Raw genomic sequence first — 57,671 nt, 5'->3', positions numbered from 1 at the left:
ATTAATTGAAGAATATCAAGTGAATATCTGGGAGAAATCATGTAATGCTGAGCTCCATGCAAGCAAATCATGTAAAAAACGTCTTCCGGCGACAGCTGCCTCACATATGAAAAATCAGATAATGGCGAGCTCCTCAGCCAAAAGGATTGATGATCGATTTTGTAGAGTTCATTTCTTGCCAAAGCCCAGTGGACTTCGACATCTATCTGGATACGTTGAGCATTTGTTTTTTGTAAGACGATATGATGATCCGATCCATATGTTTCCTGGATGCTATACCCTGCACTTTCTACAAGTTCGATCGCTTTGTTTAAATGATCCGGTTCTACCAAAAGATCAATATCGGTGGTTCCCCGGGCACCTGTATGCCCAAAATAGGTTTCCGCAAAATGAACTCCTTTCAAGAGCATCACAGAAAGCCCCGTTTCTTCAAACAACCGGAGCAGCCGGTCTGTTTCTGTCTTGACCAGCAAGTTCTGGAACAGGGTCGCTTCCGCCTTGCGCTTCAGATGTTCCTGGAGAAAGAGGGGGAGCTCACCGAGTCTCCCTTTCTCTTTCAGCATGTGGTACACCTGAGCCGAGATGGAAAATAAGTCCAAGTCTTCCGCGATCTGCCCGTATTCTTCCTCAGTGAAGAAGAATGCACCGTGAACCACATACAGGTCGTTCATAAATCGGATGAGAGGCTGTGTCATTTACATGTCGGACTGCCTGTGTGACCGCCGTTATCGCATGGATGCGGCTTGGACGGCTTGGTCTCGAAAACGATCTGCTGATGTTTTAAAACAGTCGGTGCGATATACGCCTTCTTCACTAGCTTCACTCCTTGCGGATAATTATTTATGAAAGGGACTCTGCTACAGCGAGTATCCGTTTCACACCAAACAGATACAATTCGTATCTACAACATTAACTTTATGATACGATATGTATCTTGTCAAGCGAAAAATGACCCATTCCTACCCTTTAACTCGAATATTGAAAGGCCAGGGCCACAGGGCCCGCGATAGCGACACGTTACGAGCCGGAGCAGCCGGCACAATGACTTCGTCGCGTACGACGTACTCCGCGTTAGCCCGGTAGGCCGCGACCTGTTCCGGCCCCACCTTCCGGGCTGCGAGCGCGTACGCGTCCGCGAGGTGCCATTTCCTGACGACGACGTCATGGGCGTCGGAGGCCAGGAAATGGACCGCATTAGCGCGGCAGAGGCTCAGCGCGAATGCCTGCATCCGGCGGCCGTACTCCCCGGTGAGGGCTCCCGCCGTCACCTGGAGCAGCAGGCCGCCGTCCATCCACTCGCGCAGCAGCTCCGGCCGGCGCTGGATCTCGCTGCTTCGCTCGGGGTGCGCGAGGATCGGGACGATCCCGCGCACCCCGAGCTCGTGGAGCAGCTCGGCGAAGCCGCCCGGCACGCGGCCGCTCGGGAGCTCCAGCAGCAGATAGCGGGAGCCGCCGAGGGTGCAGAGCCGACCGTCCAGCAGGTCATCGAGAAGCCGGTCGTAGACGCGGATCTCGTGTCCGGGCAGGACGGTCAGGGCGATGCTCCGGCGGTCCAGCGCCTGCTGCAGGAGCTCTACGGCCTCCCGCACGGCCGGGGCTTCGTTGTCGTAGGCGCCGCCGTGATGAGGCGTCGCCACGACGCGGCTGATGCCCGCCGCCGCGGCGTGCTCCGCCATCGTCAGCGCGGCCTCCAGATCCGGGGCGCCGTCATCCAGCCCCGGAAGGATGTGGCAGTGCAGATCCGTATACATAGGGCCGCCTCCTTCATCCGGATTCCGGTCTGGACCGGGACAAGTTTTGCTTGCTTTTCATGAAATTTTCATGAAACTCCGCCTTCATTTTTTCATGAGTGGGCAGAAGTAACCCGGGCTTGGGACGATCGGATGATAGTTAGCGTATGCTTTCCATCTCAAATTATGATACAATCCCAAACATTACATAAGTGGTTAAACACCGAATATAATGTAAAAAGTTCTTTAAATTAAGGTAAAAACGGGATAAAAAAAGGGTTTATTAGGTGCTGCGGAGAAACATTTTATCGACAAATAGTTGCATTTTGTATCAAAAAATTTATAATTTCAGTATATCGACCTTTCAATGTAATCTCTGACGGGTAACCGTTGAGCCCTATTCAAGCGAGCGGTTGTTAGGTGATACCGGTTTAAACGATTGGCCGACGTGGTTATACTGGTTATTACTTTCTAGTGGAATGAGAGGAATTCTAAGATGAATAAACATGGGGATCGCATTGCTCAACTACGAGAAAAGCATGCTTTGACTCAGGAAGAGCTGGCCAACAAACTCGGCATATCACGCGCAGCATTATCGCATTACGAGACGAGCCGGCGCGAGCCGGATTTCGAAACGATGAACAAAATCGCGAACTTCTTCAAAGTGTCCGCCGACTTTCTGCTCGGAAGAACGACGAATCCGCATACCGTGCTCGACGAGGATGTAAGAGACTTCGTGAGCAGTCTGGAGCTTTCCGACGATAAGATCCTGGAGAAATTCGCATTATCCATTGACGGCCGTAAGCTGACTGCCGAAGAAGCCAAGCGTTTTATCGCTTTCGTGAGGGCGGAACGTTCGATGTCTGAGTAGGCGGCTCCGTTCCGTCTGCCGGACCTTTAGTCGGAAACGAGCTTAGAATAGCTGGATTCAAGTTCAGCTGGTCCACTAGTTTATGCAGATCAATAACAATTTCATCCGTCATTTTTATGGCACCCTCACCGATTTAGAGATGATATCATACCCAAACGTTTTGCTCATGAACTTAATTTATGATACAACTTGTATCTATGTCAAGCACATTTTGTATCCTTCACAAACCTTTCGACTCCTCCATCCCGGGTGTCGATTCTTTCTTTATCCGGGACCTTTTATGCAACCGCATACATTGCTGATTTATCTGCTTTCTAAGCCATTTCTGGCCCTTTTCGGAGTCTCCTTGAGTAATAAAAAGTAAACTCTCAGCCGCTGTTTCTTTTATCGATGCCGATGTATTTGAAGGTTACGGAAGGAGCCGAATGGTTAAACAAGTCGCGAAGGACGGAAATATTCTTCGTACGCTGATAATAATGGTAACCGAATGTCTTTCGCAGCGTATGAGTGCCGATGTCCTGCAATCCCACACGCTTGGCCGCTTCGTTTAAAATCCGGTAGACGCGGATGCGCTTGATCGGTTTGCCCGTTTTTTGCGAAGGAAACATATAGTCCTCGTCGTCCATATACTGGACATACTCACCGATGTACGCCTTCAGAGCGTCATCGATCCGGAACGATTTGCTCTTGCCGGTTTTTTCCTCCGTGATGCTGATTTCATTGCGGTCTTTCACATCTTTTACGCGGAGTCTCAAGATATCGTTGAGATGCAGTCCCGAATTAATGCCGATTGTAAAAAGAAGCCAGTCCCTCATGGAATGATTCTTCAGGACGTCCTGAAGCTCTGTAATCTTTTCGGGGTCACGAATAGGTTGGGCCACTTGCATGTAAGAAATCCCTCCATTAAATTAGTTAACCCATGGTATGATACATTTTGTATCAAGGGCATTATAGCATACCACATTTTGTATGCCTAGTCCTTTTGACGATCTTTTATCATTACTTAATCCTCATGTCCGCCTATGGGAATGAATCTTTATATCTAGGTCTAAAGGCTTCCTTTTGGTACGAATTGTATCATAATATCTAAAATAAATCTTCTTTTATTTTTTTGACGGCCTCGGAGTCGGGAATCCAGTAGTACAAGTTGGAGCCGACAAGCGGGTCTTCTTCGCGTCCGCTGCGCCCCGGAAGCTGGGTGTAACGGAAGTTGTCATGGCCGACCCCTTTGAAAAGCCAGGCCAGGCTGATCAGATCGGAATCCGAGAAATTCGTATCGAGAATATCCTTGCGCAAGGAAGGCAGAAGCGTCGCCAGCTGCGGGATTTTATCCGGCTTTAACAGTTCGATGGCAATGGAGCGAAGTACTTTGGACTGCTCTTCCTGCCGGCCGAATTCCCCCCCTTCCGCTCCGTAGCGTTCCCGTACGACTTTTAAGGCCGTGTCTCCGTCAATATGCTGCTGTCCCTGGGGAATCGTCGTTTTCTGCCATTTCAGATGCAGATCCTTCTCCAGCGTGAGATCCACGCCTCCGACTTTGTCGACAATCCGCTTGAACCCTTCGAAATTCGTTTTGGCATAATAGTTGATCGGCACGCCCAGGAAATCGCTTACCGTCTGCGTGGCCGTAAGCGTTCCCTGCTGATTGCCTCCCTTCGATTCCCCCACGATGTGCGCATGATTCAGCTTCGTCATGCCGACTCCCTTAACGGGCACACGCGTATCCCGAGGCAGGGACAGGATATTGACTTTGCGTTCGGTCGGTACGACATGAACCGCCATCATGACATCGCTGCGGGAAGGCTCTCCGCTGCGTGAATCGACACCGAGAATCAGGATGTTAAACGACTTCATGTCCGGTTTGGGCGGTTCCTGAACCGGTTCGGGTGCTGCCGCCTCGGCAGTTTGCGGCTGTGCCAGCACGGGGATATCCTGATTCTCGAAATGCCTGGACGGGTCCAGGCTCCAGTAAGCCCAGCCGCCGGCCGAAACCCCGATTACGAGAACACTGAGCGCAGCGATTTTCCATTTGGTTTTTTTCTTCAAGAAAGGACCTCCCTCACTCTCGTCATACGATACAAATTGTATCATCAAATGTTTTGGAAAACAACTGCCTGAAGTTCCGTTATTTGCTATAATATGGGACTTGCGATTCACGTCTTTTTCAGCCGCCTTTCTCTCTTTCCTCCCGTCTTCCGCCCTTGCTATCTTCTCCTCTCCGCCTAAACCGGCGTCCGGCCTCTTCCACCTTCCCCCCGGATACAAAAAAAGCCTGTATCCTCCTTCCGGAGAACACAGGCTTTTAGCTGCCGCCAAGCGGTTCGCGTTCAGCCTTTAATGGAGCCGGCAAGCAGGCCGCGGACAAAATATTTGCCGAGCAAAATGTAGACGAGCAAAGTCGGAAGGGCCGCCAGAATGGCTCCGGCCATTTGCACGTTCCACTGCACGATCTGGCTTCCCGACAAATTTTGCAAAGCGACCATGACGGGCTGCTGCTTCTGGGAGGTCAGTGTCACCGCGAACAGGAACTCATTCCAGATATTCGTGAACTGCCAGATACCGACAACCACGAAGCCGGTAATGGACAGCGGCATAATGATGTGGCGGTAAGCCCCGAAGAAGCCGGTGCCGTCGATCTTCGCCGCTTCCATGATTTCACCCGGCACGCCCGCGTAGAAATTGCGGAAGATCAGGGTGCAGATGGGCAAACCGTACACAACATGGACAAGAATAAGGCCGGGAATCGAATTATACAGGTGAATCGTCTGTAAAAACTGGATGAGCGGAATGAGAATGCTCTGATACGGGATAAACATGCCGAACAGCATCAGAGCAAACAGAGTGTCCGATCCGCGGAACTGCCATTTGGACAGCACATAGCCGTTAAGCGAACCGAACAGGGCGGACAGCAGCGTCGCCGGAACGGCGAGGTACAGACTGTTCAGGAAATTCGGCGCAAGCTTATCGAAGGCGGTCTTATAGCCCGAGAAGTCCAGTTGAGACGGCAGCTTCCACATCTGATCGAGTGTAATCTCGTTCAAGCCTTTGAAGCTGGTCACTCCGAGCACGTAGATCGGCACCAGATAAAGACAGGCCATGACGGCGAGCAGCACATAGAGCAGCGACCGGTTGATCTGCGCGAGACGCATCAGCCTTCCTCCTTTTTCAGACTCGAGAAGAGATACGGAACGATCAGCAGCGATACGAAAAGGAGCATGATGATAGCGATGGCAGCCCCCTGCGCGTAATGATTGCCCCGGAAGGTCGTCTCAAACATGTAGACACCCGGCACGTCAGTCAGGAACATCGCTCCCGGTCCGGTCATCGCGAAGATGAGGTCGAAGATTTTGAGCGAAATGTGCCCGAGAATGATCACGACGCTCACCGTAACGGGCCGAAGCTGCGGCAAAATAATTTGGGTGAACACCTGCCGCTCCGTCGCCCCGTCCATGCGCGCCGCTTCCCGCAGTTCGTCCGGAATCGCACGCAAACCGGCGAGGTACATCGCCATCGTAAAGCCGGACATCTGCCACACCGTGGCAATGACAACGGCAATGAGGGCGAGCGGAAGACCAAAGTCGATCAGCCCCCATGCGATGCTCGGAACGATTTCCGTGCTCGTGTACCACTTCGGCGGGTCCGTCACCCCGAAAGACTGCAGGATGAGGTTCACCCCCGTCGACGGATTGAGAATCCACTGCCAGACGACTCCGGTTACCACGAACGAGAGCGCCATCGGAAAAATAAAAATGTTGCGGAACAGCACTTCCGCTTTAATTTTCGCGTCTACCATCATCGCCAAGAAAATCCCGATCACCATCGTAGCCGCGATAAACAGGACGGTAAACATCAGCGTGTTACGGAGATCCGACTGAAAGCGGAAATCGCCGAACAGAAACTTGAAATTGCTCAAACCCGCGAAGGATAAATCCTTCACCAGCGTATTCCAATTGGACAACGATACGTATCCTGTCCAGGCGATAAAGCCGTATACGAACACCAGGATAGCGGCAAAAGACGGCAGCACCATAAGAAACGGCACCCACCTGCCGCCCTTCCGCTTGCGCCGGGGCTTCACACCCCGCTCTGTCTCTGCGGGCACATGCACCTCCGATTCCGTTTGCACAGCCACCAGCCTCCTTCCGGAAAAAGAAGGTCAGATGGTCGCCCACCTGACCACTTTCGTTATTTTTTCAAGCCGCTTGCGGCTGCCGCCTGCTGAAGCATCTTGGCGGTCTGCTCCACATCGCCTTTCGTCACGAAGATCGTCATCGCCTGGTTGGCCTGAGTCACGAATCCTTCCGGAGCCGCGGAACCGTGCGCCATGCTCGGCGTGAGCTTGCTCTTCTTGAACTCTTCGATCGTCTGCTTGCCGTAGGCGTCGTACTTGCCCGTATCGGCGTCGGTACGCGCCGGGATCGAGCCTTTCAGCGGGTTGAAGACGTCCTGTCCTTCGACGGAGCCCAGCACTTTCAGGAATTCCTTCACCGCTTCCGGGTCTTTTACGCCCTTCGGCAGACCGAAGGTGTCCGTAATGACCATGAAGCTGTTCTCGGTGTTCGGCGTCGCCGCCCAGCCGAAATCTTCATTGGCCTTCAGCTTCAGATCGGTGGTGAAGTAACCCTTCGCCCAGTCGCCCATGATATTCATGGCGGCTTCGCCTTTCGCCACGAGCTGTGCCGCATCCTGCCAGTTGCGGGCGGCATGGTCTTTGTTCGTGTAAGTAAGCATCTTCTTGAACGTTTCCAGCGACTGCTTCACTTTGGCGTCCTCGAAAGAAATCTCGCCCGTCCACAACTTCTTGTAGTCTTCCGGACCGAGCATGCCGAGCAGCACGTTTTCGAAAATCATCGTGGCTGTCCAAGGCTCTTTATCGCCCAGCGCCAGGGGGGTGATGCCTTTTGCTTTCAGCGCGTCGGCCGCCCGGATAAACTCGTCGAACGTCTTCGGCGCCTTCAGGCCGTTTTCGTCAAATACTTTTTTATTGTAAAAGAGAACGTTCCCGCGGTGGATATTCACCGGAACCGAATAAATGCTGCCGTCCTTGCTTACAAGGTCGATCAGGTCTTTCGGGAACTTATCCTTCCAGCCTTCCTTGTCGTACAGATCGTTCAGCGCCTCCATTTTACCGGCCGCCACCCAGCCCGTATTCAGCTCGGCGCCTCCGTGTACCTGGAACGTACCGGGAGGATCGCCACCCTGCATGCGGCTTGCAAGCACCGCTTTCGCATTCGTGCCCGCTCCGCCCGCCACGGCCGCGTTGACCAGCTCAATGTCCTTGTTCTTCGTTATAAAAAGATCAATGAGCCCTTTAAGGCCCGCTTCTTCGCCGGCACCTGTCCACCAGCTGAAAATCTCCACCTTTTTGGCACCGGCTGCCGCTGCCGACGGACCCGGCGAAGACGCCCCGGGTGTTGTCTGCGCTCCGTTTCCGCCGCTTTCTCCGGACCCGCAGCCTGCGAGCAGTGTCGTACCTATCGTCATGACGGAGAGTACCATGACCATCTTACGTTTCATGTGATCGATCCCCTTTTCCGTTATATTTATGGGTTGTATCGTCGATGTATCCGTTTACATAAATATCGTAGCACAGGCTGACGGCCACTGGCCGCGGAATCATCTGCACAAGTTTGTGCGGGTTCTGGAATGATTTGCGGTCCGTGAAAGCGCCCTCTGTTTATTTTCAAAAACCAGCATTATTTTACGCTGCCGGGTCTTCATCTCCACAAAAAAATCCATCCCGCTCTAATAACGGAATGGATTTCGCCGGGCGGTTTCCGCCTCCCCGGTCTGTACCTATAAGCGGGTATATTTGGCCATGCGTGACGTAGCGGGAATGATTCTTTCTCTCATCGAAGCATGCGTTCCGGGCAGCACGCGCCGCAGTGGCCGTTCTGCACAGCCTGATTTTCCGCCGCGTATCGAGGAAAGGAATCGAAGGGAAGCGATCGGATCGCTTACCTCATTCTTCCCGGTCTAATCCTCCACCTTAGCCCCATAAGCGCGCAGGAAAGCGGCTCCCTGATGAGCGTCCATGCGGGCCCCTTTTATATCGAGCGACATAAAATCGACCCCGTCCATGAGAGCTCCGCGCAGGTCTGTCCCCTGCATCCGGGATTTGCCCATTCTCGCCCGGGTCAGATCGGCGTCCCTCAGGTCGGCTTTTTCCAGGTTGCAGGAATATAAATCGGCCTCTACCAGCCGGATTCCCCTCATGGACTGCTTCGATAAATTCGCAAATCGCAAATTCGTATAAGACCAGTCTCCCCCGGTAATCGTAATTCCGTCCAGAGAAGCCTCGTTAAAATCCGAGCCGATCATCTTGCACTCCTCAAATTTGGCGACAAAAAAATTGGCTCCCCGGAACCTGCAGTTGGTAAAAGCGCTCCGCTTATGCGAAGAGGCGTTAAACTGCGCTCCCGAGAAGTCGCAGTCGATAAATTGGCAGCTCTCGGTCCAGGCTTCTTCCAGACGGGTCCCGATAAAGCGGCAGCGTTCGAACGTGCAGTTCCGCAGCTCTCCCTCTCCCAAATCGCGTCCGCTGAAATCCGTCCCGGTGTAAGTTTCTTCTATATAAGCATACATAAGTCCTCTTCCATTCCATAAGTGTGTATAGGTTCTAAAAAAACCCGCTTACCGCGCGGTTTCAAAGCTTGCACGGTTTGCCGCCCGGCGCCGCTGTACCGCTTGGCTCCAGGCGGGCTTCCGACGTGCGGCGCGGCGCCGCATGACGGGCCTCAATCACAGAAAACGCCGGAAGATTAACGCCCCCGGTATCCGGTCGGCGAAACCCCGGTTACTTTGCGGAATACCCGGCTGAAGTAGTTGGGGTCCTTGTAGCCGACCTCGAAGCAGACTTCCTTCAGGCTCAGCTCGTCGTTCTTCATGAGCTCTTTGGCCCTTTCGATGCGCAGGCGGGTGACATAGTCGATGAACGTTTCCCCCCTATGCCGCTTGAACATCTTGCTGAAATAATGAGGGCTCAGATGCACACGCTCCGCCGCCTGCTCCAGCGTAATCTCCTCGACGAAGTGTGCGTCGATCCAATCTTCCGCCTCCTTCAGCACGGAGGTCGTGCGCTCTTCGCGCTCGCTCAGCAGCCTCTGCGCGGCAAGCTCCAGCTCGCCGGGAACGCCGTGACCTGCCGCCGCGTTCCCGGCCGTGACGGGCGGGCCGCTCCCTGCGGACTCGCCGTCGTATACGCGGAAAAACGCGAACCCGTCCGCGCTTATAGCGGCGGCGCACGCTTCGGCGTAGGACCGGCGCAGCCCGGTCAGGCCGTGGTGCACTCTGCCCGCGCCGACGGTCACTTGCCGGCCAAGCTGGCCGTTCACGTAGCCGTACAGCTTGGCCGCGGCTCCTGCAGGCTGGGTGGCCTCGGTCGTCGCGGCAGGCGGGACGGACTGGCCGTGATGCGCCTTCACGGCATATTGACCGCTTTCCGCGACCACGGCATTTACCCCCGCTGCCTCTTGCCGGTCACAATCTGCCAATTCGGCATTGCCCGTATTCATGCCATGCTCTATGCTATCCGCCGACACGGCATTCGCCCCAGCCCCGCCGTCCAGGCCGCTGTCGGCCTTCCCCGCAGCCTCGGCAGCCCCGGCGGCCCCGGTTGCAGCTGCGGACGCGGTTTCACCGTAGGCCCACGCTCTTTCTTCCGCCAAAGCCTTCGGCACAGTATGCGAAGACCGGCCTGCGCCTCCGCTCTCTTCCGTCTCACCGGGCCGGATCACAAAAACGGCCAAGTGACGGCCCATAAGCGGACTGACGACGCATGTGTAGCGCGAGCGGCACCAGCTTTTGACCGCGTCGTACATATGCTTCCGGGAAGCCGTGTCCCCGTTTTTTTCAACGCTTCCCCAAAGCCCCTGACCGCCGCCGGAACGGTGCGGCTCCGCTTCTTCCAAAGCCAGCACCAGAGCGTAGCCTGAAGGGTCGGAGGGCAGAGCCAGCAGCTCCAGCAAATCCTCTTCGCCGGTTTCCGAAGTCCGCTCCCGCATCAGATGCATAGCCAGTTCGCTCTCCGCCAATGGCTCCAGACGGGCGAGTTTTTCCGTGATCTTCAGTTCCTCTTCCCGGCGGGCTTGCTCTTCATTCAATTCTTGCACAAGCGAGGTCAGGAGTCCAATCATCTGCTCCCGCTTCGCGGGTTTCAACATATAATCCCGGACTCCGATCTCCAGGGCTTGCTTCGCATACGAGAAATAATCATAAGCCGTGACGAGCACAAGCTTCATCCGGGGCTGGATCTCTTTGATGCGGCGCAGCGCTTCCAGCCCTTCGATTCCCGGCATTTTAATATCCATCAGCACGATATCCGGCCGGTTCTGCTCGGCGCGCTGAATGGCCGTCCGCCCGTTTTCGGCATGTATCACCTCGAATACGCCCGGCATGGAACGCGAGATCATCCATTCCAGCCCTTCCCTTTCCAGCGCTTCGTCATCCGCGATCAGCAAACGGTACATACGCATCCCCCCTTGTCCCGCCACATTTTCCGGTCATCTCCGGAAGTGTAAGCACCACGGTCGTGCCTTCTCCCGGAGCACTCTCGATTTCAATCAACCCGTCTGTTCCGTAAAAAAGCTGCAAGCGCCGGAATACATTTTGCGTCCCGAGGCCCGTGGACGGTTTCCTGCCCGCTCGGCTGCGTTCATACCCGGCGGCAGCCTCAGGCCGCTGCCCCCCTTCCTCTTCTCCGGCTGAGGAGATCCCTTCACTTGCAGCGAGCCCCGCACCGTCAACCGGCGCCGATCCGTAACGGAGCAGGTGAAGCCGGGTTTTCTCGTCCATCCCCGCTCCGTTGTCCGCCACGGTGACGCGGATATTCTCCCCGGCCTTCTCGATGCCGAGCCGGATGAAAGCTCCCTGCTCCATGCTTTCGATCCCGTGCATGAAGGCATTTTCCAGCAGCGGCTGAAGCGTCAGGCACGGAATCTGCTGTTCCAGCGCCCGCTCGTCGATGTCCGTCTCGAAAGAGATCCGGTCCCGGAAGCGGGACTGCTGGATCGCGAAATACTCCCGCGCGTGATCGACTTCCTCGCGAAGGCTGACCGGCCGATCCAGCTTGCGGAGATTATAGCGGAGCAGATTGGACACCGACACCGTCAGGTCGCTTGTTTTCTCGGCTCCTTCCAGGAGAGCAAGCTTGGATACCACGTTTAGCGTATTGAACAGGAAGTGGGGATTGATCTGGCTTTGCAGCGCTTTAATCTCCAGCTCTTTGACAAGTCTGTCCTTCTCCATATTGGCCCGGTTCTTAGCGATGAGTTCCTTCAAATTGACCTGCATATGCCCGAAAGCGAGCGTCAGTATGCCGATCTCGTCTTCATTCTGCACGGGCGGCGGGGCCGCGTCCAGATTGCCTTTGGACATCTGTCTGGCCGCGTGCACCAGACGCCCGATCGGCTTTGTAATGCTCTGGGACAGCCAGATGGCGAAAACCAGACTGAGCAGCATATTCACCGCGACGAGCGTCTGGCCGAGCCTGTTCATTTCGCCGGTTTTGAGCAGCATCTGCTTGTAAAGCGGCTGGTAGAAGCTCAGCTCCAAATCCACCAGGTTCTGGTGTTCCGCCTTGATATAGCCCGCGGTTTTGTCCGCTTCCTCGTACCTCTGGAGATACCGCTGCATGTCCTTGCTCTCGACCGCCGTTAGAACGGAATCCGCCGCCGTCAGATAAGTACCGAGCATATTCGCGTAATTTCTCCGAGCGAAGCTGTCCTCCTCGCTTCTGGCGTCCGCTTTCAGCTTGCCCTGGAGACTGCGCAGCTCGTCCTGGAGTGCGACGAAAGCCCCGCGCCCTTCCCCGTTCAGATCGATCAGGTAACTGCTGAGCGATCTCAAACTCTCTTCCGTTTTATGGGCAATTTCCTTGTACAGCAAAATACGGTCCATCGTCAAATGGTAACTCTCCTGGACTGTCCGTCCGCTCTGATAAATAAAAAACGTAACCGAATTCATCAAAATGACGAGAGCCGGGATAAACAGGAACAGCTTCATGCGGATACTCACGGCGCCACCGCCATTCCTACATTTTGCGGATTCAGGATATCAATCTTGGTAAAAGAAGTGTCAGGCAGCGTTTCTCCCTGAAAAAAGCGATTCAACATTTCGACCGAACGGAAGCCCATCGTATACGGCTTTTGGATCACCGTCGCTTCAATTTCCTTGCGGGCCAGCGCCTCGCGCGTCTCGGTCAGGTCATCGAATCCGAAGATGCGCACCTGCTCCTGTTTATTCAAGCTTTTGGACGCCTGCAAAATACCGAGCGCATCCAGCGCGCTCGTTCCGACCATCACATTAATGCCTTCCGTGCTGCGCAGCATGTGCTCGGCGGTTTGGGCCGCCTGGATGCGCGAAATGTTGGAGACGCCGACCTCCACGATTTTGAGATTCGGCTCGGCATCCACGACCGAACGGAAGCCTTCCAGCCGCTGCTGCTGGTTGCCGGCCTCATAGCTGCCGATTACCATGCCGATGGACGCGCTGCGGCCTTCGTAAGCTTTTGCCACAAGCTCGCCCAGCTGCCGTCCGGATTCCACATTGTCGGTACCGACATAGCTCAGCCTCCGGCTGTCCGGGCTGTCCGTATCGACAGTCAGAACGGCGATTCCCTGTTCGACGGCCTTGTCGATCAGCTTGTTGTAAGCTTCGCTGCTGATTCCCTGAATGAGAATCCCGTCCGGCTTACCCGCGATGGCCTTGCCGAAAAGCTCCGTCTGCTCTTCGATATCGTTGCGGTAAGGACCGCCGTACTCCAGCTTGATGTTATAACGCTCCGCGGCTTCCCTTGCGCCTTTTTCAATCGTCCGCCAGAAAGGGTTGTCCAGCTCCTGGGAGATCATGACCACATGCTTCGCCTTTCCGCTTGGAACCGGCGTACGGCTGCGGTCCTGTATGTCCCGGACAATTCCGTCGATCTGGGCGTTTGTATACGCAAACCTGCCGAGCAGCAGCACGAACAGCGCAAACAACAAGGCGAGGCCGACGGTCCATTTGGACGGGGCCCATTTCTTCACGTTGCTCCTCCTCCGACAGCTGGTTTTCTCGATACCCCGCTTCGTCTCAATTGGTTTGTATGCGGTTACAATTCGATGGGTACGCCTATTATAGCAAAAAATTCTTCATTCGGGCGGTCGGGGTCGGGGACCTGTTTGTACCAAGGTCGGGCAGCAAACCTAGACCTGAGTCGGTGTGATCGGACACGAACGGTCTATATAATGAGAAACCGAGAGCACTGCACGAGCGATAACGGATTACGGATTTTGTGGAGGTAGAGAAAAAAATGAACAATCAACCCGTATTGGAAATACGCGGCGTCAACAAGACGATACGCGGCAAAAAGATTATCCAGGACCTGTCTTTCGAGGTGTATCCCGGAGAAGTTTTCGGCTTTCTGGGACCGAACGGCGCCGGCAAAACGACCTTGATTCGGATGATCGTAGGTCTGATGAAAATGAACAAAGGCGACATCGTGATCCACGGACAGTCGATCCAGAACCGCTTCGAGGACGCCATCAAGCACGTGGGCGCCATAGTGGAGAATCCCGAGATGTACAAATTCCTCTCGGGGCAGAACAACCTTGTACATTACGCCCGCATGTTTCCGGGCGGTATCCCGCAGTCCAGAATCGACGAAGTCGTCGAGCTGGTCGGGCTGAAAAACCGCATCAAAGAGAAGGTCAAAACCTACTCGCTCGGCATGCGCCAGCGGCTGGGCGTCGCTCAGGCCCTGCTGCACCGGCCGTCCCTGCTCATTCTCGACGAGCCGACCAACGGCCTCGACCCCGCAGGCATCCGGGAGCTGCGCGACTACCTTCGCCGGCTGGCCCGCGAAGAAGGCATCGCCATCGTCGTCTCCAGTCACCTGCTGTCGGAGATGGAGCTGATGTGCGACCGCGTCGCCATCATCCAGCAGGGCAAGCTCGTCGACGTGCAGGATCTGCGCGGAGAAGGGGCTGCGCCGAAGGAGACGTCTTACTTCTTCGAAGTTAACGATCCGGCGACGGCACAGGCTGTGGTGCAGGAAATCGATCCGCACCTGCACGTGACTCCGCATCCGAACGGCATCGAGCTCACGATCGGACGCGAAAGAGCCGCCGATATCGGCGCTCTGCTCATTCAGGCGGGTCTTCGCCTGTACGCGATGAAGCCGCTCACGCAATCGCTCGAAGACAAATTCTTGCAGATAACGGGAAGTGATCAAATTGCTTAATCTCATTCGTAATGAAAACATGAAAATTTACCGCCGGCTGACAACTTGGATTATGGTCATTCTGCTTGTCGGACTGGTGGGACTGATTTCGTTCCTGATGCACTACGACTCCAGAGATATGAACAGTGCAGACTGGCGCCAGGCACAGACTCAGCGGATCGAGCAATTGGAGAAGACCAAAGCGGAGTTCCCTGACAACGCGGCCGATCTGGATCAGCAGATTAAGCTGGCCCAGGAATATCTGAACCGGGATGTGTCTCCGAATCAGGCTGCCGTATGGCAGGCCGTCGGCTCCATGTCCAGCCTGATCGCGGTCATTACCGTCTTCACCGTGGTCGTTGCCGCCGACGCCATGTCCGGCGAGTTCTCGAGCGGAACGATCAAGCTGCTGCTGATCCGCCCCGTTTCGAGATCGAAGATCGTGTTCGCCAAATACGCGGCAGGCTTCCAGTTCTCTATCTTTATGCTGCTCGTGTTATTCGCTTCGGCCCTGGCCATTAACCTGGTGCTTTACGGAGGCGCGGGAACAAGCCCGACCATTCTGGAGCTGAACAGCATGGGAGCCATCGTCGAGAAAAACATCATCACCGACATGTTGAGCACCTACGGGTTCAAATGCGTGGAGCTGATCATGATCGTCACGCTCGCCTTCATGATCTCCACCTTGTTCCGCAGCAACTCGCTTGCGATCGGGATCTCGCTCTGCATCATGTTCCTGGGCAACACGGTCAGCATGATTCTGAGTCGGTACGACTGGAGCAAATACCTGTTGTTCTCCAATATGGATTTGACCCGCTACCTGCACGGCCAGCCTCTGGTCCCAGGCATGACGATGACCTTCTCGATCCTCGTGCTGGCCGCTTACTTTATCGTCTTTAACGTACTGACTTGGACGGTGTTCCGCCGCCGCGACGTTATGTAAGCTCCTTTCTTCTATGGAAAAAGCCTGCCTGCAGCCTTCAACAGCCTTCGCTGCCGGCCGCTGGCGCGGAAAAACCGGTCCTCCGTCACGAAGCCAAAAAGCCGCACCCGTTTTGCAAACGGGTGCGGCTTTTTGCGTATGCCGGGCGTCAGGCTGTATGCCGCGCGGCGCAGGCGCGTCCCGCTTCCCCTAAGAGGAGTTGCGGCGGAGCCACCGGTAGCTCTTGCGTACGCCGTTCAGCAGCGTGTCCGGCATCGGGATAGGGTGCTTGGACAATAGCGGCAGATACAGACGGTAGTAGGCTTTTTTCATATCCTCCCACATCGTATCCGGCGTGTCATCCAGAAAATCGGAAACATCCAGCACTTTTCCCCGGCCGTCTTCCATCATGACATTCTTGGCATGCAGATCCTGAGGTACCAGACCCAGCTTGCGCGCATATTCACACGCTTCTTCAATATCGAGAATGACCCGCTCCGGAATCCGTATTCCCGAACGGATGCAATCGTACAACGTTTTCCCGTTCATCCGTTTCAGGATGAGATAGGGCTTTCTCGCATAGTGACAGCGGGAGTAGGCCGGGTGCTCGCCCAGCTTGCGGTAGACTTCGACCTCGTCTTCCCACCCGTCCCTTCCGGGGGCGTATACTTTAACGACCAGCCCGGGCATGTCCGGATGCGAGACGACGGCCGCGTAATTGCCCGCACCGACTAACTGCCAGGGGGCGGGAAGTTTATGTACCACGACGGGGTCGTGGGGCTTTTCGCTTTCAAAGTCGAGGCCGGGCAGAAGCTCCCGTTCGATCTTTTGTATCCATGCTTCCATTTTAGTCTCCCAACGAGTTCTTATGCTCTTATTGTAGAGGGTTCCGGGTGCCGACACAATGGACCTCCGCTTCCGCAAACAAAAAAAGAGCACGGCGCGCCGCACTCTTCCGGTCCAAGGCTGTATGCACGGAGCTAAACCGGCATGCTTTTATCCGGCGTCTCCGTCTTTGTCCTGCGGCTCTGCCGCTCCAGCAGTACTCTGCGTCCCAGGGTCAGAGCCAGGACGAGCATAACCGCTCCCGTTCCCGCGGCAATTCCGTACTGCTGAACCCAGATCGGCAGCCCCTCCGCCTTTTCATAGAGGACACCCCCGAGCAGAGGGCCCAGGAAAGCCGCCAGCCCCGTCAAAGTGTTGTACGTGGCGATAAACATCGGCCTCTCGCCCCTTGGCGTATCCCCGATAATGAAGTTGAAAGCCAGTTGGTTGAATCCCCCGGTTCCCGCTCCAAGCAGAATATGAACCCCAATCAGCACCGGCAGGACCGGGAGCCAGGCGAGCATCCCCCATAGCAGACACGACAACGACAGCAGCGGGAGCGTCCAGAACAGAAGCCGCCGGTTGCTCCATCGCGCATTAAGATTTCCCCAGACGTAGAAAGAAATCATCATCACGGCCGTTTGAAGCACCGTCAGCACGGAAATCGTCTCATAGCTTACCTGCAGCAGCTTCAGCATGACATACGAGAAGAGCGGCACCGCAATGCCCTGCAGAAAAAGCCAGAACGACAGAAAGGCCGTCGCCCTGATATACGAAGTATCTTTCATAGGGCGTGTCAGCATGGGCAGGAGCCCGCTTTCCGCGGAAGGCTCGAAGGGCGGATTCGGATAAAAAAGGTAAGCGATTACATTAAGCACCGCAGCCGTACCGATCACCAGATAAAGAACTTCAAAGCCCGCCTCGTTACCAAGGTTATCGAGTATTTGTCCCCCTACAAACAGGCACAGCGCTCCCAGAGCGTTCAGCATCATGTTCCGGATACCGAAATAACGGGCTCTCACCGACGACGGGACCATATCGGCCATGAGCGTCGACCAGACCACACCCCCGAAGGCGTTCGAGAGAAAAGCCGAGGTATACAAGGCGATGTAAGCCGGTATCCACAAGTCACGGTCCAGCACGAGCGGGATTAATCCCGTTGCCGCCCACAGGATCCGGTGAAGCCCTCCGAAGATGAGAATCTGCAGCTTCCGGTTTTTCCATCTCTGCATGAAAAAAGCCATCAGGATCTGCCCGGCGTTCACGATCGTCGTCATGGCAAGCACTAGACCGATCTGTGCGGACGTTGCGCCGAGATAGAGCAAATAACCCGTCAGGAAAGGACCGTTGAGAAGGGTTTGAACCACCGTGGCCGGAGCCCCTTCGAGAGTCGCGATCCAAAGATGTTTACGGGTCGGGGTAAAACGGTTCCAGGAGCGGGTCTTGGCCTGCACGTCGGTAGCTCTCCTTTGAGCCGGTGCTGTTTTCCGGCTTCGTCAGCAAAATGGTTGCGCTTACGCGATAGGTAAAGAAGACGGACAAAAGAAGACATCTTTTATCCGTTACAGAAGTTCAGGTACATTATACTGCAAAAATCCTCCGCCGTCTGTCTGAAATCCGGCGAATTTTATGTCCTTATTAAGGCTCCAATGATTCGCCTTCCTGGCGCTTTTCGCCCGGGGCGAAAACCCACCATTTGCTGGCCGCGTAATTCACCAGAAGGAGCAGCACCGTTACCGTCAGCTTGCTCAGCAGCATGTTCCAGCCCAGCACATCGCTGCATATATAGAGCAGCAGGTAGGACAGCCCCAGACACAGTCCGTTGACCAGCAGGAACTTCAATGCCTCCGATACCCGCACCGGCTCTTTGCTGGCAAACGTCCATTTCCGGTTCCAGAGGTAGCTGTTCAAGGTTCCGCACAAGTACGCGACCGTCTGAGCCGCACCGTAATGAAGCTGCAGTCCCGAGAACAGCAGCCAGAACACGGCCCAGTCCACCGCCGTATTGCCGACTCCCACTGCCCCGAAGCGGAGCAGACGGAGCATTTCCGGGTTAAGGCGCTTTTTTTGCCCGTTGTTGCCGTTGTTGCCGTTGTTGCCGTTGTAGTCGTTGTAGTCGTTGTAGTCGTTGTTCACGTGTCAGTTCTTCTCCTTCTCCCGGATTCCAGCCATCCAGTCTGTTATCGCTTCGGCCGTCCGCCGCGTCTGCTCCTCCGGAGAAATCGCGGCCGCATGATCGCCCTTCTGAGGGCCGTAGCTGCCGAACTGGCCGTGGTTGCCTCCCGGCAGGGTCACAAGCTTGGCGCTCTCCGGCAGGTTCTTCTTGTTCTTCTCGAAGCTGTCACGGTTCAGAACGCCGTCCTCCGAGCCGGTCACGGAGAGAACCGGAAGCCCTTTGTCCCGTAGGCTTCCTTTGTCATCGGCGTACGACGCCAGGAAAAACACCCCCCGCAGCCGGTCCGGATGCTCCGCCGCATAGCGGGCCGCCATCACGCCGCCGAGCGAGTGCCCCCCGATGACGAAGGTCTCCCCGGGACGGGCCGCCAGCACCTCCGAGGCACGGCCGCCTCCCAATACCGCCAAATTCAGCGGCATTTTGACGACGACCGTGCGATGCCCGCGCTGAGCCAGCTCCCGGGCCAGAGGCGCGTAGCTCTCCGGCTTCACAAGGCCGCCCGGGTAGAAGATCACGCCGGGCTCCCTCGGCTCCGCGCCTTCGTAGACCGTTACATCCTTGCTGTCTGTAACGGTCACACCTCCGCCGCTACGCATGGCTTCGACCGCCGCGCGGTCCGGGCCGTACGGCTTTAGATAGAATGCCGCCGCAATCCCCGCGGCAAGTATAAAGATCACCAGCGCCAGAAGCCACTTTCTGCCGCGCGATCGTCCTTTTCCAGCCATTCTCCGCCTCCTTGGATCTTCTCAGGAAATCCGTTTCGCCTCTGTTACGAGCTTGCGTTCTCAGCCGGCCGGAACCAAGGGAAGCACCTGTCCTTCTCCTGTCCTTCTCCTGTCCTTCTCCTGTCATTGATGTCTTCAACGCCTATCGTATCACAGCTCCGCTTTCCGGCCCACCTTATCCTCCCGGGCAGTTTCCCGCTGCCTCGGCAGCGGTCTTTTTGAGGGCGTCCAGGCTCTCTCCGCTCACTTCATACACCCCGCCGTCCAACTCCATCTGGTGCGAATCTCCGCCATCTTGAAACGGCACGTAAAGCCTGCGGACGTCATTGACCAGTGAGGCCACGGGAAACTCCTTCCGGATGCGGACCGACTGGCCGGGGGACAGCATAAGAAGCAGTCCGGGCTTGTCCGGCACATCCCCGGTCAGCTCGGCCGTACACTTGCAGGGCCCCTTCGCGGTAGATTCTATCACTTCCTCGGCATCGTCCACCAGACGCCGATACCGGGAATCCGCTTGCTGCACCTCTATGATGCGGCCATTCCAGTTGAGAACCACTTTCTCCGGGGTAAGCTCGGCTGAAGGCAGCCAAAGCGAAGCGGCCCCGGCCACAGCCATAGCTAATATAACGAGCCCGCAGGCCAGCCCTATCCATTTGTTCCGCCGCATAAGATCCCCCCCTGTAACGTACTTACCCAGTTAAACGGCGTAGGGCGGTAAATGTTGCGTGATCAGTAGAGGGATGGAAGGCAGTTAAAACACCCGCGTCTCGATTGTCGATTAAGGCGCGGTGAACGGTTTCTCAATCACGGCCAAGAAAAAAAGCAGCCTCCGTAAAGGAGACTGCTTTTTAATGAAGCTTGTAAGCGGGTGATGGGAATCGAACCCACGCTACCAGCTTGGAAGGCTGGAGTTCTACCATTGAACTACACCCGCAAAGGTGGTTGGAGCGGAAGACGGGAATCGAACCCGCGACCCTCGCCTTGGCAAGGCGATGCTCTACCGCTGAGCCACTTCCGCAAACTTTTCGTTCGATTCATTTCCGAATCGACAAGAGATATCATAACAAATAATTCATGAAAACTCAATCCTTTTTCCGTCGAAATTTCATTCCAATTTTTTACACCCCCTTCAAACAAGGAAAAGTCCTCATTTCCGCACCTAAAAATAAAGGACCGGAGCAGACTTCTCCGGTCCTTCCTCTTTACCTGAATGGTTCGCCTAAGCCTTCTCTTTTCACACCTGCGAAGCCCCTGCGCGATGTGACGTCGCATGAAACGCGGTGGTCAACCACACCGACGTCCAACGCGTCCGCTACTTTAAGAAAGAGCCGCTTTCGCTTCCTTGAAAGCCTGCGTGTACTGGGCCGCTTTCTTCGCGATCAGGCTGAAATCGCCGGTTTTGGACGCTTCTGTCGTCAGGTCCGAACCGATCCCCACGGCGACGGCGCCCGCTTTGATCCAATCCGCCAGATTGTCCAGGGATACGCCCCCGGTCGGCATGATGTTAGCCTGCGGCAGAGGCCCCTTGATGGCCTTGATCACGGAAGGCTCGTACAAGTTGCCCGGGAACAGCTTCACGATGTCCACGCCGAGCTCCAGCGCTTCCTGGATCTCTTTGACGGTCATCGTGCCCGGCATTACCGGCACGCGGTACCGGTTGCAGAGCGCCACGGTCGCAGGATTCAGGGAAGGCCCCACCACGAACTCCGAGCCGCTCAAAATGGCCGCTCTTGCCGTTTCCGGGTCCAGAACGGTACCTACGCCGATAATCGCGAATTTGGAGGCGTCCTGCGCCGTGCTGCTGTAGGTTTTGGCCAGCTTTTCAATGGCCTGGAGCGCAAACGGCACCGTCATCGTCACTTCGATGACTTTGATGCCGCCTTCGATGGCCTGCTCGGCGGCTTCGACGACTTCGTCGGGCGTCTTGCCTCTCAGAACGGCGACTACGCCCTGTTCCGTAATTTTTTGAATCACCTGTATTTTTTTCATCGGGTCAGTTCATCCTCTCTCGGTCTGTAAAATCAGTTTCCGCATGTTAGGCACAGCGGATTCGTTTTTTTATCTCAGCTTGGTGCAATCGCGTAAATAACGGCAGCGGTGCTGCCGTCTTCAGCGTTCGATATGACGGCTTCCCTGAAGCACGGCCTCGACTTCCTCAAGCGTCGGCAGGCCCTCCCAGTCTCCCGGAGCCTGAACGACCAGGGAACCGAGCAAACTGCCCAGTTCCACCGCCTCCAGGTGGCTTCTCCCCTGCAGAATGCCGGACAGGAAGCCTGCACAGAAGCCGTCTCCGGCCCCGATCGTATCGACGACCCGCTCCGCTTTGACAAAAGGAACGGAGGCCACTCGGCCGCCCTCGATCAGGAACGTTTCATTGTCGCCGCCTTTAAGCACCGTCACGGCACGAAGCTTGCTCAGCCTTCCGACAATTCCGTCGAAATCTTCCGTCTCGTAAAGGAGCTGAAGCTCATCCAGGCCGGGGAGAAAATAATCGGCCTCCTCCGCCAGGGCAAGCAAAGTCTCTCTGGCTTCTCCGATTCCCCACAGCTTAAGCCTCAGGTTCGGATCGAAGCAGACTTTCACCCCATGCCGTTTGGCCGTGCGGACAGCGGCGATGACCGCTTCTTTGCAGCTTTCGCTCAGCGCGGGCGTAATGCCGGTTACATGCAGAATCTTGGCACCGGCTATATAATCTTCATCCAGATCGCCCGGCTTCATAAGGCTCATGGCCGAATTTTTGCGGTAGTAGTAGACGGAGGCTTTGCCCGATACCTCTTCCCGCAACATCAAACCCGTCGGCGCCTCGGACGAAAGCACGGCCCTGGAGACGTCCACGCCTTCGCCGCGTATTTTTTTAAGCACCATCCGGCCGAAGGGGTCTTTCCCCAAGCGTCCGAACCATCCGACACGATGCCCGAGCCGTGCAAGACCGATCGCCACATTGCTTTCGGCCCCGCCGAATGAAGCGGTCAGCTGCGGTGAATATTCAATTCCTTTTCCCGAATCCGGAATCAGTAGAGCCATCGACTCCCCGAAAGTCACCACATCCGGATAAATAGGGGACTGCTCATTGCCTTGCTCCATCGTTTATCCACCTCGACCGTTAGATTCTCGCAGGCTCAGGCATCATCCACAGGCGGCACCCGGCCATGCTTGCTTTCTTTATTCCCTGTAAAAGCAATCCCTCGTCCGCACAATCATACGCAGAAAAAGCTTTTCCTATGGAATCACTCCGTACAGGTTTGTATCTCATCCTTGAATCCCTTATCGGAGAAAGCTCCGGTCCGGATTTGTTAATTTAGAAGAATTCGTCCTCTCTTCATTATAACAGAAAGCACTTCCTTTTAGGTATGAAAATGTTCATTCGAACGAAATCAAACAAAACGAACCTTTCTACTCCATTCCTGCCGTTTTTAAAAAAAACAAAAAAAGCCTTGATTGCTCAAGGCTTTCTTCGTTGTTGATCCGTGATGCGGACGAGAAGACTCGAACCTCCACGGCTGTTACACCACTAGAACCTGCTAGCCTCGAGCCAGCAGGCGCTGTTTTGGCGTATGGGAATGTTCATTGCCCCATTATTTCAAATACTTAATAAGCTTGGACCAAAAGGCCGAATAGTGCTCCCAGTTCATAAACTCCAATGATCCCCAGTGCGGCGAACAATCGCTTGCAAACGCCGCCGTCTTTCCTTCTCCGTAAGATCCAACCGTCAGAATCGCATCGCCTTTATGGCTTAGCAGTTCCTCTGCCCCCGGCTTGGCGGACAGCTTATTATAACCTAGCAGCCTAGGCCATTCTCCCAAATCATTGACCAGCGGATGCGGCTGCGATACGACTGGCGAGAAGCCGCTTGGCATCTCCACCCGATCATCCTTATCCATCATGACAACCGGCAGCACATCGGCCAATATCGTATTTCTATAATTGGCTTTTCCTTCGATTCCCATGAAGGTCAGGTAACCGCCAACCATCAGCAGGCCGCCTCCTTCGGCGACATATTGCTTGATTAGCTCAAGGGCGTCCGGAATGATTTGCATTTGATAGAAGGTTGGATTTTGGAGCAGGAATGTGTTGGCCCCTACGTCGCTAAGCACAATTGCATCATAGGCTTTGAGCTCTTCCAACGATTGAGGAAAGCGCACCTGTACTTCATGCGCAGGCATATAGGTAACGTCGATTCCCTCCTGACGCAGACAGGACAGCAAATAGGTTGCTCCCTCCTCGTACTTGGTCGAGGTAAAGCTGTCATAGCCTTTCGTATGAATCATATGCACTACCCAGGATTCGCCAACAAATAAGATTTTCATTAGTTCAAGCACCTCCGTATTTTTATATCACCAGGCCCTATACCTACGGGCTGTCTTGATTTCATTTTTACGATTCCTCGATTTCACACCAGTCCACAATCGTTTTGGCAATCATCTTGACCGCCTGAATCACTTCGGCGACGGGTGTAAATTCGTCGCTATGATGGGCAAGGCTTGGGTCGCCAGGTCCAAAGTTAACGGTCGGAATGCCGACATTCACCGGCCAGCCCATATCCGTATGGAAGCCCAGTCCTTCGATCTTCCCTTTCTCTCCAATGGCCTTCAAGGATTGGACACAGGTCTGTACAAAGGGGTGAGACACATCCGTTTCTGCACAATCGGCATCCACCAACCATTCGATTTCCGGCATATGCTCACGCAGCCAAGGATCTGATTCCGATACCTCGCGCAGAAAGTCAATCAATTCCTTCTTTACATGGCCGCCTACAAGCTTCTCGTCACGCTCCGAAGGCAAGTATTGCGCATTGAATACGATTTCCGCTTCATTCGCGAAGGAGGTCGGGTATTCCCCAGCGTTTAATTGCGCGACATGCACCTGACAAGGGATCGACAAGTAGGGATGGGTCTTGCTGGCAGCCCATTTCTCATTCAAGCGGTCCAGATGCTCCAGAATATATCTCGCTTTCTTAATCGCATCAACCGCGCCGCCGTCCTGCCAATCCGCCTGCGGCATCTCAATATGACCGCTGCGGCCTTGGATCTTGATTTTGCCCCATAAAATCCCTCGGCAAAGCGGGGCGATCGTTAGTGAGGTCGGTTCGGTCAAAATGCATGCATCCGCTCGATAGCCATGGTGGATGAAATCAAGCGCCCCCATGCCTCCCGCTTCCTCATCGACGACCGTGCCGACGACAACCGGCCCTTTTAGCTTAAACCCGCTGCGAAGAATCGCTTCGACGGCCATAATCATGGCTGCGACTCCGCCCTTCATATCAACAGTGCCGCGGCCGTACATCTTCCCGTCGATCACTTTGCCCTCGAAGGGATCGACCGTCCATTTTGAGCCTGCCATAACAACGTCGATATGACCAAACAAGAGCAGGGACTTGCCTTCCGTTCCTTTGCCGAACGTAGCCGCCAGATTAGGTCTGCCCGTAAAATCTCTTCCCGGATAATAACCCGCCATGCCTTCATATTGCTTCAGTTCATCGGCGACGGGCTCCCAGATCTCGATGTCCGCGCCCAGTTTCTCGAGCTTACCGGCAAGAAATTGTTGAAGATCCTTCTCTTTGGATGGCCCCGGCTCCTCAAAGAACCAGGGGTTGACGCTCGGAATTTGAATAAGCTGCTGTAAAAAATGAATGATTTCATCTTGATGATTCTCGATCCATTCCATCACTCTCTGTTCTTGGTTCATCTCTCTCTCTCCTTTTTGGCCGCACTCTCCTGATACAGCATGAATCCGATACTGCCGCAAGCAAGTGTATCGGGAGCGGTGCCTGCTCGCTTATTCGAATCGAACGGTAATCCCGTTAACAAAATCAACCCACGGATTGATCATTTCATCGCCGAATTTATCCTTTTTCTTCTCAATGCCAAACAAATAGCGAGCATCGTCCGAAGCCGGGTAGGCCGGGCTATGCCAGACCCCCCGGTTGATGACGATAGCTTGTCCGGGCTTAATTCGGAAGCATTTGACGGTGGATGGGTCAGGGTTTTCATCCGGATCGTCGATGTCGATGCATCTTGCTACAGGCTGCACAATCTCACGATCAAAGGTAAGCAGCAGCTCTTCACGACTGACATGTCTCTCCATTGCCGTTACGACAAATTCGCGTCGCTTGGTGATCACAAGGCCAAATCCGATCGGCTCCCACACGTCCAGCATTTGCACATAGCTCCAGCAATCCCACCCGTCACCGGATTTAGAAGGATCGATCGCGGGAAAATCCACTACTTTGCCATAGGGCGCAAAAGCCTCTTCCGTCAAATCTTCTATCTGCACCTTATACTCCATTAAGGCCGCCTCCTAACAGGGGTGTTATTAGAAATCAAAGCTGTCCACATTATCGTTGGTGACTTTAAGCGTGCCAATAAAAACACTTTGCCCGTCTACCTTCACAGTCCCTATCGTCGGAATCTCCATGCCGTCCTTGATCTCCTTGCCTTGGGCCAGTTGATCCAGGATATAGACGGTTACATAAGCCAGCTTGCCCGGATCCCAAATAGTATCTGTTTTGATCGTACCGTTCTTGATGTAATTTTTCACGAGGCTAGGCACCGCAATGCCTGTTATGGCCACTTGGTTTTTCTTCAAAGTGCCTGCCTTTACAGCTTGCTCTACTACTTCCGCGGCTGCGGGAGGTTCGCCACCGGCAAATCCGATAATGCCTTTCAGAGCAGGATAGGTTTGAAGCAGGTTTTGCGCATTGGCATACGCCTTCTGTTGATCGTCGTCGCTTGCAACGGTCGTTACGACCTCAATATCCGGATAGTTAGCCGCAAAATAGGATTTAGCCGCATTGGATTTCGCAATCTGGTTCTGTGAGCCAAGACCGGCTACCATGAACGCTACCTGTCCTTTACCGCCGATTTCCTCCCCGATCGTCTTGGCCAGAAGCTCCCCCACTTCTTGGTCTGTAGCCGGGGCTACATAATATTGGCGATCTGTGTCCGGCGCGTCACTGTCCCAGGTCACAATATTGACGCCTTGACCTGCCGCCTTTTTGAACACAGGGCCTACCGCTTTCGCATCATTGGGCGATATACCGATGCCGCTAACTTTGCGGGTCAGCATATCCTGAATCATATTAATTTGCTTGGAGGAATCCGCCTCTGTCGGCGCATTGAACAGAACTTTCACCTTCAAATCGGCTTCCGCCTTCTTGGCGCCCTTCTCTGCCGCCGCCCAATAAGCAGGGCCGATAGACTTTGGATTCATAAAGTAAGTTCTGGTTCCCGAAGCTCCCTGGTTCGTTTTGCCTCCGTTATCCGTTTGGTTCCCGCTTGTACTTCCGCATGCTGCCAAATTCAAAGCCAATACACCCGTCAGTAACGTCAATGCCAGCTTTTTCATAGGTTTCACTCTCCATTGAATTTTTTGTTTCCTACAGCAAGCAGAAGCAACGCCCCTAATATAACTGCCTGATAAAGCACGGATACACCTAATAGATTCAATCCATTACGCAAAAACACGATGATTAGCAGCCCGACAAATGTGCCTGAAAGACTCCCCCTCCCTCCAAAAATATGTGTGCCTCCTATCAGAGTCGCTGTAATAACATCCAGCTCTATATTGGTACCCGATGTCGCCTCTGCGCTTGCCAGACGCGAAACCAGAAATATACCCGCCAAGGCCGAAAACAATCCGCTAAGCATAAAGAGGATAAACCGGATGCGTACGACCGAGATGCCTGAGTAGCGGACAACCTCTTCATTGTTGCCAATGCCGTACACATAGGTGCTGAATCTTGTTTTCTTCATTACAAAGCTAGCCAAAAGGAACATCACCACAAGGAAAATCGCATTAACCGGAATGCCGCCAACATACTGCTGGCCCATAAAGTAGAATGCATCCGGAAAGCCGCTAATGGGTCTGCCCTGATTGATCACGTAGACCAGACCCCGCAGCATCACGAGCATGCCGATGGTGACGACAATAGCCTGCATGCGGTGCCTTGCGATCAGATAGCCATTAACCGCCCCGCACAGCAAGCCGGCCAGCAGCCCAATGATCACGCTGATCCGTATATCGAGGCCCCGCTCAAAGGCAACTCCCATACATACAGCGGAGAAAGCCAGAATAGAGCCAACCGATAAATCCATGGCACCGGATATGATGATCATGGTCATCGGTATGGCGATCAGCCCTACTTCAACCATCTGGTTCAGCACATTCATAAAGTTAGTGACGGTCAGGAAGTAGGGAGACAAGAAGCTGAACAGCACGATTATGACGAGCAGTAGCAGCATTTGAACGATCAGCTTATTTCCTCTAAACGGGAACCGGCTTGTCCATGCACTCATACCAAATCCCCCTCTTTACCTTTGTTTTGCCGTATGCGCTGCAGCGTATTAATAACAATTGCCAGAATAATCAGAAAACCGGTTGCGGCATCGACCCAGAACGGAGAAACCTTGGATATAATGAGTCCGTTTTTAACGATGCCCATAAAGAGCACCCCCAGCATCGTTCCGGCTACGGTACCGACTCCTCCAAATATGCTACCCCCGCCGATAAGAACGGCTGCCATGACTTCAAATGCTAAACCGCTGCCTGCTGTCGAGGCTTGTACACTGCCTACCTTGGCTGAGAAAATAACCGAGGCGATCCCGACCAGCAAGCCGGTTAATACATAAACCTTAAACTTGGTTCGGGCTACACTGATTCCCGCAAGCTTGGCTGCCGGACCATTCCCTCCAATAGAGTAGACTCTTCGGCCCACGCGTGTGAATTTCATTAAATAGATGAAGATTGCTATCAGAATGACGGCTATTAGCAGCGGAAAGGAAATGCCCAGCAAATACCCTTGTCCGAAGAATCGAAATCCTTCCGGAAAGTTCGTCATCCAGGTCCCTCCGCTAATTCCTACCGCAACGCCCCTGAAGATGTACATGGTGGCCAAGGTGACGATGATGTCCGGTATTTTCCTTACCGCGATGAAATAACCGTTGACCATACCGCATAGAACCCCGATGCATATCCCCATTGCGGCTGCAATCCATGGATGAATGCCATGGCTGAGAAACAACCCGACAGAAGTCGCTGTCACAGCCAGCACAGAGCCAACCGATAAATCCATGCCCCCCAGCAGAATGACCATCGTCATCCCGATTGCCACGATAAACATGGAGATGTTCTGATCCAGAATCAGCTTCATATTTTCGAATTGCAAGAAGTCGGGTGAAATGATGGAAAACAACAGTGTGACGAGAATGGTAAATAAGATAATAGGCGCTTCATGCACATTGAGCAGGCGTTTCATAAGAGGCCTCCTTCTGAGAGAGGGTGTGAAGCACGCTGCAGCAATTGTTCCTGGTCAGCCTCACCATGTGCAAATTCATGTACGATCATGCCTTTGTACAGCACCAGGATCCGATCACTGAGGCCAATTACCTCCGGCATTTCGGATGAAATCAGCAGGATGCTCAATCCTTCCTCGGCCAGTTGATGAATAATATTGTAGATCTCCGCCTTTGCTCCGACATCAACTCCCCGAGTCGGCTCTTCCAGAATAAGAATATCCGGATTCGTGGCAAGCCATTTGCCAATCACGACCTTTTGCTGATTGCCGCCACTCAGAAAGTCAACGCTTTGTCCGTCGCTGGGTGCTTTAATCCGCAGCTTCTCCATATATTCCCCGCTCATCCCTTTAATACGCGCCTCGTCCAACACCATGTACTTGGAGAGCTGGGGCAGCATCGGAATCGACAGATTTTGCCGGATTGACATCGGTTTAATGATGCCTTGTCGGTGACGATCCGGTGGAACATAGGCAATCTTCTTCGCTTTGGCCTGGCTCGGGCTATTGATTTTCACCGCTGCGCCATGAATGGCGATTTCACCCGTTCCCCGCTTTAGACCGAATAAACGCTCGGCAATCGTATGCGTGCCCGAACCCGGAACGCCGAACAGCCCTAATATCTCTCCCTTTCGCAGCTCAAAAGATACACTGTGTGCGGAATCGAGCGACAGCTGCTTGACCTGAAGCACAACCTCTTGACGCTGCTTTTGCTCCCTTACCGGATATAGCTGGCCGACTTCTTTGCCCACCATCATTTGAATCAAGCTCTGTTCGGTCACCTCTTCGATCCCTCGGGTATCAATCTTGGCTCCATCCCTCAGCACCGTTACCTTATCTGCGATTTCAAATATTTCCTTCATGCGGTGGGAAACATACACAATAGCTACGCCTTGCGCTCGAAGCCGGTTGACCACATCAAACATTTTTTTCACTTCGTTTTCCGGGAGTGCGGCCGACGGTTCATCCATAATGAGCACATCCGCCTTAAAAGATAGCGCTTTCGCAATTTCGATTACTTGCTGGCTGTGGACTCCAAGATGCCGGACCTCCTGGCGGACATCAATTTCGCCTCCCCCTATGGAATCAACCAAACGCTGTGCCTCGTCATACATTTTGGACCATTGTATCCGTCCGAATCTGCCCACCATTTCCGGACGGTCGATAAATATATTTTCCGCCGCTGTCAAATTAGAAAACAAATTGAATTCCTGATGGATAATGGACACTCCTTGCCGCTGGGCGTCAAGCGGGTTGCCGAATGTCACTTCTTTGCCCTTCAGTCTGATCGTTCCTTGCGTCGGTGAATATACGCCGGACAAAATTTTCATCAGCGTAGATTTTCCTGCTCCGTTCTCTCCCATAAGCGCATGAACCTCGCCCGGATACAATTCAAAGCTAACGTCGGATAACGCTTTGACTCCTGGAAATTCCTTGCTGATGCCTTCCATTTTCAAAACCGGATGCCTCATCGTTCGACCTCCTATTCACCTTGCCGGGTTGCTTTTTGGATAACTTTAACAAGACTAAGCGTTAAATCGTCAAAGTCATAGCATGCAGGTGTCCCTTTCCAGGAAAGAAACCCCGTATATGGCCTGTTATATAATGCCCTTATCGACCGGTTATTCTACTTTGCCAGAAACGCCTGTACCTGATCATCTGTCGGAATCGAGCTCTGGGCGCCTGGTTCAGATACGGCAAGCGCCGATGCTGCTGTCGCGTAACGCAGACAATCGCGCAGCTCTGCTCCCGTTACATATTTAGCTGCGAACGCTCCGATGAAAGTGTCTCCGGCCGCTGTCGTATCCACTGCATCAACCGAAAAGGCGGGAAATGTGATTAAACTTCCGGTTTGGTCCATATAGATCGAGCCTTTGCTTCCTAAAGTAATAATGAGTCGAGGAATGCCGTCTTTAAGCATTTTCTTCCCGGCCTCCAGTGCCTGGCTGCTTCCTTCAATACGGATGCCGCTTAGCGCCTCGGCCTCGACCTCATTCAGAATGAGGAAAGTGACCTTGCTCAGTTGGCTCTGGTCAAACCCAGCTATTGGAGCAGGATTCATAAATACCGGAATACGCTTCTCTGCCGCTTTATCCAGCACCCTTTGATTGGCTTCAGGCGATATTTCATTTTGCAGCAAAATGACGTCGAAACCTGAAAGGTCCAATTGATCTACCTCGTCCGCACCATACCTTCCATTAGCGCCTGAGGACAAAATAATGTTGTTCTCACCTGCTCCATCTACTGTAATCAAGGCAATTCCCGTCATACACGCCTTCTCGGCAACATAATCAAGATCAATCCTGTCCTCCGCCAATCCCCTGCGTATGTCGACGCCGAAGGAATCCGTGCCCAATCCCCCGGCCATAGCGACCGAAGCACCCGACCGAGAGGCGGCAACCGCCTGATTAGCCCCCTTGCCTCCAATAAAGAAACGGGTCTCGTTGCCCTGTATCGTTTCGCCTGGAACCGGGTGACGCTCAACTTTTGTGACAATATCCATATTCATGCTTCCCACTACCAAGATTTTCGCCATGGCTCTCCCCCCAGTATTACTCCTTCAGTCTTTTGACTGAGCCGAATTTCTTCAATTCCACATCCAATATCATTTTTTTCAGCTTCGTTCGTTCTTTAGGCTCTCCCTTGATTTTTTGAATGAGCATTTCCGCCGCTTGAATTCCCATATCTCTTGTCGGTCTGCTCACCACGGTCACTCTAGGCTGCACGAACTGAGCAAGCTCGTTATCATCAAAGCCAATTAAAGAAATATCCTCCCCGATTCGTAGATTCAAATCGCGTATCGCTTTAATCGCGCCTGTGCAGATGACGTTGTTAGCCGCAAATATGGCTGTCGGCGGCTGCCCGGATTGCATAAGCTCCGTCGTAAATCGGTAGCCGTCCTCTTCCAGCCAATTCCCCTGCTTGTGATAGGCAGGATCGGGTGTCAGACCGCTCTCATGCATAGCTTGACGATATCCCCAATAACGGTCCTTGCCGTCGTTAAAATCATGCGCCCCATCTATAATGGCAATACGTTCATGACCATAGTCCACGAAGTGCTTGGTCGCTTCGTAAGCGCCGCGGAAGTTATCGATTAAGACACCATCGTGTCCGCAATCGTTGATATAACGGTCGACAAGGATGGTAGGCTTGCGAATATTCCGGTAAAACTCTGCATTCTTATGCGTACCGATTAAGATGATCCCATCCACATTTTTCCCAAGGAAGCTTTCAAAAAATTCTTCCTCTTCCGCCTCATCGCTATTCGTGGCGACGACTAGCGTGAAGAAGCCTTCCTTCTTGGCTACCTCTACCATACCGCCAATGACTGCGGTGTAGAAGGGATTCTGAATCTCCGGCACCACGACGGAGAGCATGTTGGTTTTTTTATTGACCATCGATGCAGCCATCGTATTCGGCACAAAGTTCATCTCTTCGATTATTTTGAGTATTTTCTTGCGAGTGGCTTCGCTTACGCGATCCCGTCCATTCATCACTCGGGATACCGTAGCTACAGATACATTTGCTTGCTTGGCCACGTCCTTAATTGTAATTTCCTTGTTCGTCTTAGCCACCCCCCTTCCTTTAGTTTAATGTCATAACGTTTTCTCAATATTTCCCCTTTGACAATAAACGCTATGAATCTAATCCATCATTTATTTAATGAAAACGGTTACGCAATTTCTAGTTTCATTCTAGTACGTTCCCAATAAGATTACAATAGTTTTTTTATAAAAAACAAAAAAGAATAAAACGCTTACATCTTTTATACATAACCTTTTATATTAGGTATTTGTTCGGTATTTAACTAATTTATTATTAAATTTTTGTAAATATGTCATTTATTATTACATAAAATCAAGCTTTTCATTGATATCGAGTAGGCCTCAGGACAAACATAGGACTTTTGTTAGAATCCAACTGTCAGCCGCTCCTCAAAAAACTAGAAACGTTAACCCGTTGTTTCCCTCATTTAAAACTTCCTTTTTTAAACAATTGCTTGTCAAAACGTTTACGCAATTTGTTTGAAATTGCACATTGTTAATGTAAAACAAAAAGCCTGGAGAAATTAGGAATAAAACCCTTTAATACCACCCGGCTTGCTGACTCTTACTTTAAGGATGCATGATAATTCTCAGGAAGATTGCTGTTCCCAAGAGCCTTTGGCTAGATCTATTTTACAAGACCTTAGGACGGAAATTGTAGCATGTAATACAGTATCGAACATATTACCTAGCAGCTTACTCAAACGCTATAAAACGCCGAATTAGACACAGAATCTAATGAACCACTGATTAGTGTATGTGGTGCCGGTGAGAGGACTCGAGCCTCCACAGTTTCCCTCACGATTTTGAGTCGTACATGTTATTTGTCCAAGATGAGAAACATAAAACCCGCGAAAAGCCTTGTATAATCAAGGTTTCGCGGGTTTTTTAGATTTTCCCAGGCTGCGAGGAGATAAAACATGTCAGAAGCTGGTTCAGAACCGACTATCATTCCTGATCCTTTTACGAAACATTTTAAAGACGTTTAAGCTGTCAACAAGCACCGTTCGGCATTTCCATCCGACAAACTCTACATGGTCTAAGACGGGGAGAAATTGTGGGTCTTAAATGGCAGGCTATCAATTTTCAGAACCAAACGTCGACCATCCAGTACACTGTTATTCCGGTCTCTTATGGGGGTAAACAAATTACACTTGCAAAAGACAGAGCTAAGTCCAGCCATCGGACGTTGCACCTCGTTCCATGAAATGCGCCGAATTCGTTTTCACGATCTTCGGCACAGTTGCGCCAGCCTATTGCCGGCGAACGGTGTAAGCATGAAGGAGATTCAAGAATAGCTCGGTCATAGTCGCTTCTCCACTGCAGCTAATAGCTACGCTCATTTGGATTACAGGTTCAAGCTTTCTTCTGCCCAGGTAATGAGCACCAGCTTAAAGATAAGGTATAATAAAAAGGTTTCTGCCCTGCCAGAAAAAGCAGATCAGAAACCTTTCTATTGATGCGTGATGCGGACGAGAGGACTCGAACCTCCACGGCTGTTACACCACTAGAACCTGAATCTAGCGCGTCTGCCAATTCCGCCACGTCCGCATGAGGATTTGATGGTGCGGTCGGAGGGATTTGAACCCTCACGCCCATTGGGCACTACCCCCTCAAGATAGCGTGTCTGCCGTTCCACCACGACCGCATAAGACACTTGAAAAGTGAGCCATGAAGGACTCGAACCTTCGACACCCTGATTAAAAGTCAGGTGCTCTACCAACTGAGCTAATGGCTCTTAAAAAAACTGGTGGAGGCTGATGGATTCGAACCACCGAACTCGTCAGAGAACAGATTTACAGTCTGCTGCGTTTGGCCACTTCGCTAAGCCTCCATGAAACTGGTGCCGTCGAGAGGACTTGAACCCCCAACCTACTGATTACAAGTCAGTTGCTCTACCAATTGAGCTACAACGGCATATAAGGTTGTCTAAATGGTGGCTCGGGACGGAATCGAACCGCCGACACGAGGATTTTCAGTCCTCTGCTCTACCGACTGAGCTACCGAGCCTTGCATGGTTTGCACCAACCCAATCGGAATATGCGGGATCGATGAACGGTTGTGAAACTTAAATGGCGGAGCTGACGGGATTCGAACCCGCGGTCTCCTGCGTGACAGGCAGGCATGTTAGGCCTCTACACCACAGCTCCAAGTACTATTCCCTACTCCAGGAAAATTATGATTGTCGGACTCATAAACTCTGGATGGTGGACGCTGACGGGATCGAACCGCCGACCCTCTGCTTGTAAGGCAGATGCTCTCCCAGCTGAGCTAAGCGTCCATATATTATGGTAGGAATAGAATGACCCGTAGGGGATTCGAACCCCTGTTACCTCCGTGAAAGGGAGGTGTCTTAACCCCTTGACCAACGGGCCTTGATGTTTGTCTTTTTTGGCGACAAGGATTATTGTATCAGAAATTTAAAAGATTACAAGCTTTTTCTTCTATCCAAAATATCCTAGAAATTTCCGCTATATGGGCATGCTGTTTTGAACGGATAAAATTGCAGTTTTCCTAGTAAAATCAAGGATTTCGGAGATCACGCTTGAAAAGTGGCAGAACGTATCCGGATCACTGGGTGTACATTTTCGAGCATGATACAGGAACATAAATTCGCATGCAAAAGCAGGACTCTCATTGTGGTTGACCACCGTCATGTGACGCCAAACACTGCGCTGACATATATTCGTATACGCGGGCATGACTCTCCATTCTTCCAATGCGCGCGATTCACAGGCGGCGTTACGGAGCTGCGCGGCAGTCGGTCGCACCCCACTTATCCTGAAAGTGGCTAGCAAACGCAGGCCCATGAATGGTTAAAGCCACAAAAAACACGCCCTTGCTCACAAGAGCATCGGACGTGTTTGATTTGGAGGTGTTCTTGCTCAGCTTATGCCGCCCGAACGAAGTGCCGCCGCTGTTTGTGCAGGGTCAGCATCGCCGGATAAAGGCTTGAGCCTTACCGCAAACTGAAAAGCCTGCGGCTCCAGCACATGCGGCGGAAGCTGCTTCGGACCGCAGCTGTTGCTGCCCAGCCCGTTCTGCTTGTAATCCAGATGAAGCGTGACATAATCGCGCGGAATCAGATCGCACTCGTGGGAGGCCGCTTCCAGGTCCTCCGGCGTGTAGCGGCTGGCCCCGAAGTCAAAGACCGGCCGGCCGGACGCCATAAGCCCGGAGCCCTGCACGCCGCGCAGGAACGCCCAGCGCACGTCGGAACGGTTGCCGCTTTCCTGCGGCTTGACGTACGGGAAGCGCAGGTCGTCGACCGCGGCGTCGTACAAGCCCATCCGCGCGGCTTGTCTGCTGTCCGGGTAAGATTCCCCCGGGCCGAGCCCGTACCAGGTCACGCGGTCCGTGCTGCCGGGCAGCTCCATCCGGAGGCCGATGCGGGGCAGCATATCCGGCGGCGTGCCGTCCGGTTCGCCCTGCACGGACAAATCCACCGTCCCGTCGGGACGAACGGTGTAGGCCCACGTGCAGGAGAAGCCCCAGGCGTACACGGGCGGTGCTGTACGGATGGAGACGGTCACGCGGACGGAGCCGTCCGCAAGCCGCTCCCAGCCGCTGCCGCGCACATCGTCGGCCGCCATATGCACGCACGCCTTGCGCCAGTCGGCGACAACGTACATGTCGTTGTCGATCGGGGCGCGCCACAAGGCGAGCCGCGGTCCGCCGCCTTCGGCGATCACCGGGGTGCCCGCGTGCCGCCAGGAGGCGATGCGCCCCCGGCCCCGGTCGAAGACGAGCGTGAAGTCCGCTCCCGTCAAGGTGAGCTCGCGGTCCGCTTCTTCGACCCGGATGGCGTCAGCAGTGTTGGCTGCCTGAACGGCCTCATCGTGCGCAAGCGCTCCTGCGGAAGACACGACGGCGGACTTTATCACCGCCCCGGACAAGTCGCTCTCCGATTCTCCTGTCGCTTTTCCGCTGCGTGCCTTCTCCGTTGAGCAGGCATGAAGCGGAAACTGCGCCCACGCAATCTCGTGGCCTTCCTCCGCCCAAGCGGCCGGGGAAGCCAGCACGATGCGCACGGTCAGCCAGTATTCGGCCGAGCCACCTTCGTCTGCCGCCGGCACGGGAAGGGGAATACGTAGAGTGCCCTCTTCTCCGGCAGCCAGGTCCGGCAGTTCGGCCGGACCCCCGCCAACGAGGCGGCCGTCCGCCTCCAGCTTCCACGTGCAGCGGAAATTTTGAAGCGAAATAAAATCGTAATGGTTCCGGATAATCAGTTCGGCGGCCCCTTGGTTTTTGTCCGGCTCCCATCCTTTGATCTCTACCGATATCGGTTCAATCGTTTTCTTGTATTCCATCAGACCCGGAGACGGCGTGCGGTCCGGCGTGATAAGTCCGTCGATACAAAAGTTGCCGTTGTTCGGCTGATCGCCGTAATCCCCGCCGTAAGCGAAATATTCGCGGCCGTCCGCTTTTTTCCGCCGCAGTCCGTGATCGATCCATTCCCAGACGAATCCTCCCTGAAGCCTCGGATACGTTCTGAACAGCTCCTCATAGTGCTGGAGCCCGCCGGGGCCGTTCCCCATGGCATGGGCATATTCGCATAAGATATGCGGTTTGTCCAGTTCCTTCATTTCTCCGAACCCGCGCATTTTCTCGGGAGACGAGTACATGGTGCTGAACACATCGCAGGCTTTTCCTTCGCGGTCTCCTTCGTAATGAACGAGCCTGGAAGAGTCGTAGGAGCGGCACCACTTGTACATCGCCTCGTGATTGCAGCCGAAGCCCGATTCATTGCCGAGTGACCACATGATAATCGAAGGATGATTTTCATCCCGCATGACCATTCTCCGCATCCTGTCCACATAGGCATGCTCCCACGCCGGATCGGCACTGAGCCGGTTAGCGTCCCCGATCAGCTCGAAGCCGTGCGTTTCCAGATCGGTTTCGTCCATGACATACAGGCCGTACCGGTCGCACAGGTCGTAAAAGCGCGGGTCATTCGGGTAGTGAGCCGTCCGCACCGCATTGATGTTGTGCTGCTTCATCATGCGGATATCCTTCTCCATCGTTTCCGGTGTGACGGTTCTGCCTGTATCGGGGTGATGGTCGTGACGGTTCACTCCGCGTAGACGAATCGCTTTCCCGTTTACGAGCATGAGGCCGCCTTTGACCTCGATGCGGCGGAAACCGGTTTTCAGCGCTGTCGTTTCAAGCACTTCTCCCTCTTCGTCCAGCAGAGTGACGATCAAGTCATACAAATAAGGCGTTTCCGCGGACCATTTGCGGGGTTCCTTGATTTCCGCTTCAATCGCAAATGACCGCTCCTTCTCCGTACCCGCGATTCCGTCCGCTTCCGTTTCCCCTCCCCCGCTGCTTGTGATCCCGCTTTCTTCACCGGAGACGATAAGGTTCCCCTCCCGGTCCTGCAGCTTCCAGACCAGAGTGAACGGACGGGAAGCCGTATCGGCCGATGACCCAGCTCCGGTCTGAGAACTGCTTTGGCCCCCATGCTGCGTTCCGGTTAGCGTGGCTGTATGTTCTCCCGCATGTTCTGCTGCGTGCTCTCCTGTATGTTCTCCGGCCTGTACGCCGTTTAGATCGCCGATAAGAGCAGCGCGTCCGGCCGCCGCCTTCGCTACCGTCACCTTCACACGGAGAAGTCCGTGTCTGCATGCTTCATCCAGCCCGGCGTGTACCCGGACATTTTGCAGATGCAGCTTCGGCCGGGCTACAAGAACGACATCGCGGAATATGCCGCTAAGCCACCACATATCCTGGTCTTCCAGGTAGCTTCCGGCCGACCACTGATACACCTGCACGGCAAGAACATTCCGGCCGCTGCGGATAAAAGGCGACAAATCGAATTCCGCCGTCAGCCTGCTCCCTTCGCTATAGCCGACATACTCCCCGTTCAGCCAGACGTTGTAGGCGCTGTCTACTCCGTGAAACCGAATGACCACGTCCTTGTCCGTCCAATCGGCAGGCAGGGTAAACTCTCTCCGGTAGCTGCCCGTAGGATTGGCCGCGGGCACGCGCGGAGGGTCAACAGGGAACGGATAATACAAATCCGTATAATGGGGAGCGCCGTATCCGTGCAGCTGCCAGCAGCTCGGCACGGGCAGGCGATCCCAGGCGGCCGCGTCGAACTCCGGCTCATAAAAACCGGCCGGCGCTTCCTCGGGCGAATTCGTGTAACGGAAAGCCCATGTGCCGTTTAGAAGTAGCGTCCGGTCCGAACGATCTCCGGCGTAAGTCAGAGCTTCTTTTTCTTCTTCGTAGGGAATAAAACTGGCCCGGGCCGGCAGACGGTCCCGCTCGAGCACGTCGAGATTGTCCCAATCCCGGCGCTGCAAATGTAGTTCCTTCATGTCTATGCTCCTCCTGCTTGGGGCTTACCCCTTAGATTGTCGTCGCGTCTAATGATCAAAGGCAGCACACGGCTGCGGAAATAGGTATAATTCACGATCAGCAGCACGCCCGCAATGAGAAACGGAGTGTGGTAATCGCCTGCATTCATAAAAAAACCCGCCGTCATCGTCGACAGAGACGACCCGACACAGCGGAAAACGGCCCGCATTCCCGCGTACAAATTGCGGTCCTCTTCTCGCAGCGAAGACATGGTTTCGCTGTCGACCAGATTGCCGAGCAGCGAAAAGCTTCCGCTCCGGAGAACGAGCAAGGCCGCAAATACCGGCGCCGGCTGCGCGATCAGAAGCAGAAATGCTAGACCCGCGTTGCCGAGGAACGCGCCTGTAAAGGCGGCTTTGGCTCCCCAGCGCTCCATGATTTTGGGAGCGGCCAGCGAAGCGGCAAACAGGACAAGCCCGTTGACCGTGTACACGTAAGAAATCAGATCGTCCTCCCATGCCGCCCTGAACTTCAGGTACACGTTCATGAACGGGCCGATGAACGAGAAGACAAAACCGATCAGGCAGGCGTTGGCGGCGAGCAGCCAGAGCGAGCGATTGCGGAGCAGCCAGAGCGAGCGATTGCGGAGCAGCCAGAGCGAGCGATTGCGGAGCAGCCTGCGGATTCCCTGCGGCAAGCGCGGCAGGGAATCCGCCCTCGGCGTCACATGACGGTGGTCAACCACATGTGTTTGCCGCCCCCCGTGTGATGCGGACGGCTTCGCCGGGCCATCGCCCGGTGCGTGCTGCTCCTCGGCGCCACTCATTCCGGTTACGGCGTCTGGCAGGGGGGCGGCGGCTGCATCAGCGATGACACGGTTACGGTTGTCAGCCTTTGCTGCGAACGCGCTCCCGTTTGCGGTTTCCCTATCGGCCGGGGCATATAAGCCGCTGCCGGTTGCCTCCGCTGCTGATCCGCTCATAAGGTCACCGTTCCCGGTACCGTTATTCGTGATGTCGCGGCCCAGGCCGTCGGCTTCCGCTGCACCGCAGTCGCCGTTTGCGGCTCCCGCAGCGGCTTCGGCTCCGGGACGCAATCCGCTCCCGGCTGCCGCCGCTGCCGCCGGTCCCGGACGGTCACCGCCCCCGGAGCCGCCTATCTCCGGCAAAGCCTTCCCGCCGCTGCCTCCCGCCGCCCGTTCCGCCGGTAGCAGCTTCAGGCGGAGCAGAGACAGCACCGCGATGCATACGGCGGAAGCATAGAGCGACGGGGCGTGGCCTGCGGCGGAAGCGTCCGCCCGGGAGAGGATGCCCCCGAGCAGATTGCCGAGTCCGGTGAATGCGGTGAACACCGCGAACATCCCGTGAAAGGCCCGGCTCTCCTCACGGCGGGAGCGGCAATAGCGGAACAGCAGCTGGATTTCCGTCGTCTCGATACACATAAATCCGGCTGACGCAACCGCTTGGGCCGCATACCAGACCGGCAGACTGCGTCCGGTGGCGAATAGGGCCGCTCCTGCGGCAACGAGCATCGAACCCGTCAGCAGCATGGGCTTGCGGCCGATTTTTCCCGCAAGCATACCGGCGGGCAATGCACCGATCCCCATGATCAGAATGCCCACGGCGGATATGCTTGCAATCTGGCCCCCGCTTGCGCCAAGCGCCAGCAGGTGAAGATTCAGGGCCAGCGAATACAGCCCGATTCCGATCCCGTACAGCGCTTCCGTCGCCAGAAACCGCCGGACTCCGGTTGTCATGCTTGTATTGCTGCTGCGAAAATTAAACACATCTGTCCAATCTCCTTGCTGTCCGAAACTTGCGGTTAACTTCCTTGCTTGCAGGTTTACTTGGGATAGTTCAGCCCTTGTTCCCCTTCATTCCAGCCTTACAGGGACATCGGCCTTACTTGATGCCTGTCATCGAAATGCCTTCCACGATATACCGCTGGGCAAGGAAGAACACCGCAAGCGGAGGCAGACAGATGATCGTCGTTACGGCCATAACCGAAGTCATGTCGACACCGAACATCCCTTTAAACTGCGCCAGACCGAGCGTCAGCGTATACATGCTCGCATCGTTGAGGAAAATGAGCGGCCCGAGATAATCGTTCCACGTGTCCAGCATATTAAAGACGCTGACAAGCACGAGCGCCGGAAACATCAGGGGAATGATGATTTTCGTAAAAATTTTCAGATCCCCCGCACCGTCGATTTTCGCCGCCTCTTCAAGCTCCGTCGGAATGGTCATAATAAACTGCCTCAGCAGGAAAATGTAAAACGCCGAGCCGAACCAGGACGGGACGATCAAAGGCTTCAGCGTATTGATCCAGCCCAGGAAATTAAACTCCATGTAAAGCGGGATCATCGTCACGTCCCACGGAATCATCATCGTGGCGAGCACGACCATGAACAGGGCCTCCCGGCCCTTAAAGCGGAACCGCGCAAAGCCGTACGCAACCAGCGAGGATGAAATCAGTTGGCCGATGTTGCATAGCACGGTAACGGTCAGGGAATTTTTCAGAAACACATTAAAAGGTTGAATGGTCCACGCCTTCGCGAAGTTTTCCCAATGAAGCTCGGACGGGATCCATTTGGGCGGATACATGTAAACCTCTTCCGGGCTTTTCAGAGCCGTCGTAACGAGCCAGAAGAACGGCATCAGGAACAGCAGCGAGAAAAACAGCAGCAGGGCATATGTGAGTACTTTCTTCATGTCTTCACCTCGCAATCGTCTTTACAGCGCTTTGCGCTTCGTTTTCCGGGCTTTGTTCTTCTTCAGTTCACCCTCGTAATAGACGAACATGGAGGTGGAGCGGAAGACCATCATCGTCAGCGCCAGCACAATTACGAACATGACCCAGGCGTTGGCTGCGGAATAACCCATTTTGAAATATTTAAAAGCGTTCTCGTACACATACATGGCGTAAAAGTAAGTCGAATTCAGCGGCCCTCCGCCCGTAAGCGTCAACGCGAGCGTAAGCTGCTGGAAAGCGGCGATAATCGACGTAATCAGGTTGAAAAGCAGGGTCGGCCCCAGCATGGGAAACGTAATGCGGATAAACCGCTTGAACGCGCCCGCACCGTCCAGTTCGGCGGCTTCGTACAGATCACCGGGGATGTTTTTCAGTCCCGCGAGGAAGATCAGCATCATGGACCCCTGCGCCCACAAGCTTGCGGCGACCATCGCGATCATCGACCAGTTCGGCTCACGCAGCCAATCCGGTCCGGTAATTCCGACCAGGGACAGGAAGTAATTGAGAATCCCGTATTCCCCGCTGTATACCCAGGCCCAGATCATCGCCAGGGCAACGCCCGAGATGACGGAAGGCAGGTAGAACACGGTGCGGAAAATACCGCTTCCCCGGACATTCTGATTGAGAAGAACCGCCAGCAGAAGAGCGATAGCGAGATTGAGCGGCACGAATATGGCGGCAAATCGGACCGTTACGCCCAAGGAGTGCCAGAACAACGGATCGTTTGTGAACATATTCACATAGTTTTGGAAGCCGACAAAGGTTCGTTCGCCGACAATGGGCCAATCGTAAAAGGAAATGACGAGCGAAAACAGGAGGGGTCCGAGCGTAAAAGCCACGAACCCGATCATCCAGGGAAGAATGAAGAGGAAGGGGGTTAGCCTGCCTCTTCTCCAGATGCTGCGCCGCACGCCTTTTTGAAGCTTCAAGGTGTTCGGTTGCATGGGCTCACTTCCGTTTCCCTAACGGGTTATTTGAAAAACTTTTGCGAATCGCGTACGGCCGTATCCATCGAATCCTTGGCGTTTTGTCCCAGCATAATGGCGTTGATGGCTGACGTTAAATTGCGGTTGACTTCGTTCCATTTCGGGCTGAGCAGGAAAGCCGGGGTATTGTCGCTCGCTTCGAGCATCGTGTAGAACGCCTTGTACACCGGATCCTGGTCGAGCTTGTTGCCTTCCACGATGCTTTTGCGCACCGGCAGGTCGCTTGTCCGCAGCTTGATCGCTTCCTCGGAAGCGTAATATTTGATGAACTCCCACGCTTCTTCCTTGTGCTTGGAGTTTTTGGACATCGAGACCGCAGATTCGGCGATTACGCCTTTAACCGGCTTGCCCGGGAAGACAGGCATGGATACCGTTCCGAGATCGACCTTGGCTTCCTTGAAGCCGTCCAGCGGCCAGATGCCGCTCTCCCACATGGCGATTTTGCCCGCTTTGAAAATGTCGTCCCCCGACTGCTGGTTCTTGCCGCCTACAATCACGGCCGTCTTGGATTTGACGAGATCGCCGATCATACCGATCGCCTCGACCGCCGGCTTGCCGTTCATGTAGCCTTCGATCGTTTTGCCGTCATCCGAGATAAAGCTGCCGCCGTTGCTCCAGACGATTCCCTGAAGATCGTACGGATCGTTTTCCGCACGCACTCCGAAGCCGTACTGCTTTTTGGCCGGATTCGTCAGCTTTTGGGCTGCGCTTTTGAATTCGTCCCACGTCCAGCCTTCTTTAGGCTGAGGAACGCCCGCTTCGTCAAACAGCTTTTTGTTGTAATACATCACCCTTGTCGTAAACCCCGCCGGCACTCCGTAAGCGGTTCCATCGATTTTGACGTAATTGAGCAGTCCCGGGTAGAAATCGTCCTGCTTCAGTGTCGCATCGCTTTTCATCCTCTCATCCAGAGGTTCGAGGTTTTTGTAATACGTCGGAAAATCCCACATATACATCACATCCGGCGCATTGTTGGCCCCGATTGAAGCGGCCAGTTTCTGATCGAATCCGTCCCCGTAAGCCTCGACCTGCACCTTGACGTTCGGATGCTTGGCTTCGAAGTTTTTGGCGATCGTTTCTTGGATTTTGAGCAGATCGCCGGTATCCCAGGTCGCGAAGCGCAGCGTCACCTTGCCGCCGGCGCCGGAGTCTCCTCCCCCCTGAGCCTCTCCCTGCTTGGAGCTGCACCCCGACAGGGCAAGAGCGGTAACCATCGATCCGGTAAGCGCGAGAACGAGCGTCTTTTTCATAAAGTTCCCCCCATAAACATCTTAGGTGTGATGAGATGAATGCGTTGAATTGATTTCAGTTTACGGCAAATAAAGCGTTTTCAAAACGGAAGAATGTCCGAAAAAAAGTGCCGCTTTGCCCGCTCTCCGGGCAGCTCCCGAGGAAGGTGCCAATACGTCCGGCGCGAGGGGGTGTTTTTATCCGGCGATCCTTCACCGGGGAAAAAAAGAAGGTTTCCCTTCCGGGAAACCGCATTGGCAGGTCCGGCTAGCGCGCGTCCGTCATCCGCCGCTCCGTGCGGTAATGACTCGGGGTCTGGCCCGTACAGCGCTTGAACCATTTGCTGAAATATTTCGCATCCGGCATGCCCACCCGGTCCGCGATGTCCTGCACGGTCAGCTTGGAGGTGGCGAGCAGCTCCGAAGCGATTCCGAGCTTCGTACGGCAGGTGAACGCCACGAAGCTTTCGCCTACCACGCGTTTGAACAGTGTGCTGAAATGGCTGCGGCTCAGGCCGACCTCATGGGCCGCTTCCGCGACAGAGAGCTGCGAATCCGCCTGCTCGACGATCAGCCGCACCGCCGCGGCAATCGGTTCGGGCCATTCGCCGATACGCACGCGGTGGCGCGTCTCCAGCTCGATGCGGCCGTGCAGGCGGCGCACTTCCGCGAGCCAGCCCTCGGCGCCGGAGAACGCCGCGCCCTCCGTCCAGCGCAGCTGCGGGTCCGCCGCTTTGCGCGCGCACAGGCGGGCGTTCCACGCCTGCCGCTCTCCCTCCGGGACGAGCAGCAGCACATGCTGCCCGCTGAGGGCGGCCGCCGCGCAGAGGCCCGCGGAGGCGAGCCCTGCGGCCAGCCTCGCGGCGCAGGTGGCGGGGCCCGGTGCGGCCGTGGCGCCTTGCCCCGCCGCCTCCGCGTCCGCCGACGCCGTGCCTCCGCAGCCGATCAGGTAAGGCACCGTCGGCTCGCGCATCCACCGCCACTGCCCTTCGAGCAGCCTCTCCAGCTCGGCGGGAAAGCGGTCCCGGATGCCGTGCAGCCATTCGCGGAGCGCTCCTTCCACGCCCGCGACGTTGTCTGCGCCGGCCGTTTCCGCTCGGCCGGGCTGCGCGGACGCCTGCTGTCCGGGCCTGCGGAGCTCGCCGCGGAAACCTTCCAGGTAGTCTCCCAGCTCCTCGTCGCTGAAATCGGTTTTGAGCAGATAACCGGACGCGCCGTACTTGATGCCCTGCTGGGCGTATTCGAAATCGCGGTGACAGCTGAGCAAGAGCGCTTTTGTCTGCGGAGCGTATTCCTTGATCTTGCGGATCAGCTCGATTCCCGTCATCCCCGGCATTACGATGTCCGTAATGACAACTTCCGGCTCATGCTCCAGGAAAGCCTCCCAGGCCCGGGTCCCGTTCGGCGCATCCGCCACAACCTCCATTCCGTAACGTTCCCAGGGCACTGTACTGATCAGCCCCCTGCGGATAATCACTTCATCGTCGGCAATCAGTACACGTATAGATGTATCGCTCATCCCGTTTCCTCCTCCTTCGGAAGCATAATCCCGATGCATGTTCCTTTTCCCGGCTCCGACTTTACATCCAGCCCGTATTTATCGCCGAAATGCAGTTTGATCCGCTGATCGACGTTATAGATGCCGATACTGCGTTTCTTGCGGCCGGCCGTCTCTCCGGGATCGGCCAGAAGCTGCCGGGCCGCCTCCGGTTCCATACCCTTGCCGTCGTCGCACACACTCAACCGGATCGCGTTCCCCTGCTCACGCACTTTGATTTCGATCATCCCCGCCCCGTCCTCGAACGCATGGAAAAAAATATTTTCCACCAAAGGCTGGAGCGTCATCCGCGGGATGCGGACCTGATCCAGAGCAAGCTCCCCCGTATCGATGCGGTAAGTAAATACATGGCCGAACCGGTATTCCTGGAGATTCATGTAATGATGGATCACATCCAGCTCCTCTTTCAAGGTTACCAGTTCACGTGTGAAGTTCAGGTTTCCGTCAAGTACCTTGGTCAAATGCAGAATCATCTGCTGCACTTCGGTGTTTCCGGCTATCCGCGCTTTCCACTGGATGGAAGCAAGTGTATTGATCAGCAGATGGGGATTGATCTGGTGGTGGAGCGCCCTTAGCTCCGCTTCTTTTTTCTGCCGCTCCACACGCTTGACTTCTCCGAACAAATCCTGCAATTGGACAACCATGTGATTGAAGCTGCGGCCCAAACGCCCGATTTCATCTTCGGAGTCGACGACGATCCGGGTATCCAGGCGCCCGAGCGAGACGTCACGGATGGAATCTTTCATTTTTTTAATCCGGCTAAGGAAACGCAGCGAACTGAAGTACGCCAGAACGAAAGCCAACAGAATGGACAAGCTGACGGCCGTAAACGTAAACGTCCGGATCAGCAGAGACGACTGGTAAAAGTGGTGGTAAGGCGTCCGCACTTCGATCTTCCAATCGGTTTCTTCCGACTGCTTCGTCCAGACGACATCGTCGTCACGCTTTGTATAAGGCTTCGCCGTCTGATACAGAATGCGCCCTTCATCCGATATAGTCAGAAAAGCTCCCGTATCCCGCTCGTACTCGTGGAACATATCCAGCAGCTTTTCGGCTTTTACTTCGATCAGCACCCTTGCATCCTCCAGCGCCCCCACCTGGTTATGAATCTGAAAAAGCAGGCCGATCACTTTTTCGCCCGGAACGTTGGAGGTGCCGCTGTACTGCTTGGGCTCGTAAATGCTGAACCGGTACCCCGTGCGTTCCTCGCCGAACCAGGGGCTTTCCTCCACGAGATCCGTATTGGCGATACGCTCGCCGTAATAATAGCCGGACTTCGTCAGAATGAAAATACCTTTCGTATCCAGCGTTTTATGGGCTTTTAAATACTGTTCGAGCTGCTGCTCTTCTTTAAAGCCCAAATAGGTCGTCGGAATCTCTTCATGCAGAACCGTAAAGTTAGGGTCCAGCAGGTAGGACAAAATATCTCCGACCGTATATTTCATTTGAGCCAGCGTCGAATCGATCTGCACCTGCAGCTGGGAGACCGTGTTTTCCCCGTAGCGCCCGAACTGCTCGTTTATCGTCTGCGAAGATTTGGTATACAGTACATAACCCAGAGACAACAGGGGAATAATGGCGACCAGCAAAATCAGCAGCACCAGCTTTCCCTGCAGGCTCCGGCGTAAACGAATCGGCAGTAGGCCCAGGTGTCTAGACAACGTAATCTCCCCCGCATGCAGTAAAGTAAGCGCTTCCGTAAAATGATTATAGCACGGGAAGGCTGTGTGCACATGCCTCCCCGCGCTCTATGGAATTTGAAATATAACCCAGCGGGGCCCGCTGCCTGAACGTCGTCAGTACGGTGCCCCGCTTCCGTGCGCGGGACTCCTTAGCGGGCAGCCCCGGCCGGCTCTGTTTTTTTGAGATAGGCACGCCATGTGATGCACCACTCTTTAGGATCGTCGAAGCTGGATTCGTCGATGCGGTGCACGGTGCTGTTGTGGGGGGCGCTTTTCACGATCTCCGGATTTTCGTATGCTTCCTGCGAAATATGGCGCAGCGCGTCCAGGTACTCATCGAGATCTTCTTTGGAGTACGACTCCGTCGGCTCCAGTGTGAACGGCTGCGGAACGATATACGGATGATGACTGGTCCAGTAATGCAGCCCGAAGTCGCACATCCTGCGCTGGACATCCTCGGTCGTCACGCCCGTCTCCTTCGCCAGCTGTTCCCAGCTGTAGCGTACCTGCTCCAGGCGTCCGCCTTCCACATACGGGGCGCTGGCGCCTCTGATTTTCAAAATGTTCGCGTACAAATAGTTGTTGTTGAGCACGGCTGTTTTGGCCACGTCCAGCAGTCCTTCGGGCCCCAGCGCGCGAATCCAGGCATACGAGCGGAGCACCGTCTGGGCCACGCCGTGGAACATCCGCACTTTGCCGATGCTTTCCGGGGTTTCCCCGCTCAGGCTGTAACGGCTGCCGTCGTATTCCACGACGGGGCCCGGCAGGAACGGCGCCAGTTGTGCCGTCACGCCCAGTGCTCCGGTTGCGGGTCCCCCGCACATATGAGGCGCCGCGAATGTCTTGTGCAGGTTGAAGAAGCACATATCGAAGCCCGCTTCTTTTGCACGCGCAATGCCGAGAAGCCCGTTCGCGTTGGCCTGGTCGTAGAAGCAGATTCCGCCCGCTTCGTGCACGACTTCCGTAAACTCGCGGATCCGGGGGTTGAAGATTCCGGTATCCTCCGGGTTCGCCACGACAAAACCTGCCGTCCTCTCGGACACCGCGTTTTTCAGCGCTTCCAGATCCGGGAAGCCGTCCTTATCCGGGTACAGCGTGATGATTTTGTACCCTTTTACCGCTGCGGTTGCGGCCTGAGACGGATGGGAGAAGATCGTCGTGATAATCTCGTCGCGCTTCTCCCCTTCCCCGTTCGCTTCGTGGTAAGCCCGGACGATGGACGCCATGGCGAAGAGCGCCTGCGTACCGCTGCTCGGCTGGAAGGAGAACCGGTCCAAGCCCGATATTTCCCTCATGCACAAGTCGAGGCCGTGATAGACTTCGAGCATGCCCTGCACCGTGTCCGGATCCTGCAGCGGATGAAGGTCCATCATTTTGGGGCTGCGGATAAGCATTTCGTTAATCCGCGGAATGTACTTCATGGTGCAGGTGCCTTGGCCGATTTCGACGTTGAAATCGGACCCCAGCGTTTCCTGCGACAGGCGCAGATAGTGCCGCAGCACCTTGGCCTGGCCGATCTCGGGAAGGGCCGGAGCCGTCTCTCTGCGCATGGACGCCGGCAGGGCGGACAGGCCGTCGCCCACCTCGGCTTCCACCTCCGGCTCCGCCGCCGGTACCAGAATCCCCCGCTCGCCCGGACGGTGCAGTTCGAATATAACCGGCTCATCCCATTTCGCCTGGTGGAACTTGCGGACCTTGCTGTTTCGTTCGATTCGTTTGATCATGGTGCCGATATCCCCTCTCATCGGTGGTTGTTCTATTGGTTGGTTCTATAGGTTAGCAGTAATTTTCCCGGCTCATTTGCCGTGAACGCTTCTCATCCCTCCGCCATTCCCCCGCCGCTTCTTATGACACACGGAGAATGTCAGGCCCGGCTCAGCACGTTTTTCAGCGCCGCCGCGAGGGTATCGATATCCTGCTTCGTGTGGATTTCCGTTACACAGTAGAGCGCGCACTGTCCCCATTCCGCAAATTCGGCGGACAAATCCTTGCCTCCGAAAATATCCTGCTCAAGCAGAAGCTTATTGATCTCCGCCACGCTTTTGCCTGTCGAATTAAAATCAACGACAAATTCCTTAAACGTAGACGCGCTGAATTTCATGCTTACGCCCTCGATTTCGGACAGGCGCTTCTTGGCGTACTCCGCCTGCTGAACGATGGTCTGGCCCACCTCAAGCATTCCCTGCGGCCCCATCAGAGCCAGATAGACGCCTGCCGTGATTCCCCACAGCGCAGTCTGCGTGCCGACGGATTCCTTCCCTTTTTCCCGCTTCGCAAAAGAAGTCCGCTCGTACGCCACGTCGCCGAAGCCGTACTCGCCTTCCACCGAAGTCGGCGCGATGCCGAACAGCCGGGATGGATATTCCATCACGTAAGCTTCTTCGTCGCGCGAAGCGATGAAACCGGCCTGGCCTCCGCCGTAGTTCATGCGGATTCCGAGGGGCTGCAAGTCGCCGCAGACCAAGTCCGCGCCATAGCGGGAAGGCGGCTTCAAGACGCCCAGCGAGATCGGGTCCACGCCGACCACAAACACGGCGCCCGCTTCCTTCGCGAGCTTGCCGATCGCTTCCCCTTGGACCTCGATGTGACCGAGATAGGAGGGGTTCTCGATATAGACGGCCGCGGTATCCGGGCTCAGTTTGCTCCGCAGATCGCCCAGATCCAGCAGTCCTGTCGCGGGGTCGCAGCCGACGAGGGTGCAGCGGATTTGCGGCGACAGGTAGTTGCGGATGATAAGCAGGCGGTCCGGATGAGTCGTCGCCGGCAGCAGCACCTCGCTGCGGCCGTTCATTCGTGCCGCCATGCGAAGAGCGGTGGAAGCCGCCTGGGCCCAATCGAACGTCGGGACGTTGACGACGTCCATGTCGACCAGCTCGGCCAAAAGGCTCTGATACTCGAACAGCGCCTGAAAACGCCCGTGGTCCTCGTACGGCTCTCCCGCATACGCGGTCACAAACTCCGAACGCTGGCTGATTTCATCGCATACCGCAGGCACATAATGCTGCCAGCAGCCCGCCCCGAGGAAGTTGAGCCGCTCCCGGGCATGAAGATTGCGATTCAGCAGCGTTTCGATGTGGCGCTGAAGCTCGTATTCGTTCAAGGCCGGACCGATTTGAAGCTTGTCGCGGTAGCGCAAAGATTCCGGTACCATGCGGTATAGTTCTTCGATAGTAGCCGCTCCGATCACTTGGAGCATGTCTTTTTGTACGTCGGATACCGTGTTCGGTATATATGGATGGGATGAAGACTGCCTGGTTGCCATCGGAAAACCTCCCTGTGTCTGCTTAATGATGGAATGTTAGATCCTGATGAAAAAGTTAAGGGTAACTTGCCGGTCAAAATTGCTCACGTGTGAAGTCTAATCGCAATCGCCTTTTTTCTAGGCAAATGTCACAAAATTTACTGATCAGTCGATGCGCAGGCATCTGCCCGTGTTGCAGGCTTACCTACTTATTGCTGCCCCGGATCTGCCCGTACTGCAAACCTGCCAGCTCTTTGCCCGGCATCTGCACCTGTTACAGACTTACCTGCTTATCGCTGTCCCAGATCTGCCCGCGCCCAAGTTCTCAAGCACAATCCCCCAAGTTCTCTGCCGCAAAAGCTTACGCCAATCCTCCGCCGTCCACGACGAGAACCGAGCCTGTGACCCAGGCGGACATTCCGCTTGCCAGGAACAGCACCGCGTTAGCGATATCCTGAGGCGTCCCCAGCCTGTTCAGCGGGCGCTCCGCGGACGATACGAGGAAGCTTGCCTCATCCCGGTGCAGCTGCTTGGCTTCGTCGCGCAGAAGCGGCGTATCCGTATCTCCCGGACAGACGCAGTTTACGCGAATTCCGGCAGGGCCGTGGTCAATCGCCATTCCGCGGGTCAGGTTTACTACGCCCGCCTTGGCCGCACAGTAAGCGGCTGCCTGGTCGCCGCCTTTCAGCCCCCAGCCCGATCCCGTGTTGATAATACTTCCGCCGCCGTTCTTTTCCATCTCCGGGATAGCGTATTTGGACAGAAGGAAAGTTCCTTTCAAGGAAACGTCAATCACGAGATCCCACTGTTCCTCCGTCAGTTCCACAACGGTTTTCCGCCGGATCACGCCTGCATTGTTGAAGACAATATCGATTCTGCCCGTCTCCCGAACCGCCGCTTCGACCGCGGCTTTGCAGTCTTCCGCCCGTGTTACGTTGCACGGAATATAACGGGCGAAATGCCCCTGCTCCGTAAGGAGACGCTCGGCTTCGCGCCCTCCGGCTTCGTTCATGTCCAGCAGCATGACCTTGGCCCCGTTTGCTGCCAGCGTTTGAGTGGCCGCAAGACCGATTCCCGAAGCGGCTCCCGTTACCAGGGCCGTTTTTCCGGTTAAATCCAGCGGAGAAGTGTTCGTTGTCATCTGATTTACCCCCTTGGTTTGCTTCGTGTTTGCTATGCTTTCGTGCTTGGTATGCTTTCGCGCTTGCATCGCTTTCGTGCTTGTATCGCTTACCGTTCCCGTTTTAACTTTCACGGAGCGCGATGCAGCCGCCCTCCTACTCCGGACTGTCTGCGGATGCCGCCCCGGAAACCATCTCTTCTTCCCTGCAGCTGCCGGCCAGCAGAAGGAAAACGCTCGACGTCCACGTGAACGCCCGGTCGCGCAGCCCTTCGCCGGTTACGGCGTCGAAGTTCTCCGCCATACCGGACTTCGCCGCCATGCGGCAGAACTTGCGGGCCAGCTCCGAGGCAAACTCCTCGTCGCCCGCTCCGCGGAGTCCTTCCACGATCAGCATCGTGGAAGGGGCCCAGATCGGGCCGCGCCAGTAGCCGTCGGCCGCATAGTACGGGCTGGACGTGCTCTCCGTCGCCAGCCCGTTGCCGGTCAGGAAGCGGTCCGGCTGCTTCAAATCCGCGATCACCTTCTCGCGGATAGAACCGGGGAGCCTTTTTCCCAGCACGATCGGGACGAACGACAGCAGGCTGTCTCCGGCCGAGCGCTCGTGGGAACCGGAACGCATGGCCATGAAGCGGCCTTCCTTCTCATCCCAGAAGTGTCCGATCAGCTTCTGAAGCAGCTCGCGGGCCCTGGCCGACCAGCGTTCGGACTCTTCGTCCAGGCCGAGCCTCCGAGCCGCGACGGCCAGCACTTCCATCTGGATGACGAGAAACGCCGAAAGATCCGGGCTCTCTACGGGAATATCCGTCAGGAACGCCGTGCTGTTGTCCCAGCCGCTGTCATTGCCGTGATTGTACTGCGGAATTCCGTCATTGTCGTCATCTCGGTACCGGAACCACCACGTCGTCCATTTGCCGAGCGGTTCATAAATTTCCCGAAGCCGCGCATCCGTGACCGCCGACGAATTCTCCATCATCCAGTTCAGTGTCCAGCCGTGAATAGGCGGTTTACAGCAGTTCCAGAGCGCATATTTATCGTTTAAAAAGTCCGGCAGCATACCGCTTTCATCCTGCCGGTCAAAAAATATCGCAAACTGATCCCAAGCCAGGTCCGGGTTCGTTCCGGCCAGTGCCATCGCATTGAAGCAGTGATCCCAGCTCCAAATATTCGTCATCCAGTTCTTGGACATGTACATCGCGGGACGGGATAAATAGCCGTCCGCGCGTACGACGCAGGACCACGTAATATAGGCAGCCAGCGTCCGCGCCTCATCCCAGTCCTCCGGCGTTCGTATCGTGCGGGCGAGCCACTGTTCCCAGTCCTGGCCCGCCATAGCCTCGGCTTCTTCATATGAATATCCGCCGCGCTGTCCGGGGACCGTCCGGTATTCTTCGAGAGACAGATCGAACGAGTGACTTTCTCCGCCGGGAACCACCACGAAAGAAATATGCTTGGCACGGAGTCCGCCCCAGACTACATCCGGCTCGAAACTACCGAGCAGCGGCGAGAGCAGAATCCGGACCTCCCGCGAAAAGCTGTTAAGCTCCCAGCCTCTTTCCCGGTAAGGAAGCGCGTAATCGTAGGCGCTGAGCTCCGCCGTCAGTTTCAGCCCGATCCCTTCGCCTCTGACACGGATGCAGTCCGGCTCCGGAATGCACCATTCCATCCAGCCGGCTTCGCTTTCCAGACGAACTTTGACAGGGGAAGCCTCCACCCTGTAATCAGTCAGCGCTTCCCTGGTCTTCGGATCAATGAGGGTGATGCCGAACAAGACACCGGCCTGCTCGTCGCCCCCGCGGATCATTCGAACGTAAAGCCCTTCGCTGCGTTTATCGCTTTGCGGCAGCCTCGATAGGGCGAAATAGGAACCAAAGCGGCTGAATGGCACCACAGACAGATCGAAATTCATAGTTGCAGCCCCCCATTGTTCCTTGGATTTGTAGTTCCTGCTCGTGAAGAGAGCGTTTACATAAAATTGTACCGGAAAGAAAAGAATCTCCACACCGACGCTTGTTGGTATCTTCGTGTCATTTTGCACCTGCTGCGCCGCTGTTTTCAGCCGAAGGTGTCAAAGGTGCCAATTTGTATGCGGAGATTCGTCTTTTTGTTCACTGCCCCTTTTTCCGGAAAATAAAAAACCGCCCCGAGGTCATGAACCTCTCAGGCGGTTTATTTTTGAAACCCCAAAGCCTATAAGATCCGGTCTCTCATATAAGCGGCAGCGGTGCCGGGTTCCCCTATCCTTTCGTTCCCCCCTGCAGACCGAATCCCTTCGACATGAATCTCTGGGACAGCATATACAGAATGACGGACGGAATGGCGTACAGGACCGAAAACGCCGCCAATTTGCCGTAATCGGCCATCCCGTACTGCCCGAAAAACTGATACAACTTTAAGGCTACCGGAAACTTCTCAGGTGACTGCAGAAGGATATACGGAACGAAGAAGTTGCCCCAGCTTCCCGAAAACGTAAAAATCGCTACCGTACAAATACCCGGAACCATTAACGGCGCCACTACCTTGCGGATGCCTGTGAACACGGACGCTCCGTCAATCCAGGCCGCTTCTTCCAGCTCGCCCGGCACCGAGTCCATGAAGTTCTTCAGCATCCAGATGCCGTACGGCATGGACGAAGCCGCGAAAAATAAAATAACGCCGAAAATATTGTCATACAGCTTGGTGGTCAGAAACAATTGATAAACGGGAACCATGACCGCCGTAATCGGAAGCGAAGTCATAAACAGCACAGTAAGCATAAACGGTTTTTTATACTTTAATTGATACCGGGACAGCGGGTAGGCCGCAAGCAGGGCCAGAATAACGACGAGCACGGCTTGGCCGAGGGACATGATGAGGCCGATCATATAGGCCCGCTGGTTTTCCGGATTGGAGATCACCTCCACATAATTCGTCCCTGTCAGCCGCTGGGGGATTTTAAGCGACTGCATCGCATTGGAATCAACAGATGCCACCAGAACCCATAGAAGGGGCAGAATAAAACAGATTCCGATGAAAACAAGAATCGTATACGGCAGAATTCGATACATCCATTTACGCTGGCTCGTATTCATACGGTATTCTCCTTGTAAGTTTACTCTTTCATCGCGCGGATGTAGAACAGGCTTAAGATAATGCCCAGAAGCAGCAGGAGCAGCGATATGGCCGTCCCGTACCCGAGCTGATAATTCACGAACGCCTGGTTATACATAAAAATAGGCAGTGTCGTCGTCGAGGTTCCCGGTCCTCCTCCAGTCATCGCGTAGATGAGCCCGAATACGCCCAAAGTCTGCAAAGTAACCAGCATCATATTGGTGGTCAGGGTTCCTTTTATAAGGGGCAAAATAATTTTTATCAAGATCTGCCACCTGGACGCTCCGTCAACAATGGCCGCTTCCTCGATCTCCGCAGGCACATCATCCAGCGCCGCTTGAAAGACGAGCATGGAAAACGCCGTCCCGTGCCAGATGTTAGCCAGAATAATCGTAACCATCGGAACGGTATACAGCCATGTAACGACCGGAATGCCGAAAAACGCCAAGATGGCATTCAAAGTCCCCTCATCCCCGAAAAAGCTGTACAAACATAAAGCGCAAACAATCTCGGGGGTTACCCAGCCTGCCAGCACGATGGTTCCGATCACCCGCCGGAAGTGCTTATTTTTGTGCTTCATCAGGAGCGCAATCAGAAAACCCAGCACCTGCTGGCCGATAACCGCCGATCCGATCAGAAAAACGAGGGTATTCCAGATGCTGATTCTGACCGTAGGATCCTGGAACATACGCACATAGTTATCGAATCCGGTAAATTTCAGTTCTTTCGCGGCTTCCCCCGTCAAGGCCAGATTCGTAAAGGAATAATAGAAGGTCAGCAATATCGGATAAATAAAAAACACAAGCATAATCGCTATCGAAGGAAGCAAAAAATAAAACCACGAAGAGGTTCGCTTTTTCCTGTAAAGTCTTTCGGCCGCCAAACTGCCCATCCTCATCCCCTCCCGCATTTTAACTGAACAAGAACCCGCTCAAGCTTCGTTCCAGGCAGCCGGCGCGCTAGGCGGCACCGCTTGACGGTGGTCCTCCTCTTCGTTCCCGCCCCCTCCTGCCGTCTTAAACGAATCCTGAGCAGGCACCCTGACTGACGTTACTTTTCCGTGACATGCTCCGCGCCCGCAATCCGGGTTACATCCTGCGTATATTTATTTAAAGCCGCCGCGGGCGCTGTCCCCGTTGCCACCGATTCGACCATCGTTTGAATCTGAGTGGACACTTCCGGATATTTATCCTGCGCGGGCCTAAACTCGGCATTCTTCAAATATTCGGTTGCCAGCTCATTAAACGGCATTTTCGTGTACCCCGGATCTTTCGCTACGTCTGCCCGGACTGTTATATTGCCGGATGCGATTACGAGCTTCTGGGTATTCTCTTTATTCAGTGCGTGTTTGATAAAATTCCATGCCTCGTCTTTATGCTGCGCATGGCTCGGAATCGACAAGGCCCACCCTCCTGCTAGCGTGATCGAACCGGGGGCCTGGCCTTTGCTTGTAGGCATGGGCGCAAACCCGAGCACATCTTTATAAGCCGGCCAGGGTGCCGCTCCGCTCTCCAGATAATTGCCGGTGATCCAGGACCCGTCGAGCGAGATCGCCAGCTTGCCTTTCGGCAGATATTCGCGTGTAGCCGTGTTTCCTGCTTGGCCGTTCAGCACTTTGGACAGCGGCGGTCCGAGCTTTTCCTTTGCCACCGTTTCGATAAAGCCGAGCGCATCCACAATCCCTTGGCTCTTCACGATCCATTTTCCGCTCGCATCGTCGTACAACCTCTCCCCTGTACCGTAGAGCAGCATTTCGTAAGTCTGCATTGAAGTGGCTTCTCCCGTTGCTTTGCCCATATTCATCCAGATCGGAACCACATCCGGTGCTTTCTGCTTGATAGTCCTTGCCGCGTTCAAAACCTCATCCCAGTTCTTAGGCTGCCAATTTTCGGGAAGTCCGGCTTTTTTGAAAATCTCCTTGTTGTACCACAGCCCCCTCGAATCCGTGTTGTAAGGGACACCATATACCTTGCCGTCGCTCGCAGTTACCCCTTTTTTCATAGCTTCGATAAAGGAGCCGTTTGTCCAATCTTCCCATCCTTTTAGCCTGTCATCCAACGGTTCCAGGTACCCCGCACTTGCATCCGAGTTCAGAATGAACGTGTCTTCCGTCACTATATCCGGTGCCGTACCCTTTGATTTCAGTGCCAATGCGATCTTGGCAAAATAATCCCCCTCGGACGCCTGAATCGGGGTCGGTTTGATTTCCACGCTTTTATCCGGATAACTGGCCGCTACTTCCTTGATCCATTTAAACATGGGGCCCTGCTCGCCAATTCCATCATCTCTATAAGTAATCGTTATCGTTTTTTTAGCGGCCGGAGTGTTGCCCGCATCTTTTCCCGACTGGGTCGGTCCCGGTGTCGTTTTTGCGCTCTGGCCGGAACATCCGAATAACAGTGCCGTACTTAACAAAACCGCCGTGACGCTCAACTTCTTTCTTCTTCCGTCTGCCATGGCTTGCCCTCCTTATTTTTGGTACAGCTGGCTGCTCAAGAAAAGAATTTATAAGCGCTTACATAAAGGTTTATTTCACTATATTTTAATAATCCGCTAAAAAGAACTTTTATTTATTCCTATCACCAAAAAGTAAAAAACCGCTCCCCTAAAAGTCAGAGAATCGGCTGAAGAGTGGAGCAATTATTAAGGGATCAAGGAATTCAATTCCCGGAGAGTCGATATAAGAGCGCGGCGGCTGTTCTTGCATCCCGCGGCCCCCTCCCACCACACGGGGCGTCGCCGTATAACGCGGGTCAATTGCAACCTTGAGCGGGCAATTGATTAGGAGGAGAACCAACCCAAAATTAAACTCAGTGTCCGGCCGCTCAATCGAGTCTTTCGCGAGGGAGGTAGCGTTATTTTATGAATAAGGCGGCTTGCGGCCTGTGCAGCTTTTGAAAGCATCAAAAAAAGAGCCTTACGGCTCTTGTTATATGTATGGCTCCCCGAACAGGACTCGAACCTGTGACAACTCGATTAACAGTCGAGTGCTCTACCAACTGAGCTATCAGGGAATAGGATGGTGGAGCCAAGGGGGATCGAACCCCTGACCTCATCGCTGCCAGCGATGCGCTCTCCCAGCTGAGCTATGGCCCCATTTGGTGCTGCAGAAAGAATTTTATCTTGTCTTGCTAAATTCGTCAAGCATTTTTTTAGAGCAACAATTTCATAAGTGGTGGGCCCTAGTGGACTCGAACCACCGACCTCACCCTTATCAGGGGTGCGCTCTAACCAGCTGAGCTAAGGGCCCGTATGTAACACCTATATAATAGGTAGAAACACGATAAAAAGATAAGAAAAGCCCACCTGTAAGTGGGCTCTTGCTTGGCAACGTCCTACTCTCCCAGGACCCTTCGGTCCAAGTACCATCGGCGCTGGAAGGCTTAACGGTCGTGTTCGGGATGGGTACGCGTGGTTCCCTTCCGCCATCGT

Annotated in this window: 44 protein-coding genes, 14 tRNA genes and 1 rRNA gene (1 of these 59 running past the window's edge); 3 read left to right on the top strand and 56 right to left on the bottom strand. The window is 54.6% G+C overall.

Features of this window, described 5'->3' with window-relative positions:
• A protein-coding gene (locus AC58P5_RS25635) for a nucleotidyltransferase domain-containing protein (RefSeq protein WP_497391678.1) crosses the window boundary here: on the bottom strand, window positions 1-695 show its 5' portion. Its footprint begins 418 nt before the window's first position; the window shows 695 of its 1,113 coding nt (coding positions 1-695); the start codon lies at window positions 693-695; the stop codon falls past the left edge of the window.
• Between the two features lie 264 nt (window positions 696-959).
• The gene (locus tag AC58P5_RS25630) at window positions 960-1,751 is read right to left on the bottom strand and encodes a tyrosine-protein phosphatase (RefSeq protein ID WP_497391676.1); all 792 of its coding nucleotides are present in this window, start codon (window positions 1,749-1,751) and stop codon (window positions 960-962) included.
• Window positions 1,752-2,226: 475 nt separating this feature from the next.
• Here AC58P5_RS25630 and AC58P5_RS25625 point away from each other — a divergent pair, with 475 nt between their 5' ends.
• Complete coding sequence (locus AC58P5_RS25625; protein ID WP_497391674.1) at window positions 2,227-2,601, top strand: helix-turn-helix domain-containing protein; 375 nt, start codon at window positions 2,227-2,229, stop codon at window positions 2,599-2,601.
• A 368-nt stretch (window positions 2,602-2,969) separates the two neighbouring features.
• Here the strand turns inward: AC58P5_RS25625 and AC58P5_RS25620 are convergent, their stop codons facing one another.
• The 9 genes from AC58P5_RS25620 to AC58P5_RS25580 all read right to left on the bottom strand — a co-directional run bounded on the left by AC58P5_RS25620 (window position 2,970) and on the right by AC58P5_RS25580 (window position 13,622).
• The gene (locus AC58P5_RS25620; protein ID WP_497391672.1) at window positions 2,970-3,488 is read right to left on the bottom strand and encodes a tyrosine-type recombinase/integrase; all 519 of its coding nucleotides are present in this window, start codon (window positions 3,486-3,488) and stop codon (window positions 2,970-2,972) included.
• A gap of 199 nt (window positions 3,489-3,687) precedes the next feature.
• Entirely contained in the window at window positions 3,688-4,647 is a 960-nt protein-coding gene (locus tag AC58P5_RS25615) for an LCP family protein (protein ID WP_497391670.1), read from the bottom strand.
• 281 nt (window positions 4,648-4,928) lie between these two features.
• The gene (locus AC58P5_RS25610) at window positions 4,929-5,750 is read right to left on the bottom strand and encodes a carbohydrate ABC transporter permease (protein ID WP_497391668.1); all 822 of its coding nucleotides are present in this window, start codon (window positions 5,748-5,750) and stop codon (window positions 4,929-4,931) included.
• Complete coding sequence (locus AC58P5_RS25605) at window positions 5,750-6,727, bottom strand: carbohydrate ABC transporter permease (protein WP_497391666.1); 978 nt, start codon at window positions 6,725-6,727, stop codon at window positions 5,750-5,752. The genes AC58P5_RS25610 and AC58P5_RS25605 overlap by 1 nt, the downstream gene beginning before the upstream one ends.
• 59 nt (window positions 6,728-6,786) lie before the next feature.
• The gene (locus AC58P5_RS25600; RefSeq protein WP_497391664.1) at window positions 6,787-8,118 is read right to left on the bottom strand and encodes an ABC transporter substrate-binding protein; all 1,332 of its coding nucleotides are present in this window, start codon (window positions 8,116-8,118) and stop codon (window positions 6,787-6,789) included.
• Between the two features lie 459 nt (window positions 8,119-8,577).
• The gene (locus tag AC58P5_RS25595; protein WP_497391662.1) at window positions 8,578-9,186 is read right to left on the bottom strand and encodes a pentapeptide repeat-containing protein; all 609 of its coding nucleotides are present in this window, start codon (window positions 9,184-9,186) and stop codon (window positions 8,578-8,580) included.
• 176 nt (window positions 9,187-9,362) lie between these two features.
• Window positions 9,363-11,069 (bottom strand): response regulator transcription factor, encoded by a 1,707-nt coding sequence (locus AC58P5_RS25590; protein WP_497391660.1) that lies wholly within the window; start codon window positions 11,067-11,069, stop codon window positions 9,363-9,365.
• On the bottom strand, window positions 11,044-12,615 hold the full coding sequence (locus AC58P5_RS25585) for a sensor histidine kinase (protein WP_497391658.1): 1,572 nt from the start codon (window positions 12,613-12,615) through the stop codon (window positions 11,044-11,046). The genes AC58P5_RS25590 and AC58P5_RS25585 overlap by 26 nt, the downstream gene beginning before the upstream one ends.
• Window positions 12,612-13,622, bottom strand: a complete 1,011-nt coding sequence (locus AC58P5_RS25580) for a substrate-binding domain-containing protein (protein WP_497391656.1) — start codon at window positions 13,620-13,622, stop codon at window positions 12,612-12,614. The genes AC58P5_RS25585 and AC58P5_RS25580 overlap by 4 nt, the downstream gene beginning before the upstream one ends.
• Window positions 13,623-13,888: 266 nt before the next feature.
• On the opposite strand from AC58P5_RS25580, the gene AC58P5_RS25575 reads away from it, so the two are divergent.
• A complete protein-coding gene (locus AC58P5_RS25575; RefSeq protein ID WP_009672176.1) occupies window positions 13,889-14,818 on the top strand; it encodes an ABC transporter ATP-binding protein in 930 nt (309 codons plus the stop codon).
• Complete coding sequence (locus tag AC58P5_RS25570) at window positions 14,811-15,740, top strand: ABC transporter permease (protein ID WP_497391654.1); 930 nt, start codon at window positions 14,811-14,813, stop codon at window positions 15,738-15,740. The genes AC58P5_RS25575 and AC58P5_RS25570 overlap by 8 nt, the downstream gene beginning before the upstream one ends.
• Before the next feature lie 189 nt (window positions 15,741-15,929).
• On the opposite strand, the gene AC58P5_RS25565 is transcribed toward AC58P5_RS25570, so the two are convergent.
• From AC58P5_RS25565 to rrf, 45 genes are all read right to left on the bottom strand, one after another.
• Window positions 15,930-16,565, bottom strand: coding sequence for a serine/threonine protein kinase (locus tag AC58P5_RS25565; RefSeq protein ID WP_497391652.1), 636 nt, complete (start codon window positions 16,563-16,565; stop codon window positions 15,930-15,932).
• 134 nt (window positions 16,566-16,699) lie between these two features.
• A complete protein-coding gene (locus tag AC58P5_RS25560) occupies window positions 16,700-17,998 on the bottom strand; it encodes an MFS transporter (RefSeq protein WP_497391650.1) in 1,299 nt (432 codons plus the stop codon).
• 184 nt (window positions 17,999-18,182) lie between these two features.
• On the bottom strand, window positions 18,183-18,680 hold the full coding sequence (locus AC58P5_RS25555; RefSeq protein ID WP_497391648.1) for a GtrA family protein: 498 nt from the start codon (window positions 18,678-18,680) through the stop codon (window positions 18,183-18,185).
• Window positions 18,681-18,683: 3 nt separating this feature from the next.
• Window positions 18,684-19,445 (bottom strand): alpha/beta fold hydrolase, encoded by a 762-nt coding sequence (locus tag AC58P5_RS25550; RefSeq protein WP_497391646.1) that lies wholly within the window; start codon window positions 19,443-19,445, stop codon window positions 18,684-18,686.
• A gap of 175 nt (window positions 19,446-19,620) precedes the next feature.
• Window positions 19,621-20,112 carry a hypothetical protein gene (locus AC58P5_RS25545; RefSeq protein ID WP_497391644.1) on the bottom strand — a complete coding sequence of 164 codons (492 nt, stop codon included), beginning with the start codon at window positions 20,110-20,112 and terminating at the stop codon, window positions 19,621-19,623.
• Window positions 20,113-20,308: 196 nt separating this feature from the next.
• A tRNA-Gly gene (locus AC58P5_RS25540) sits at window positions 20,309-20,379 on the bottom strand.
• Window positions 20,380-20,388: 9 nt separating this feature from the next.
• Window positions 20,389-20,463, bottom strand: a tRNA-Gly gene (locus AC58P5_RS25535).
• 299 nt (window positions 20,464-20,762) lie between these two features.
• Window positions 20,763-21,434 (bottom strand): bifunctional 2-keto-4-hydroxyglutarate aldolase/2-keto-3-deoxy-6-phosphogluconate aldolase, encoded by a 672-nt coding sequence (locus tag AC58P5_RS25530; protein WP_497391642.1) that lies wholly within the window; start codon window positions 21,432-21,434, stop codon window positions 20,763-20,765.
• Between the two features lie 120 nt (window positions 21,435-21,554).
• Complete coding sequence (locus tag AC58P5_RS25525; protein ID WP_497391640.1) at window positions 21,555-22,529, bottom strand: sugar kinase; 975 nt, start codon at window positions 22,527-22,529, stop codon at window positions 21,555-21,557.
• A gap of 491 nt (window positions 22,530-23,020) precedes the next feature.
• Complete coding sequence (locus tag AC58P5_RS25520) at window positions 23,021-23,752, bottom strand: glutamine amidotransferase (RefSeq protein WP_497391638.1); 732 nt, start codon at window positions 23,750-23,752, stop codon at window positions 23,021-23,023.
• Window positions 23,753-23,819: 67 nt separating this feature from the next.
• Window positions 23,820-25,130, bottom strand: coding sequence for an ArgE/DapE family deacylase (locus AC58P5_RS25515; RefSeq protein WP_497391636.1), 1,311 nt, complete (start codon window positions 25,128-25,130; stop codon window positions 23,820-23,822).
• 90 nt (window positions 25,131-25,220) lie between these two features.
• Window positions 25,221-25,730 (bottom strand): ureidoglycolate lyase, encoded by a 510-nt coding sequence (locus AC58P5_RS25510; protein ID WP_497391634.1) that lies wholly within the window; start codon window positions 25,728-25,730, stop codon window positions 25,221-25,223.
• A 27-nt stretch (window positions 25,731-25,757) separates the two neighbouring features.
• Window positions 25,758-26,789 carry an autoinducer 2 ABC transporter substrate-binding protein gene (locus AC58P5_RS25505; protein ID WP_497391632.1) on the bottom strand — a complete coding sequence of 344 codons (1,032 nt, stop codon included), beginning with the start codon at window positions 26,787-26,789 and terminating at the stop codon, window positions 25,758-25,760.
• A gap of 5 nt (window positions 26,790-26,794) precedes the next feature.
• The gene (locus AC58P5_RS25500) at window positions 26,795-27,739 is read right to left on the bottom strand and encodes an ABC transporter permease (RefSeq protein WP_497391630.1); all 945 of its coding nucleotides are present in this window, start codon (window positions 27,737-27,739) and stop codon (window positions 26,795-26,797) included.
• Entirely contained in the window at window positions 27,736-28,698 is a 963-nt protein-coding gene (locus AC58P5_RS25495; RefSeq protein ID WP_497391628.1) for an ABC transporter permease, read from the bottom strand. Before AC58P5_RS25495 ends, AC58P5_RS25500 begins: the two co-directional genes overlap by 4 nt.
• Entirely contained in the window at window positions 28,695-30,206 is a 1,512-nt protein-coding gene (locus AC58P5_RS25490; protein ID WP_497391626.1) for a sugar ABC transporter ATP-binding protein, read from the bottom strand. Before AC58P5_RS25490 ends, AC58P5_RS25495 begins: the two co-directional genes overlap by 4 nt.
• Before the next feature lie 155 nt (window positions 30,207-30,361).
• Window positions 30,362-31,270 (bottom strand): ribokinase, encoded by a 909-nt coding sequence (gene rbsK / locus AC58P5_RS25485; RefSeq protein ID WP_497391624.1) that lies wholly within the window; start codon window positions 31,268-31,270, stop codon window positions 30,362-30,364.
• Between the two features lie 16 nt (window positions 31,271-31,286).
• Window positions 31,287-32,309 (bottom strand): LacI family DNA-binding transcriptional regulator, encoded by a 1,023-nt coding sequence (locus AC58P5_RS25480; protein WP_497391622.1) that lies wholly within the window; start codon window positions 32,307-32,309, stop codon window positions 31,287-31,289.
• Window positions 32,310-33,746: 1,437 nt separating this feature from the next.
• Window positions 33,747-33,830, bottom strand: a tRNA-Leu gene (locus tag AC58P5_RS25475).
• Window positions 33,831-33,842: 12 nt separating this feature from the next.
• Window positions 33,843-33,927, bottom strand: a tRNA-Leu gene (locus AC58P5_RS25470).
• A gap of 17 nt (window positions 33,928-33,944) precedes the next feature.
• Window positions 33,945-34,017: transfer RNA gene (locus AC58P5_RS25465), tRNA-Lys, on the bottom strand.
• A 10-nt stretch (window positions 34,018-34,027) separates the two neighbouring features.
• Window positions 34,028-34,113 (bottom strand) — tRNA-Tyr (locus AC58P5_RS25460).
• A 7-nt stretch (window positions 34,114-34,120) separates the two neighbouring features.
• A tRNA-Thr gene (locus tag AC58P5_RS25455) sits at window positions 34,121-34,196 on the bottom strand.
• A gap of 17 nt (window positions 34,197-34,213) precedes the next feature.
• Window positions 34,214-34,289 (bottom strand) — tRNA-Phe (locus AC58P5_RS25450).
• A 63-nt stretch (window positions 34,290-34,352) separates the two neighbouring features.
• A tRNA-Asp gene (locus tag AC58P5_RS25445) sits at window positions 34,353-34,429 on the bottom strand.
• A gap of 55 nt (window positions 34,430-34,484) precedes the next feature.
• Window positions 34,485-34,560: transfer RNA gene (locus AC58P5_RS25440), tRNA-Val, on the bottom strand.
• A gap of 22 nt (window positions 34,561-34,582) precedes the next feature.
• Window positions 34,583-34,654 (bottom strand) — tRNA-Glu (locus AC58P5_RS25435).
• A gap of 510 nt (window positions 34,655-35,164) precedes the next feature.
• A complete protein-coding gene (locus AC58P5_RS25430; RefSeq protein ID WP_497391620.1) occupies window positions 35,165-38,602 on the bottom strand; it encodes a glycoside hydrolase family 2 TIM barrel-domain containing protein in 3,438 nt (1,145 codons plus the stop codon).
• A 2-nt stretch (window positions 38,603-38,604) separates the two neighbouring features.
• Window positions 38,605-40,368, bottom strand: a complete 1,764-nt coding sequence (locus AC58P5_RS25425; RefSeq protein WP_497391618.1) for an MFS transporter — start codon at window positions 40,366-40,368, stop codon at window positions 38,605-38,607.
• A gap of 115 nt (window positions 40,369-40,483) precedes the next feature.
• Window positions 40,484-41,293, bottom strand: coding sequence for a carbohydrate ABC transporter permease (locus AC58P5_RS25420; RefSeq protein WP_497391616.1), 810 nt, complete (start codon window positions 41,291-41,293; stop codon window positions 40,484-40,486).
• 21 nt (window positions 41,294-41,314) lie between these two features.
• A complete protein-coding gene (locus AC58P5_RS25415; RefSeq protein ID WP_497391614.1) occupies window positions 41,315-42,277 on the bottom strand; it encodes a carbohydrate ABC transporter permease in 963 nt (320 codons plus the stop codon).
• A gap of 26 nt (window positions 42,278-42,303) precedes the next feature.
• Window positions 42,304-43,569 (bottom strand): ABC transporter substrate-binding protein, encoded by a 1,266-nt coding sequence (locus AC58P5_RS25410; protein WP_497391612.1) that lies wholly within the window; start codon window positions 43,567-43,569, stop codon window positions 42,304-42,306.
• A gap of 247 nt (window positions 43,570-43,816) precedes the next feature.
• The gene (locus tag AC58P5_RS25405; RefSeq protein WP_497391610.1) at window positions 43,817-45,067 is read right to left on the bottom strand and encodes a response regulator transcription factor; all 1,251 of its coding nucleotides are present in this window, start codon (window positions 45,065-45,067) and stop codon (window positions 43,817-43,819) included.
• Window positions 45,064-46,767: a cache domain-containing sensor histidine kinase gene (locus AC58P5_RS25400; protein WP_497391608.1), complete on the bottom strand. Its 1,704-nt coding sequence runs from the start codon at window positions 46,765-46,767 to the stop codon at window positions 45,064-45,066. The genes AC58P5_RS25405 and AC58P5_RS25400 overlap by 4 nt, the downstream gene beginning before the upstream one ends.
• A 170-nt stretch (window positions 46,768-46,937) precedes the next feature.
• On the bottom strand, window positions 46,938-48,512 hold the full coding sequence (gene gcvPB, locus AC58P5_RS25395) for an aminomethyl-transferring glycine dehydrogenase subunit GcvPB (RefSeq protein ID WP_497391606.1): 1,575 nt from the start codon (window positions 48,510-48,512) through the stop codon (window positions 46,938-46,940).
• A 140-nt stretch (window positions 48,513-48,652) separates the two neighbouring features.
• Window positions 48,653-50,050: an aminomethyl-transferring glycine dehydrogenase subunit GcvPA gene (gcvPA, locus tag AC58P5_RS25390; RefSeq protein ID WP_497391604.1), complete on the bottom strand. Its 1,398-nt coding sequence runs from the start codon at window positions 50,048-50,050 to the stop codon at window positions 48,653-48,655.
• A gap of 340 nt (window positions 50,051-50,390) precedes the next feature.
• Window positions 50,391-51,170: an SDR family NAD(P)-dependent oxidoreductase gene (locus AC58P5_RS25385; RefSeq protein ID WP_497391602.1), complete on the bottom strand. Its 780-nt coding sequence runs from the start codon at window positions 51,168-51,170 to the stop codon at window positions 50,391-50,393.
• A gap of 136 nt (window positions 51,171-51,306) precedes the next feature.
• Entirely contained in the window at window positions 51,307-53,058 is a 1,752-nt protein-coding gene (locus tag AC58P5_RS25380; protein ID WP_497391600.1) for an amylo-alpha-1,6-glucosidase, read from the bottom strand.
• 328 nt (window positions 53,059-53,386) lie between these two features.
• The gene (locus AC58P5_RS25375) at window positions 53,387-54,220 is read right to left on the bottom strand and encodes a carbohydrate ABC transporter permease (RefSeq protein ID WP_497391598.1); all 834 of its coding nucleotides are present in this window, start codon (window positions 54,218-54,220) and stop codon (window positions 53,387-53,389) included.
• Window positions 54,221-54,240: 20 nt separating this feature from the next.
• Window positions 54,241-55,131, bottom strand: coding sequence for a carbohydrate ABC transporter permease (locus tag AC58P5_RS25370; RefSeq protein ID WP_497391596.1), 891 nt, complete (start codon window positions 55,129-55,131; stop codon window positions 54,241-54,243).
• A gap of 158 nt (window positions 55,132-55,289) precedes the next feature.
• Window positions 55,290-56,696 (bottom strand): ABC transporter substrate-binding protein, encoded by a 1,407-nt coding sequence (locus tag AC58P5_RS25365; protein WP_497391594.1) that lies wholly within the window; start codon window positions 56,694-56,696, stop codon window positions 55,290-55,292.
• Window positions 56,697-57,177: 481 nt separating this feature from the next.
• A tRNA-Asn gene (locus AC58P5_RS25360) sits at window positions 57,178-57,253 on the bottom strand.
• Between the two features lie 6 nt (window positions 57,254-57,259).
• Window positions 57,260-57,335 (bottom strand) — tRNA-Ala (locus AC58P5_RS25355).
• A 77-nt stretch (window positions 57,336-57,412) separates the two neighbouring features.
• Window positions 57,413-57,489 (bottom strand) — tRNA-Ile (locus tag AC58P5_RS25350).
• A gap of 72 nt (window positions 57,490-57,561) precedes the next feature.
• Window positions 57,562-57,671, bottom strand: a 5S ribosomal RNA gene (gene rrf / locus AC58P5_RS25345); the annotation flags it as partial.

The sequence above is a fragment of the Paenibacillus sp. JT31N7 genome (assembly GCF_059692095.1).
Note: the sequence above shows the minus strand (reverse complement) of the source record. Positions and strands in the feature narration are given on the sequence as shown.

Bases quoted from the DNA above. Each gene is read 5' to 3' on its own strand.
- rbsK (WP_497391624.1), bottom strand. From the start codon at position 31,270: ATGGCGAAAATCTTGGTAGTGGGAAGCATGAATATGGATATTGTCACA.
- AC58P5_RS25410 (WP_497391612.1), bottom strand. From the start codon at position 43,569: ATGAAAAAGACGCTCGTTCTCGCGCTTACCGGATCGATGGTTACCGCT.
- gcvPA (WP_497391604.1), bottom strand. From the start codon at position 50,050: ATGGCAACCAGGCAGTCTTCATCCCATCCATATATACCGAACACGGTA.
- AC58P5_RS25565 (WP_497391652.1), bottom strand. From the start codon at position 16,565: ATGGAAGCATGGATACAAAAGATCGAACGGGAGCTTCTGCCCGGCCTC.
- AC58P5_RS25520 (WP_497391638.1), bottom strand. From the start codon at position 23,752: ATGAAAATCTTATTTGTTGGCGAATCCTGGGTAGTGCATATGATTCAT.
- AC58P5_RS25630 (WP_497391676.1), bottom strand. From the start codon at position 1,751: ATGTATACGGATCTGCACTGCCACATCCTTCCGGGGCTGGATGACGGC.
- AC58P5_RS25610 (WP_497391668.1), bottom strand. From the start codon at position 5,750: ATGCGTCTCGCGCAGATCAACCGGTCGCTGCTCTATGTGCTGCTCGCC.
- AC58P5_RS25525 (WP_497391640.1), bottom strand. From the start codon at position 22,529: ATGGAGCAAGGCAATGAGCAGTCCCCTATTTATCCGGATGTGGTGACT.
- AC58P5_RS25530 (WP_497391642.1), bottom strand. From the start codon at position 21,434: ATGAAAAAAATACAGGTGATTCAAAAAATTACGGAACAGGGCGTAGTC.
- AC58P5_RS25505 (WP_497391632.1), bottom strand. From the start codon at position 26,789: ATGAAAAAGCTGGCATTGACGTTACTGACGGGTGTATTGGCTTTGAAT.
- AC58P5_RS25500 (WP_497391630.1), bottom strand. From the start codon at position 27,739: ATGAGTGCATGGACAAGCCGGTTCCCGTTTAGAGGAAATAAGCTGATC.
- AC58P5_RS25515 (WP_497391636.1), bottom strand. From the start codon at position 25,130: ATGAACCAAGAACAGAGAGTGATGGAATGGATCGAGAATCATCAAGAT.
- AC58P5_RS25595 (WP_497391662.1), bottom strand. From the start codon at position 9,186: ATGTATGCTTATATAGAAGAAACTTACACCGGGACGGATTTCAGCGGA.
- AC58P5_RS25600 (WP_497391664.1), bottom strand. From the start codon at position 8,118: ATGAAACGTAAGATGGTCATGGTACTCTCCGTCATGACGATAGGTACG.
- AC58P5_RS25625 (WP_497391674.1), top strand. From the start codon at position 2,227: ATGAATAAACATGGGGATCGCATTGCTCAACTACGAGAAAAGCATGCT.
- AC58P5_RS25375 (WP_497391598.1), bottom strand. From the start codon at position 54,220: ATGAATACGAGCCAGCGTAAATGGATGTATCGAATTCTGCCGTATACG.
- AC58P5_RS25495 (WP_497391628.1), bottom strand. From the start codon at position 28,698: ATGAAACGCCTGCTCAATGTGCATGAAGCGCCTATTATCTTATTTACC.
- AC58P5_RS25370 (WP_497391596.1), bottom strand. From the start codon at position 55,131: ATGGGCAGTTTGGCGGCCGAAAGACTTTACAGGAAAAAGCGAACCTCT.
- AC58P5_RS25365 (WP_497391594.1), bottom strand. From the start codon at position 56,696: ATGGCAGACGGAAGAAGAAAGAAGTTGAGCGTCACGGCGGTTTTGTTA.
- AC58P5_RS25385 (WP_497391602.1), bottom strand. From the start codon at position 51,170: ATGACAACGAACACTTCTCCGCTGGATTTAACCGGAAAAACGGCCCTG.
- AC58P5_RS25550 (WP_497391646.1), bottom strand. From the start codon at position 19,445: ATGGCTGGAAAAGGACGATCGCGCGGCAGAAAGTGGCTTCTGGCGCTG.
- gcvPB (WP_497391606.1), bottom strand. From the start codon at position 48,512: ATGATCAAACGAATCGAACGAAACAGCAAGGTCCGCAAGTTCCACCAG.
- AC58P5_RS25380 (WP_497391600.1), bottom strand. From the start codon at position 53,058: ATGAATTTCGATCTGTCTGTGGTGCCATTCAGCCGCTTTGGTTCCTAT.
- AC58P5_RS25405 (WP_497391610.1), bottom strand. From the start codon at position 45,067: ATGAGCGATACATCTATACGTGTACTGATTGCCGACGATGAAGTGATT.
- AC58P5_RS25420 (WP_497391616.1), bottom strand. From the start codon at position 41,293: ATGAAGAAAGTACTCACATATGCCCTGCTGCTGTTTTTCTCGCTGCTG.
- AC58P5_RS25510 (WP_497391634.1), bottom strand. From the start codon at position 25,730: ATGGAGTATAAGGTGCAGATAGAAGATTTGACGGAAGAGGCTTTTGCG.
- AC58P5_RS25490 (WP_497391626.1), bottom strand. From the start codon at position 30,206: ATGAGGCATCCGGTTTTGAAAATGGAAGGCATCAGCAAGGAATTTCCA.
- AC58P5_RS25415 (WP_497391614.1), bottom strand. From the start codon at position 42,277: ATGCAACCGAACACCTTGAAGCTTCAAAAAGGCGTGCGGCGCAGCATC.
- AC58P5_RS25590 (WP_497391660.1), bottom strand. From the start codon at position 11,069: ATGTACCGTTTGCTGATCGCGGATGACGAAGCGCTGGAAAGGGAAGGG.
- AC58P5_RS25575 (WP_009672176.1), top strand. From the start codon at position 13,889: ATGAACAATCAACCCGTATTGGAAATACGCGGCGTCAACAAGACGATA.
- AC58P5_RS25545 (WP_497391644.1), bottom strand. From the start codon at position 20,112: ATGCGGCGGAACAAATGGATAGGGCTGGCCTGCGGGCTCGTTATATTA.
- AC58P5_RS25430 (WP_497391620.1), bottom strand. From the start codon at position 38,602: ATGAAGGAACTACATTTGCAGCGCCGGGATTGGGACAATCTCGACGTG.
- AC58P5_RS25620 (WP_497391672.1), bottom strand. From the start codon at position 3,488: ATGCAAGTGGCCCAACCTATTCGTGACCCCGAAAAGATTACAGAGCTT.